General features: G+C 70.8%; 53 protein-coding genes, 1 tRNA gene and 1 pseudogene (1 of these 55 running past the window's edge). 30 read left to right on the top strand and 25 right to left on the bottom strand.

Annotated elements, in window-relative coordinates:
* The 3 genes and pseudogenes from ABZ860_RS38105 to ABZ860_RS38115 form a co-directional block, all read left to right on the top strand.
* Positions 1–180, top strand: a pseudogene (locus ABZ860_RS38105) (NAD(P)-dependent alcohol dehydrogenase); the annotation flags it as partial.
* 264 nt (positions 181–444) lie between these two features.
* Positions 445–1359 carry an AraC family transcriptional regulator gene (locus ABZ860_RS38110; RefSeq protein WP_357230106.1) on the top strand — a complete coding sequence of 305 codons (915 nt, stop codon included), beginning with the start codon at positions 445–447 and terminating at the stop codon, positions 1357–1359.
* On the top strand, positions 1356–1778 hold the full coding sequence (locus tag ABZ860_RS38115; protein WP_357230108.1) for a VOC family protein: 423 nt from the start codon (positions 1356–1358) through the stop codon (positions 1776–1778). Before ABZ860_RS38110 ends, ABZ860_RS38115 begins: the two co-directional genes overlap by 4 nt.
* 133 nt (positions 1779–1911) lie before the next feature.
* Here the strand turns inward: ABZ860_RS38115 and ABZ860_RS38120 are convergent, their stop codons facing one another.
* On the bottom strand, positions 1912–2673 hold the full coding sequence (locus ABZ860_RS38120; RefSeq protein WP_357230110.1) for an SDR family NAD(P)-dependent oxidoreductase: 762 nt from the start codon (positions 2671–2673) through the stop codon (positions 1912–1914).
* A 189-nt stretch (positions 2674–2862) separates the two neighbouring features.
* On the opposite strand from ABZ860_RS38120, the gene ABZ860_RS38125 reads away from it, so the two are divergent.
* From ABZ860_RS38125 to galK, 3 genes are all read left to right on the top strand, one after another.
* Positions 2863–3762: a helix-turn-helix transcriptional regulator gene (locus tag ABZ860_RS38125; protein ID WP_357230112.1), complete on the top strand. Its 900-nt coding sequence runs from the start codon at positions 2863–2865 to the stop codon at positions 3760–3762.
* A 282-nt stretch (positions 3763–4044) separates the two neighbouring features.
* A complete protein-coding gene (locus tag ABZ860_RS38130; protein ID WP_357230114.1) occupies positions 4045–5706 on the top strand; it encodes a catalase in 1662 nt (553 codons plus the stop codon).
* 116 nt (positions 5707–5822) lie between these two features.
* A complete protein-coding gene (gene galK / locus ABZ860_RS38135; protein WP_357230116.1) occupies positions 5823–6944 on the top strand; it encodes a galactokinase in 1122 nt (373 codons plus the stop codon).
* Positions 6945–6947: 3 nt separating this feature from the next.
* On the opposite strand, the gene ABZ860_RS38140 is transcribed toward galK, so the two are convergent.
* Entirely contained in the window at positions 6948–7730 is a 783-nt protein-coding gene (locus ABZ860_RS38140) for an enoyl-CoA hydratase-related protein (protein WP_357230118.1), read from the bottom strand.
* Positions 7731–7758: 28 nt separating this feature from the next.
* Complete coding sequence (locus ABZ860_RS38145; protein ID WP_357230120.1) at positions 7759–8913, bottom strand: nitric oxide synthase oxygenase; 1155 nt, start codon at positions 8911–8913, stop codon at positions 7759–7761.
* A gap of 326 nt (positions 8914–9239) precedes the next feature.
* Here ABZ860_RS38145 and lanL point away from each other — a divergent pair, with 326 nt between their 5' ends.
* On the top strand, positions 9240–11933 hold the full coding sequence (gene lanL / locus ABZ860_RS38150; protein ID WP_357230122.1) for a class IV lanthionine synthetase LanL: 2694 nt from the start codon (positions 9240–9242) through the stop codon (positions 11931–11933).
* 32 nt (positions 11934–11965) lie between these two features.
* Entirely contained in the window at positions 11966–12094 is a 129-nt protein-coding gene (locus ABZ860_RS38155; protein WP_357230124.1) for a hypothetical protein, read from the top strand.
* A 105-nt stretch (positions 12095–12199) separates the two neighbouring features.
* Here the strand turns inward: ABZ860_RS38155 and ABZ860_RS38160 are convergent.
* Positions 12200–12272 (bottom strand) — tRNA-Asn (locus ABZ860_RS38160).
* A 252-nt stretch (positions 12273–12524) separates the two neighbouring features.
* Between ABZ860_RS38160 and ABZ860_RS38165 the strand changes: the two genes are divergently transcribed.
* The 5 genes from ABZ860_RS38165 (at position 12525) to ABZ860_RS38185 (ending at position 16081) form a co-directional block, all read left to right on the top strand.
* Complete coding sequence (locus ABZ860_RS38165; RefSeq protein ID WP_142558991.1) at positions 12525–12827, top strand: YtxH domain-containing protein; 303 nt, start codon at positions 12525–12527, stop codon at positions 12825–12827.
* A gap of 130 nt (positions 12828–12957) precedes the next feature.
* Positions 12958–13227, top strand: a complete 270-nt coding sequence (locus ABZ860_RS38170) for a metal-sensitive transcriptional regulator (RefSeq protein ID WP_357230126.1) — start codon at positions 12958–12960, stop codon at positions 13225–13227.
* 199 nt (positions 13228–13426) lie between these two features.
* Entirely contained in the window at positions 13427–14767 is a 1341-nt protein-coding gene (locus tag ABZ860_RS38175) for an MBL fold metallo-hydrolase (RefSeq protein WP_357230128.1), read from the top strand.
* A gap of 27 nt (positions 14768–14794) precedes the next feature.
* The gene (locus tag ABZ860_RS38180; protein ID WP_357230130.1) at positions 14795–15382 is read left to right on the top strand and encodes a rhodanese-like domain-containing protein; all 588 of its coding nucleotides are present in this window, start codon (positions 14795–14797) and stop codon (positions 15380–15382) included.
* 18 nt (positions 15383–15400) lie between these two features.
* Positions 15401–16081 carry a sulfite exporter TauE/SafE family protein gene (locus ABZ860_RS38185; protein ID WP_357230132.1) on the top strand — a complete coding sequence of 227 codons (681 nt, stop codon included), beginning with the start codon at positions 15401–15403 and terminating at the stop codon, positions 16079–16081.
* A gap of 31 nt (positions 16082–16112) precedes the next feature.
* Here the strand turns inward: ABZ860_RS38185 and ABZ860_RS38190 are convergent, their stop codons facing one another.
* The 4 genes from ABZ860_RS38190 to dnaG form a co-directional block, all read right to left on the bottom strand.
* On the bottom strand, positions 16113–16616 hold the full coding sequence (locus tag ABZ860_RS38190) for a hypothetical protein (RefSeq protein WP_357230134.1): 504 nt from the start codon (positions 16614–16616) through the stop codon (positions 16113–16115).
* Between the two features lie 99 nt (positions 16617–16715).
* Entirely contained in the window at positions 16716–17444 is a 729-nt protein-coding gene (locus ABZ860_RS38195) for a glyoxalase (protein ID WP_357230136.1), read from the bottom strand.
* Between the two features lie 200 nt (positions 17445–17644).
* Positions 17645–18784 carry an RNA polymerase sigma factor RpoD gene (rpoD, locus tag ABZ860_RS38200; RefSeq protein ID WP_079312297.1) on the bottom strand — a complete coding sequence of 380 codons (1140 nt, stop codon included), beginning with the start codon at positions 18782–18784 and terminating at the stop codon, positions 17645–17647.
* 146 nt (positions 18785–18930) lie between these two features.
* On the bottom strand, positions 18931–20865 hold the full coding sequence (gene dnaG / locus ABZ860_RS38205; protein ID WP_357230138.1) for a DNA primase: 1935 nt from the start codon (positions 20863–20865) through the stop codon (positions 18931–18933).
* Positions 20866–21012: 147 nt separating this feature from the next.
* On the opposite strand from dnaG, the gene ABZ860_RS38210 reads away from it, so the two are divergent.
* Positions 21013–21864, top strand: a complete 852-nt coding sequence (locus ABZ860_RS38210) for a M23 family metallopeptidase (protein ID WP_357230140.1) — start codon at positions 21013–21015, stop codon at positions 21862–21864.
* A 24-nt stretch (positions 21865–21888) separates the two neighbouring features.
* Here the strand turns inward: ABZ860_RS38210 and ABZ860_RS38215 are convergent, their stop codons facing one another.
* Positions 21889–22650 carry an SDR family oxidoreductase gene (locus ABZ860_RS38215; protein WP_357230142.1) on the bottom strand — a complete coding sequence of 254 codons (762 nt, stop codon included), beginning with the start codon at positions 22648–22650 and terminating at the stop codon, positions 21889–21891.
* A 70-nt stretch (positions 22651–22720) separates the two neighbouring features.
* Between ABZ860_RS38215 and ABZ860_RS38220 the strand changes: the two genes are divergently transcribed.
* On the top strand, positions 22721–23608 hold the full coding sequence (locus ABZ860_RS38220) for a LysR family transcriptional regulator (RefSeq protein WP_357230144.1): 888 nt from the start codon (positions 22721–22723) through the stop codon (positions 23606–23608).
* A 16-nt stretch (positions 23609–23624) separates the two neighbouring features.
* Here ABZ860_RS38220 and ABZ860_RS38225 read toward each other — a convergent pair whose 3' ends face one another.
* From ABZ860_RS38225 to ppdK, 3 genes are all read right to left on the bottom strand, one after another.
* Positions 23625–24929, bottom strand: coding sequence for a deoxyguanosinetriphosphate triphosphohydrolase (locus tag ABZ860_RS38225; RefSeq protein WP_357230146.1), 1305 nt, complete (start codon positions 24927–24929; stop codon positions 23625–23627).
* Positions 24930–25118: 189 nt separating this feature from the next.
* Complete coding sequence (locus tag ABZ860_RS38230; RefSeq protein ID WP_357230148.1) at positions 25119–29240, bottom strand: AAA family ATPase; 4122 nt, start codon at positions 29238–29240, stop codon at positions 25119–25121.
* Between the two features lie 205 nt (positions 29241–29445).
* Entirely contained in the window at positions 29446–32094 is a 2649-nt protein-coding gene (ppdK, locus tag ABZ860_RS38235) for a pyruvate, phosphate dikinase (protein ID WP_357230150.1), read from the bottom strand.
* 401 nt (positions 32095–32495) lie between these two features.
* Here ppdK and ABZ860_RS38240 point away from each other — a divergent pair, with 401 nt between their 5' ends.
* Positions 32496–34028: an alpha/beta hydrolase gene (locus ABZ860_RS38240; RefSeq protein WP_357230152.1), complete on the top strand. Its 1533-nt coding sequence runs from the start codon at positions 32496–32498 to the stop codon at positions 34026–34028.
* A gap of 107 nt (positions 34029–34135) precedes the next feature.
* Here the strand turns inward: ABZ860_RS38240 and ABZ860_RS38245 are convergent, their stop codons facing one another.
* Positions 34136–34738 carry an ATP-dependent Clp protease proteolytic subunit gene (locus ABZ860_RS38245; protein ID WP_357230154.1) on the bottom strand — a complete coding sequence of 201 codons (603 nt, stop codon included), beginning with the start codon at positions 34736–34738 and terminating at the stop codon, positions 34136–34138.
* Between the two features lie 139 nt (positions 34739–34877).
* A complete protein-coding gene (locus tag ABZ860_RS38250) occupies positions 34878–35825 on the bottom strand; it encodes a helix-turn-helix domain-containing protein (protein ID WP_357230156.1) in 948 nt (315 codons plus the stop codon).
* 71 nt (positions 35826–35896) lie between these two features.
* On the opposite strand from ABZ860_RS38250, the gene ABZ860_RS38255 reads away from it, so the two are divergent.
* Positions 35897–36229 (top strand): cupin domain-containing protein, encoded by a 333-nt coding sequence (locus tag ABZ860_RS38255; protein ID WP_357230158.1) that lies wholly within the window; start codon positions 35897–35899, stop codon positions 36227–36229.
* A gap of 143 nt (positions 36230–36372) precedes the next feature.
* Here the strand turns inward: ABZ860_RS38255 and ABZ860_RS38260 are convergent, their stop codons facing one another.
* On the bottom strand, positions 36373–36957 hold the full coding sequence (locus tag ABZ860_RS38260) for a TetR/AcrR family transcriptional regulator (RefSeq protein WP_357230160.1): 585 nt from the start codon (positions 36955–36957) through the stop codon (positions 36373–36375).
* A gap of 111 nt (positions 36958–37068) precedes the next feature.
* Between ABZ860_RS38260 and ABZ860_RS38265 the strand changes: the two genes are divergently transcribed.
* Positions 37069–37626, top strand: a complete 558-nt coding sequence (locus ABZ860_RS38265) for a hypothetical protein (protein ID WP_357230162.1) — start codon at positions 37069–37071, stop codon at positions 37624–37626.
* 65 nt (positions 37627–37691) lie between these two features.
* On the opposite strand, the gene ABZ860_RS38270 is transcribed toward ABZ860_RS38265, so the two are convergent.
* From ABZ860_RS38270 to ABZ860_RS38280, 3 genes are all read right to left on the bottom strand, one after another.
* Positions 37692–38015 carry a hypothetical protein gene (locus ABZ860_RS38270; RefSeq protein ID WP_357230164.1) on the bottom strand — a complete coding sequence of 108 codons (324 nt, stop codon included), beginning with the start codon at positions 38013–38015 and terminating at the stop codon, positions 37692–37694.
* 237 nt (positions 38016–38252) lie between these two features.
* Entirely contained in the window at positions 38253–39638 is a 1386-nt protein-coding gene (locus ABZ860_RS38275) for a glycine--tRNA ligase (protein ID WP_357230166.1), read from the bottom strand.
* Positions 39639–39802: 164 nt separating this feature from the next.
* Positions 39803–40120, bottom strand: coding sequence for an antibiotic biosynthesis monooxygenase (locus ABZ860_RS38280; RefSeq protein ID WP_357230168.1), 318 nt, complete (start codon positions 40118–40120; stop codon positions 39803–39805).
* A 120-nt stretch (positions 40121–40240) separates the two neighbouring features.
* Between ABZ860_RS38280 and ABZ860_RS38285 the strand changes: the two genes are divergently transcribed.
* The 3 genes from ABZ860_RS38285 (at position 40241) to ABZ860_RS38295 (ending at position 41754) form a co-directional block, all read left to right on the top strand.
* A complete protein-coding gene (locus tag ABZ860_RS38285) occupies positions 40241–40663 on the top strand; it encodes a DUF6703 family protein (protein ID WP_357230170.1) in 423 nt (140 codons plus the stop codon).
* A gap of 55 nt (positions 40664–40718) precedes the next feature.
* Entirely contained in the window at positions 40719–41129 is a 411-nt protein-coding gene (locus ABZ860_RS38290; protein WP_357230172.1) for a Fur family transcriptional regulator, read from the top strand.
* Positions 41130–41205: 76 nt separating this feature from the next.
* On the top strand, positions 41206–41754 hold the full coding sequence (locus ABZ860_RS38295; protein ID WP_357230174.1) for a CGNR zinc finger domain-containing protein: 549 nt from the start codon (positions 41206–41208) through the stop codon (positions 41752–41754).
* 82 nt (positions 41755–41836) lie between these two features.
* Here ABZ860_RS38295 and ABZ860_RS38300 read toward each other — a convergent pair whose 3' ends face one another.
* Both ABZ860_RS38300 and recO read right to left on the bottom strand, forming a co-directional pair.
* A complete protein-coding gene (locus tag ABZ860_RS38300) occupies positions 41837–42634 on the bottom strand; it encodes an isoprenyl transferase (protein ID WP_357230176.1) in 798 nt (265 codons plus the stop codon).
* A gap of 200 nt (positions 42635–42834) precedes the next feature.
* A complete protein-coding gene (recO, locus tag ABZ860_RS38305) occupies positions 42835–43602 on the bottom strand; it encodes a DNA repair protein RecO (protein WP_357230178.1) in 768 nt (255 codons plus the stop codon).
* 266 nt (positions 43603–43868) lie between these two features.
* Here recO and ABZ860_RS38310 point away from each other — a divergent pair, with 266 nt between their 5' ends.
* On the top strand, positions 43869–45467 hold the full coding sequence (locus tag ABZ860_RS38310) for a CDP-alcohol phosphatidyltransferase family protein (protein WP_357230180.1): 1599 nt from the start codon (positions 43869–43871) through the stop codon (positions 45465–45467).
* Complete coding sequence (locus ABZ860_RS38315; protein ID WP_357230182.1) at positions 45464–46174, top strand: DUF5941 domain-containing protein; 711 nt, start codon at positions 45464–45466, stop codon at positions 46172–46174. Before ABZ860_RS38310 ends, ABZ860_RS38315 begins: the two co-directional genes overlap by 4 nt.
* Before the next feature lie 51 nt (positions 46175–46225).
* Here the strand turns inward: ABZ860_RS38315 and ABZ860_RS38320 are convergent, their stop codons facing one another.
* Complete coding sequence (locus ABZ860_RS38320) at positions 46226–46720, bottom strand: ATP-binding protein (protein ID WP_357230184.1); 495 nt, start codon at positions 46718–46720, stop codon at positions 46226–46228.
* A 226-nt stretch (positions 46721–46946) separates the two neighbouring features.
* Here ABZ860_RS38320 and ABZ860_RS38325 point away from each other — a divergent pair, with 226 nt between their 5' ends.
* Positions 46947–47846, top strand: coding sequence for a helix-turn-helix transcriptional regulator (locus ABZ860_RS38325; RefSeq protein ID WP_357230186.1), 900 nt, complete (start codon positions 46947–46949; stop codon positions 47844–47846).
* Position 47847: 1 nt separating this feature from the next.
* Here the strand turns inward: ABZ860_RS38325 and ABZ860_RS38330 are convergent, their stop codons facing one another.
* From ABZ860_RS38330 to ABZ860_RS38340, 3 genes are all read right to left on the bottom strand, one after another.
* Positions 47848–48747, bottom strand: coding sequence for a LysR substrate-binding domain-containing protein (locus ABZ860_RS38330; RefSeq protein ID WP_357230188.1), 900 nt, complete (start codon positions 48745–48747; stop codon positions 47848–47850).
* Between the two features lie 79 nt (positions 48748–48826).
* Entirely contained in the window at positions 48827–49555 is a 729-nt protein-coding gene (locus tag ABZ860_RS38335; protein ID WP_357230189.1) for an ABC transporter permease, read from the bottom strand.
* Positions 49552–50295, bottom strand: coding sequence for an ATP-binding cassette domain-containing protein (locus ABZ860_RS38340; RefSeq protein ID WP_357230192.1), 744 nt, complete (start codon positions 50293–50295; stop codon positions 49552–49554). Before ABZ860_RS38340 ends, ABZ860_RS38335 begins: the two co-directional genes overlap by 4 nt.
* Positions 50296–50360: 65 nt before the next feature.
* On the opposite strand from ABZ860_RS38340, the gene ABZ860_RS38345 reads away from it, so the two are divergent.
* On the top strand, positions 50361–51053 hold the full coding sequence (locus ABZ860_RS38345; protein ID WP_357230194.1) for a helix-turn-helix domain-containing protein: 693 nt from the start codon (positions 50361–50363) through the stop codon (positions 51051–51053).
* Here the strand turns inward: ABZ860_RS38345 and ABZ860_RS38350 are convergent.
* Positions 51007–51693 carry a helix-turn-helix domain-containing protein gene (locus ABZ860_RS38350; protein ID WP_357230196.1) on the bottom strand — a complete coding sequence of 229 codons (687 nt, stop codon included), beginning with the start codon at positions 51691–51693 and terminating at the stop codon, positions 51007–51009. The two genes, ABZ860_RS38345 and ABZ860_RS38350, sit on opposite strands and share 47 nt — an antisense overlap.
* Positions 51694–51820: 127 nt before the next feature.
* Here ABZ860_RS38350 and ABZ860_RS38355 point away from each other — a divergent pair, with 127 nt between their 5' ends.
* From ABZ860_RS38355 to ABZ860_RS38375, 5 genes are all read left to right on the top strand, one after another.
* The gene (locus ABZ860_RS38355; protein WP_357230198.1) at positions 51821–52852 is read left to right on the top strand and encodes a DMT family transporter; all 1032 of its coding nucleotides are present in this window, start codon (positions 51821–51823) and stop codon (positions 52850–52852) included.
* A 30-nt stretch (positions 52853–52882) separates the two neighbouring features.
* Positions 52883–53707 (top strand): MBL fold metallo-hydrolase, encoded by an 825-nt coding sequence (locus tag ABZ860_RS38360; RefSeq protein WP_357230200.1) that lies wholly within the window; start codon positions 52883–52885, stop codon positions 53705–53707.
* 32 nt (positions 53708–53739) lie between these two features.
* On the top strand, positions 53740–54426 hold the full coding sequence (locus ABZ860_RS38365) for a DsbA family protein (RefSeq protein ID WP_357230202.1): 687 nt from the start codon (positions 53740–53742) through the stop codon (positions 54424–54426).
* Between the two features lie 470 nt (positions 54427–54896).
* The gene (locus ABZ860_RS38370) at positions 54897–56108 is read left to right on the top strand and encodes an aminotransferase class I/II-fold pyridoxal phosphate-dependent enzyme (protein WP_357230204.1); all 1212 of its coding nucleotides are present in this window, start codon (positions 54897–54899) and stop codon (positions 56106–56108) included.
* A protein-coding gene (locus ABZ860_RS38375; protein WP_357230206.1) for a DUF6190 family protein crosses the window boundary here: on the top strand, positions 56098–56231 show its 5' end (the start). 373 nt of this gene lie beyond the right edge of the window; the window shows 134 of its 507 coding nt (coding positions 1–134); the start codon lies at positions 56098–56100; the stop codon falls past the right edge of the window. The genes ABZ860_RS38370 and ABZ860_RS38375 overlap by 11 nt, the downstream gene beginning before the upstream one ends.

Raw genomic sequence — 56231 nt, forward strand, 5'->3', positions numbered from 1 at the left:
GGCGGCCGCCGCCACACCCGCGAGCTGCTGGACTTCTGCGCCGACCACGCCATCACGGCCGACGTCGAGGTGCTGCCCTCGGCGCGCGTTCAGGAGGCGGTCGACCGCCTTGGCCGCGGCGACGTCCGCTACCGCTTCGTGCTCGACCTGTCCGACCTCGACCGGCCCGCCGGCTCATGAACCGCGGCCGCTCCACAGGCCTGGCTGAGACAGGAGCCCATGCCACCTGAGGCGCCACGGGTATGGGCACTGGACGCCGGCTGGTCCATCGCGAAGATCGGACCGAAGGTCTCCTCCGGCCGACGGTTCGGGCTGAGACCGACTCACTGGAAGAGGTGCTGGAGCGGGCGGTCTCCCCGCGCCCCGCGGCCGTCGCCGCTCGCGACGATGGCCGCCACGCTCCCCTTCGTGGAGACTGGGAGGGCGGGAAAGGAGGGCCGGCCGATGGCGGCGCGGACACGGCGGACGGCGGACGCGGACGAGCGTGCCGGGTTCTTTGCGCATCAGCGGCCCGCTCCCGCGCTGCGTCCACTGGTCGCGTGGTACAGCGGCTACCGCGAGGCCGGAGTCCCGCCGGCGACGCACCGCGGCCTGCCGTCGCCCTACCTGACGGTGATCGTCACGCTCGACGACCCACTCGTCGTCGCGGCGCATCCCGATCCGCGCACCCCGCCCGGGTCGTACGACACGCTGGTCGGCGGGCTGCACACCGGCCCCGCGCTGATCACGCACGACGGACGGCAGTCGGGCGTGCAGCTCGCGCTGACGCCGCTCGGCGCGCGGGCCCTGCTCGGGCTGCCCGCCGGGGAGCTGTCCGGGCTCGACCTGGACGGCGCCGAGGTGCTCGGCCGGCTGGCGGGCGAGCTGCGCGAGCGCCTGCTCGAGGCGCCCGGCTGGGACGAGCGCTTCGCCGTCCTCGACGCGGTCCTGTCCCGGCACGCCCGCCCCACGCGGGCGCACCCGGCCGAGGTGGCGCGGGCGTGGCGGCGGATGCTGGCCGCCGGAGGGCAGGTCACCGTGTCCGGCCTCGCCCGCGAGACGGGCTGGAGCACCAGGCATCTCAACGGCCGGTTCCGGGAGGAGATCGGCCTGTCCCCCAAGGAGGCGGCGCGGGTCGTCAGGTTCGACCGGGTCCGCCGTCTGCTCCAGAAAGCGGTGGCGTCCGGACGGCGGCTCACGCTGGCCGACGCGGCCGCCGAGTGCGGGTTCTACGACCAGGCGCACCTCGCCCGCGAGTTCGGCGCGCTCGCCGGGTGCTCGCCCAGCCGGTGGCTGGCCGAGGAGGGCGGCCACGGCAGCGAGCTGTTCCGAAACGTCCAAGCCGGGGCGGGGGACGGCTCGCCAGACTCGGTGGCATGAACGACACCACACCAGCACCGCAGGTATGGCCCACGCTGCGGGCCAGGGACGCACGCGCCCTGATCGCCTTCCTCGTCGAGGCGTTCGGCTTCGAGGAGACCGCCGTGTACGGCGAGGGCGAGCGCGTCGACCACGCCCAGCTCTCCTGGCCGCACGGCGGCGGGATCATGCTGGGCAGCGTCCGGGACACCCCGGACGACAAGTGGAGCCTCACCCCCGGCTCGTTCGGCGCGTACGCCGTGACCGACGACCCGGACGCGTTGTTCGCCCGGGCGGCGGCCGCGGGGGCGCGGGTCGTCAAGGAGCCGTACGACACCGACTACGGCTCCCGCGAGTTCGTCGTCCGCGACCCGGAGGACAACCTCTGGTCCTTCGGCACCTACCGCGGCGAGCCGCGGAAGGCAACCGCTACGGGGTGAGGCAGGGGATTCCCCACCCTGGTTCCGGCGGTGCGCGGGATGGGCCGTGATCACCGCCGGAACCAACCGTCACGACCATGACGAGCTCCCTCCCGAGGCGACTGCGAGGAAGCCGCCGATCGGCGGCAGGCTGTCAGCCTTGGCGGCCGGGAAGCATGGCCAGGGCCCGGGAGCGCTGTGCGACGAGGTCGTCGTAGGTGCCGTCGCGCTCGGCCCAGCGGTGCATGAGGACGCCCTTCACGAGGATTTCGTGCGGGGTGGGGTCCTCCGAGAGCAGTTGCATGACCTCGGTGGCGAAGTCGTCGAGCGGCAGCGCGTTCGGGTTCACCTTTTCCTGGCCTGCTGCGGCGACGGCCGGGGGGACGAGCTCGACGACGCCGACACCGGTGCCGTCGAGCTGCGCGCGCAGCGCCTCCGAGTAGGCGTGCACCGCGGCCTTCGACGCGGCGTAGCTGGGCATGGGCGGGAACGGCAGGAAGGCGATGCCGGAGGTGACGGTGACGAAGGTTCCGGCGCCCCGCCGGATCAGGTGCGGGGTGAAGGCGTCGATGACCCGGATGGTGCCGACCAGGTTGGTGTCGATCGTCGTCTGCGCCGCCTCGAAGTGCGCGGGATCGCGCAGGTCCTCCAGGAGCATGATGCCCGACATCGTCACCACGGTGTCCAGCTCCGGATACCGGGCGAGTACGGCGTCACGGGCGGATGTGACGGAGGAACTGTCGGTCACGTCGACAGCGAACGTGCCGAAACCTTCCCCGGCGAGTTCCGCGAGCGCCTCCGGGCTGCGGCCGCCGACGGCCACGGTGCTGCCCGCCGCGGCGAACCGCCGGGCCAGCTCTCGCCCGATGCCCGAGGTTCCGCCGACGATGAGAACGGTGCGGTTGGAGAGATTCACGAGGTCTTCCCTTCAGTGCGGGGCGCCGGTGGCGTTCGGGCCTGCGGCGCAGACAGTGATGTTCTCTGTCTGTTTCGAAACGGTGCCACCGAAGTCTCGTCGGCATCCGACGGGTGTGGCAGGGCCCCCGTCTTCCCTGGTCCTGGCAGGGCCCCCGCTGAGACACGCGCGTCGAACTACGGTGTCGGTATGAGAGATGAGGAAACCGGCAACCGGCTCGGCAGCTACCTTCGCGCCCGGCGTGCGCTGGTCTCCCCGGCGCAGGCGGGACTCCCGCCCGGCGGCAACCGCCGCGTGCCCGGCCTGCGCCGTGAGGAAGTCGCCCTGCTCGCCGGAATCAGTCCCGACTACTACCTACGCCTGGAACGGGGCCGGGACAAGAACCCCTCACCGCAGGTCCTCGAATCACTCGCGCGTGTCCTGCGGCTCGACGACATCGAGCGGGCGTATCTGCTCGGTCTTGCGGCGGCACGCCCCAGGGCGCCGCGCCGCAAGCGGCCCGAGCATGTGCCGGCGCGGGTGCACGAGCTGCTCGCCCACCTTCAGATCCCCGCGTTCGTCGAAGGACGCGCGTTCGATGTCCTGGCTTCCAATTCCATGGCCGTCGCGCTCTCCCCCCGCCTGCGGCCCGGCCAGAACCGGCTGCGTTCTCTCCTCCTCGATCCCGAGGAACGAGCCTTCCACCAGGACTGGGCGAAAGCCACCGCCGATTTCATCGCCGCCCTTCGCACCACCATCGGGGACGACACCGACAACCCCCGGTTCGTCGAGCTCGTCGGAGAACTCGCGCTGTCCAGTCAGCGGTTCCGCACCCTGTGGGCGCGCCACGACGTCCGCAGTCTCGAGGGAGGCACGACCACGGTTCACCACCCCGTCGTCGGTGAACTCCGCCTCCACCGCGACAAACTCCCCATCGACGACGTCATCCTCGTCGTCTACTACCCCGACAAGGACAGCGACAGCGACGAGAAACTGCGGCTCCTCGCCTCACTCACACACACCGAGTCCACACGCACAGCAGAGGAGAGGCCGGCGGACATCCCCGAACCCGAAGACGCCTTGACGAACCCACGCCGTGCGCCCCGCTGATCGCGGCGATCGCAGCCGGCGGCTTCCGGCGGAGCGTGACGGCCTCGATCCGCTCCCACATGGCGACGACGGCGCCGCCCGCGGGTAGGAACACCTCCTCCGCGCCGATGCGGACCTGCTCGATGGTGGTCCCCGGCAACGCCGGCTCCTCAGTGCGTGATCTGACACAGATGTTCCTCAACCCCCCGGCACCGGGACGAATACCCCGGCAAAAAGCGGAAAGAGGGGTATTGAAGAGGATAAACACCTCAAACGAGATCAAATAGCGAGAGGAGCCGTCCCATGACGGACGTGTCGAGCAGAGGGCCGGAGCCCGGAGACGAGCGCCCGGTGCTGACCAACCGTCAAGGGCACCCGGTCTACGACAACCAGAACCAGCGGACGGTCGGCGCGCGCGGCCCGGCCACTCTCGAGAACTACCAGTTCCTGGAGAAGATCAGTCACTTCGACCGGGAGCGCATCCCGGAACGGGTGGTGCACGCGCGCGGCACGACGTCGTACGGCTTCTTCGAGGCGTACGGCGCGTGGGGCGACGAACCGATCGCCCGGTTCACGAGGGCGAAGCTGTTCCAGGAGGCCGGCAAGCGCACGGACCTCGCGGTGCGGTTCTCGACGGTCATCGGCGGTCGCGACTCGTCCGAGTGCGCCCGCGATCCGCGCGGCTTCGCCGTCAAGTTCTACACCGAGGACGGCAACTGGGACCTCGTCGGGAACAACCTCGCGGTGTTCTTCATCCGCGACGCGATCAAGTTCCCCGACGTGATCCACGCGCTCAAGCCGGACCCGGTCACGTTCCGGCAGGAGTCGAACCGGATCTTCGACTTCATGTCGCAGACGCCCGAGAGCATGCACATGCTCGTCAACCTGTTCAGCCCGCGCGGCATCCCGGCGGACTACCGGCACATGCAGGGCTTCGGGGTCAACACCTACAAGTGGGTGAACGACCGGGGCGAGACCGTGCTGGTGAAGTACCACTGGATGCCCAAGCAGGGGGTCAGGAGCATGACGGCCGAAGACGCCGCCCGCATCCAGGCCCACGAACTCGGCCACGCCACCAAGGACCTGCACGACGCCATCGAGCGCGGCGACTATCCGGAGTGGGAGCTACTCGTCCAGATGATGAGCGACGACGAGCACCCCGAGCTGGACTTCGACCCGCTGGACGACACCAAGGTCTGGCCTGAGGAGATCTTCCCGGCCAAGCCGGTCGGCCGGATGGTGCTGAACCGGACCGTGGACAACGTCTTCGCCGAGAACGAGCAGATCTCCTTCGGCACCGGCGTCCTCGTCGACGGGCTGGACTTCTCCGACGACAAGATGCTGGTGGGCCGCACGTTCTCCTACAGCGACACCCAGCGCTACCGCGTCGGGCCGAACTACCTGCAGCTGCCGGTCAACCAGGCCAAGAACGCCGACGTGCGGACCAACCAGCGCGACGGCTTCATGACCTACCGCCAGGACCAGGGAGGCGAGAACCCGCACGTCAACTACGAGCCGTCCATCACCGGCGGCGTGCGCGAGGGACAGTTCCCGACACACGACGAGCAGGGCCCGCAGATCGTCGGCAGGCTCACCCGCAAGCGCATCCCGCGGACCAACGACTACAAGCAGGCGGGCCAGCGCTACCTGCTCATGGAGCAGTGGGAGCGCGACGACCTGGTGGAGAACCTGACCACCAAACTGTCGGAGTGCGACCGGCCGATCCAGGAGCGCATGGTCTGGCACCTCCTGCTGGTCGAGGACGACCTCGGGCTGCGCGTCGGCGAGGGGCTCGGCATCACGCCGGACGACGTCAAGCACCTGGAGCCGCTCGCGAGCCAGGACCTGACCGACGAGGACAGGGAGCGCCTGTCCAACCTCGGCAAGAACGGCCCGCGCGAGGTCTCCGGCCTGAAGATGACGCACTGCGTCCCCGACGAGCGGGCCGCCGTCCCCGCGATGTGAGATCCGCCGTGCGGATCAGGGCCCGGCCCGGGACTTCCGAGCCGGGCCCTGGCACGTCCGCACCCACGTGGGCCGCTACCCTACGGTGAGGCTGAGATGTTGAGGAGTGTGCGACTATGCGCGTTGTTGATGCTTTCCGGCAGGCGTACGGCGGCGAGCCCGCCGGGGTCTGGCACGCGCCCGGCAGGGTCAACCTGATCGGGGAGCACACCGACTACAACGACGGCTTCGTGCTGCCGTTCGCGGTGCCGTGGGGCGTCACCGCGGCCGTCAGCCCCCGCGAGGACCTCACCGTCCGGATCTCCTCCCTGCAGGCCCCCGGCGAGGAGCAGGTGCTGGAGGACGTCGAGCGGGCCGAGGGCTGGGCCCGCTATCCCGCCGGAGTCGTCTCGACCCTGCGCGGCGCCGGGCTGCCGGTGCGCGGCGCCGACATCGTGGTCGACGGCGACGTGCCCAAGGGCGCCGGGCTGTCGTCCAGCGCGGCGCTGGAGGTCTCGGTCGGGCTCGCCCTGAGCGACCTGTACGGCCTGGACCTTGCGCCGATGGAGCTGGCCAGGCTGTGCCAGAAGGCCGAGAACGAGTTCGTCGGCATGCCGTGCGGGATCATGGACCAGGCCGCCTCGGCGCTGAGCAAGGAGGGGCACGCCCTGTTCCTCGACTGCCGCTCGCTGGCCAGTCGCGCCGTTCCGTTCGACCTGTCGGCGTACGGCCTGCAGATCCTCATCATCAACACCGGCGTGCACCACGAACTGGCCGACGGGCAGTACGCCAAGCGGCGCCAGGACTGCGAGAACGCGGCCAAGCACCTCGGGGTCCCGTCGCTGCGGGACGTCACCGACCTCGCCGCGGCCCTGTCGAGGCTCAGCGGCGACGAGCGGGCCCGCACCCAGCACGTCGTCACCGAGAACCACCGGGTGGAGGCCGTCATCGGGCTGCTGCGGGCGGGAGCCGTACAGGAGATCGGCGCCCTGCTCAACGCCTCACACCTGTCTCTCCGCGACCAGTACCAGGTCTCCTGCCCGGAACTGGACGTCGCGGTCGAGGCCGCGGTGCGGGGCGGCGCGCGCGGGGCGCGGATGACCGGCGGCGGCTTCGGCGGCTCGGCCATCGCGCTCGTCGCCGACGACCGGGTGGACCGGGTCCGCACCACGGTGGAGCAGGCCTACGCCGAGCGCGGCTGGGCCGCGCCGACGTTCCTGCCGGCCACCCCGGCGGCCGGCGCCCGCCGCGTCCGCTGAGTCCTACTCCAGGGGCGGGAAGTCCGGCGGCCGGCGTTCGAGGAAGCTCGCCACTCCCTCGGCGAAGTCCGGCCGCCGGAACGACTCCATCATCAGCCGTACGGCCTCGTCCCTGGCCTCGTCGAGCCCCACCTGCCAGCCGCCCCAGATCTGCCGCTTGATGATCGCCATCGAGGCGGGCGAGCACTCGGTGGCCAGCTCCTTCGCGTACGCGACGGCCTCCGCGAGCAGCCGCTCCCCCGGCACGGCGCGGACGGCGAGACCCATGGCGCACGCCTCGGCGCCGGTGAAGACCCGGCCGGACAGCAGCAGGTCCATCGCCCGCGCCTGCCCCGCCAGCCGCGGCAGGATCCAGCCAAGGCCCCACTCGGCGACCAGCCCGCGCCGGGAGAACGCGGTCGTCCACTTGGCGTCGTCCGCGGTGACGACCACGTCGCACACGAGCGCGTGGACCATCCCCAGACCGGCGCACGCGCCGTTGACCGCGGCGACGACCGGCGTCCGCAGGGTGGTGGGGAACGTGGTGGGCCGGGGATCCTGCTCATGGGTGTCGTCGCGGCCGTACTCGCCGGACTGGATGGCCGTGAGGTCCGCGAAGTCGGCCCCGGCGCAGAAGCCCTTCCCCGCGCCGGTCACCACGACCGCCCGTACGGCAGGGTCGCGGTCGGCCTCCTCCAGCAGGTCGAAGTAGCGCCGTCCCATCTCGGCGGTCCAGGCGTTCAGCCGCTCCGGCCGGTTCAACGTCAGGATCCGCACACCGCCGTCGTCCTCGGACAGCACCACCATCGTCGCCCTCCTTAACCCGAACTATGTTCTACACCACGGGCGGGCGGTGGACGAAGGCCGGCGTGAGCCGTACGTCCTCGTAGTAGCGGTGGAAGACCGGCGTCGCGGCGCCGGACAGGGGCGGCACGATCCAGGACCAGTCGGCGGGGCAGACGCGCCCGCTGCGCTCCTCCCGCTCCAGATGGGTCAGGAACCGCCGCGCCTCGGTGTGGTGGTCGGTGATCGTGACACCGTCCTCCGCGAAGGAGTGCAGCACGGCGACGTTGAGCTCCACCAAGGCCTGGTCGCGCCAGAGCGTCCGGTCGTGGGAGGTGTCGAGGCCGAGCCGCTCCGCGATCACCGGAAGCTGGTCGTAGCGGTTCCGGTCGGCGAGGTTGCGCGCGCCGATCTCGGTGCCCATGTACCAGCCGTTGAACGGCGCGCACGGATAGGTGACGCCGCCGATCTCCAGCGACATGTTCGAGATCGCCGGAACGGCGTGCCACTTGAGTCCCAGCTCGGCGAACCACGGGAAGACCGGATGCCGCAGGGGCACCTCCAGGACCACCTCTGGCGGCACCTCCCGCAGCACGGGGACGCCCTTGGCCTCCACGACCAGCGGCAGGACGTCGAACCTCGTGCCCTCCCCCCGCCAGCCCATCCGCAGGGCCCGCTTGGTGATCGACGCGTTCGCCGGGTCGCCGAGGACCGAGCCGTCCTCGCGTACATACCCGGCATACCGGATGAGCTGGTCGTTGAGGATCCGCGGCGCCCGCTCCCCCGGCCGGTCGGGCGCGAACACCGTGATCGTGGGGCGGATCCTGCCCCTTCCCGTGGCCGCCCTGAGGTGATCGACACACTCCTCGGCCACGCCGTCGGCGGTGTCCACGTGCCGCCGGTCACGGACCTGAAGGGACCGCCAGTAGAGACGCCCGATGCACCTGCTGCTGTTGCGCCACGCCACCCGCGCGCCGAAGGTCAGCTCGCCCGTGGTGTGCGTGTACGTTCCCGTCTGGTCGATTTCCGCGAGGACCTCCCGGAGCCGGGGCTCCACCGGGCCCGCCAGCGGGTTCTCCGCGTGGTGGAGCCGGATGAAGTTCTCCGCCTCCCGCCTGTCGATCTCCTCCCCGCGCTCCTGTACGGACGCGGGGGTCTTTTTCGATTTCCGCCAAGTCAGCACGACCGCCACACACTTCGCGCTCACGGGCGCCCCGCGCCGGTTCCGGGCCGGCGGCGACACCCTTCCCGCAGTGGCCCTCACCCCACTGCGCCGTCCGTGGTCCGCGGCAGCCGCGACCGGTACGGCCGCGGCGATCACATTTTCCGCGAACTCCGATGGGCTTGTCCCCCAAATCCGTACATCAGTGGCATGTGAGTGGAGTAGGAAAGGCTCTAGCGCACCGCCGCCCGCCGACCGGAGAGGCGCCCACTGACGGAGATGACACAGAGGGTGATACTCGGTTGTAACAACGCCCTAGACAAATCGGCCAATAACCCTTAAGTCTGATATCTGCGACAAAGGGGGACCGCATGGCCGACAACGCCGGTACGGATGAGCTCGGGAAGGTGCTCCAGGCCGCATTGGAGGAAATCGGCCGCCCGGATAACTGGGGAGTCCGGACCGAGCCGTTCTGGTGCTACGTCGAACCACCCGGATATGGCCGGCGGCTGCAGGGCTGGAAGCTGCACGTCTCCGCCACCGGCGAATCGGCGCCGTTGATCCTGCAGCGAGCGGCGAAAGTGCTGCTCGAACGGCGGGCCTGCTTCAAGTTCGCCAAGAGCCTCGTCCAGGTTGCCGAACTGACCTCCATGCGCCATCCACGAGCGTCGAGCGGTAAATTTATCACCGTATATCCGGATGACGACGAGCATTTCCGCGTGCTAGCCGAGGAGTTACACCAGGCCACCGAAGGGCTGGCCGGACCGTCGATCCTCTCAGATCTGGCATATCGCCCGAAGAGCCTGGTCCACTACCGTTACGGCGGATTCACGAACGGACTGACCCTGCTCGACATGGACGGCTCCTACATCCCGATGCTCGTGGCACCAGACGGCTCGTGGATGGAGGACAGGCGCGAGGCCTACTACACCGCCCCGGCCTGGGCTCCGCCGCCGCTGCCCGCGACACCGGCGGCGAAGCCGGACGAGCAGCGCGGCGGGCCCGTTCTCATCGCCGGTCGTTTCGAGGTGGACGAGGCCGTCCGTCAGTCGAGCCGCGGCGGGGTGTACCGCGCCGCCGACCGGCGCGACGGGGCCAGGGTGATCCTCAAGGAAGCGAGGCCGCACATCGCGGCCGCGCGTACGCTGCTGCGCCGCGAGGCTGAGATGCTGGACCTGCTGGCGCCATTGGGTATCACGCCTCGCAAGGTCGCGCTGCTCGAGTATCAAGACCACCTTTTCCTGGCAGAGGAGGAGATTCCCGGGTCCTCCCTTAGGAAGTGGGTGGCGGATCGGTCACGCGAGGAAAGCTCCCGCCGCCCGCCTTCGCCCGAGGTGCTCGCTCTCGCCGGACGGCTCGTCGACATGGTGACGCTCGTCCACGACACAGGGCTGGTGCTGCGGGATCTCACCCCGGGCAACGTGGTCGTGACCCCCGACGGAGTGCCCCGCCTCGTCGACCTGGAGTTCGCGGCGTGGCCGGGCGAGCCCGTCGTCCCCGTCATGACACCCGGCTACACCGCGCCTGAGCAGTCCGGCAGGCCCGCACCCCATCCGGCGCCCTCTTGCACCGCCGACCTCTACAGCCTGGGCGCCTGCCTGCTGTACCTGTGCAGCGGCGTGGACCCGGTGTTCCCATCCGAGGACGAGCCGGCCCGCACGGCGGGTGAGCGCATGGAGTTGCTGGTGCGCACCGCCGCGCACGGGAACGACGCCCTGCGGCGGCTCGCACCACTGGTTCTCGGGCTGACGGCTACGAATCCCGGGGAGCGGTGGGACCTCACACGCGCCCGCGCCTTCCTACGGGGCGATGCGCCGGGGCCGGCCGCGCTCGATGTGATCGCGGTCCTCACCCCCGGCGAGCAGGACGAGCTCCTGCGTGACCTGCTGCATCACATCGTGCGGCAGATGAATCCGGAGGGCCGGCATCTGTGGCCCCCCGTGGTCCACGAGAATCGCATGGGAGATCCCTGCAGCGTCCATACAGGTGCCGGAGGGATTCTGCCCGTGTTGAACCGGGCGATCCTGGTCCTCGACGACCCACGCTGCCATGAGGCCCTGGCCGTCGCCGCCGCCCGGCTGAACCAGGAGTTGTGGCGGGAGCCACGTGTCCTCCCCGGACTGTTCTTCGGGCGCTCGGGCGCCGCCTGGGCCCTGTACGAGGCCGCCCGGACGCTCGGCGACGAAGGTCTCAGCGAGTCCGCCCTCCGCTATGCCAAGAGGATTCCCCTGCGATGGCCCGTGCCCGATTACACGCACGGCACCGCGGGCGCCGGTGTCGCGCAACTCGCCCTCTGGCGCGCCACGGGCGATCCGGAATTTCGCGTACGGGCACGGTTTTGCGCCGATCGGCTTGTGGATGAATGCGAGCACCGCGGGGACGAGGTGCTCTGGCCTATTCCCGAGGGCCTCGGGTCGAAGCTCGGCGGCCTCGTCCACTACGGCTTGGCACACGGAGTGGCCGGGATCGCCACCTTCCTGCTCTCCGCGGGACAGGCCCTGGAAGAGCCTCGGTATACCAGTCTGGCCGTGGCCTGCGGCAGGATGCTGCAGTCGAAGGCGGAGCGACTCGGTGACATCGTCAGGTGGCCGGTCGGGCCCGAGAGGGCGAACCGCACCTGGGGCGCGGAACCGGACACCGCCTGGTGGTGCAACGGCGCGGGCGGCATCGGAGCCTTCCTCATCCGGCTGTGGCGGGCGACCGGCGAGACCGGTTTCCGCGAGATCGCCGAGATGGCCGCGAGCGCGGTACGGAACGAGCGCTGGGCGCTCAGCCACATCCACTGTCACGGCAACGCGGGCAACGGCGAGCTGCTGCTCGACATGGCTGCGGTGCTCGGCGACGACCGCTATCTCACCTGGGCCGCGGAGCTGGCGGCATGCATCCATAGCGGCCATGTGCGCAGGGACGGCCGGAAACTCATTCCGCCGCAAGCCACCCCCGAGCTGTCGTGGAGCTACAACATGGGCCTCGCCGGGATTGCGGGGTTCTTGCTGCGCCTGCGGCATGGTGGCAGGCGCTGGTTCATGCACGACGACTTCTCTCTGGAAGCACCCGCACGATGACCCCGCACTGTCGTGGAAGGAGGTGAGAATCGATGACGACCGATGTCGCCGCTCTTCAGGAACTCGCTCCCCAGGAGAGCTCCAGCGCTCAGGGACAGGTTGTGTGCTGCTGGACCTGGACCGCGCCGGGATGCGGAGCGCAGACCCTGGTGTCGACCTGATCGATCCCGCGGAACGTCTGCGTCTGCGCTGTCCCAGGTGGGCCTGCATGGCTCGAACAAAAACCCCGGGGCGGTGGTCTGTGACCACCGCCCCGGGGTGAAAGGCTCCCGCGATAGGACTCGAACCTATAACCTGCCGGTTAACAGCCGGCTGCTCTGCCGATTGAGCTACACGGGATCGTGCTCTGTACTGCTTGCTCCGCTCGTTCCGGCCTTTCGGCTTTCCTTGCGGCGCGGAACTAGATTAGCGCACTCCGGGGGGTGTCTGTCACATCGATTCCGTCCACGAGTCGTCGGGTCTTGATCGGCGTACGGCAAAGAGCGCCGGACGGCGGCGGGAGCCCGCCCGGGCGGAGCCGGAACGGCTGCTGTTGGATAGAGACAGGCCCTCGGGGTAGGGGGGCGGGGAACACGAGCGCGGAGGTGGAAGATGCGATACAAGGCGATGTTCGCCACCGGGCTGGCCGTCGGCTACGTCCTCGGCACGCGGGCCGGGCGTGAGCGCTACGAGCAGATCAAGCGTTTCGCGCAGCGGTTCGCGGACAGCCCCACGGTTCAGGAGGCGGCGGGGCTGGTCGGCGCCCAGGCCTCGAAGGTGGCGGGCAAGGCCAAGGACCTCGCGGGCGACAAGGTGCCGTTCCTGAAGAAGACGGAGACCTGGGAGCAGGCCGACAGGACCGACCGGGTCGGCACGGCCACCGGCTGGCCGGCCGGCGCCGACCAGATCCCCTGAGCCGTCCCCCGGCAGACCAGTCCCTCGACCGCCACCGGCGCCCACGGCCCGGAGAACAGGCGGTGGGCCCCCGGCATGACGCCGGGGGCCCGAGTTGCCCCTCAGGTACCCCCGGGGGTATAAACGGGCCATGCAGATGAACGAGGCGATGGTCGGCGACGCGGTGACGCGCCTGCGCCGGGCGCACGGTCAGCTCGCCGGAGTGATCGCGATGATCGAGGCAGGCGAGGACTGCACCAAGGTGCTGACCCAGCTGGCCGCGGTCTCCAAGGCGATCGACCGGGCCGGGTTCAAGCTGGTCGCCAGCGGCCTGCGGCATTGTCAGGCCGCGCAGGAGCGGGGCGAGGAGGCTCCGATGAGTATGGCCGAGCTGGAGAAGTTGTTCCTGGCCCTCGCCTAGACCCGCCCGGCGGATCACGCCGCGCCACACGCGGCCTCGGCGGCATGTCGCGCATCCCATCCCCGCCTTTTCATGTCTCTCAGATACCCCCGGGGGTATAAGAGCGGCAGGCGGCGGGACGGCGACATCCGGTCGACCATTGGTTTTCTTCGCCCATCGCATACCCCCGGGGGTATGCGACGAAAGAGAGGTGTTCCTTGTGGAGATCGTGTCCTTCCGCACTCCGGGTCTCGGCGACCAGACCTACCTGCTGACTCACGAGGGCAAGGGGGTGCTCGTCGATCCCCAGCGCGACATCGGCAGATTCTTGCGGGCCGCGGCCGAGCGTGACGTGGAGCTGCGTTTCGTCCTGGAGACCCACCTGCACAACGACTACGTGTCGGGCGGCGAGCAGGCGGCTCTGCGCACCGGCGCCGAGCTGGTCCTGCCCGCCGCCGCCGCGCCCGCCTACCCCCACACCCCGGCCTTCCACCTGGAGGACATCGAGGGCGGGGACGGCCTGTCCCTGCGACCGATCCACACCCCCGGGCACACCCCGGAGCACACCAGCTACCTGGTGCTCATCGAGGGTGAGCCGGTCGCGGTGTTCTCCGGCGGCAGCCTCCTGGTGGCCTCGGCGGGCCGGCCCGACCTGCTCGGCATGGCCCGGGCCAGGACCCTGGCCCGGCTGCAGCACGGCTCGCTGCGCCGGCTGGCGGCGCTGCCACCCGAGGTCGGGCTGTTCCCGACGCACGGCGAGGGGTCGTTCTGCACCGCGAGCGGGGCGCGCCGCCACACCTCGACGATCGGCGAGGAGATCGGGTCCAACCCCCTGCTCACCATCGCGGACGCCGAACAACTGGCCGACGAACTGCTCGCCGCGCCCATGCCGATCCCGGCCTTCTACCAGCGCATGGGTCCCGCCAACACGCTCGGCGTGCCGCCGATGCCCTCGACCGCGGCGCCCGAACTGGCCGTCGCGGACCTGCCGCAGGACGCGCACGTGGTCGACATCCGCCCACGCGAGAGGCAGGCGGACGGCTTCCTGCCCGGCTCGATCGGGATCGAGCTGGGCGATGACTTCGGCAGCTGGGCCGGATGGCTGCTGCCGTACCGGTCTCCGATCATGCTCGTGGCCGAGCCCGGCCAGGACGCGGCCGAGGCGGTGACCCAGCTGGCGCGGATCGGGATCGACACCGTGCACGGCGTCGTGCGCGACCTCGGCCGGGCCGCGACCGCGACGTTCGAACGGCTGGACCTGGCGACCTTCACCGCGCGGGCCGCCCGGCCCGGCGCCCAGGTGCTGGACGTCCGCATGCCGAACGAGCGCGCGGCCGCACGCCTGGAAGGAGCCGTCGAACGATTCCTTCCCGATCTGGTCGCCGAGGGCGTCCCCGCCGAGCTCGACCGCGACCATCCGGTGCTCGTGGCCTGCGGATCGGGCCGGCGCGCGGCCATCGCCGCCACCCTGCTCATCCGCGAGGGATACACCCCGGTCGTGCTCGACGGCGCGGGCGTGCCCCACGTGGTCGCCGGACTACGGGCCCGCCACGCGGCCTGACCACCCCACCTACGGAACGAGGAAACAGTGGACACCGGATCCCCCGACATCGACATCGCGACGGCCCGCGCGCTGATCGCTGCCAACCCCGACGTACTGGTCGTGGACGTGCGAACCCCCGCCGAGTTCGAGACCGCGCACATCAGCGGCGCGGTCAACCTGCCGCTCGACCAGGTCGACGTCCACCTGCGGCGGATCGTCGCCGACGCCGGCGGCACGCTGCTGCTCGTCTGCCAGTCCGGCGGCCGGGCCGCCCAGGCCCGCAGGAAGCTCTACGACGCGGGACTGCCCGGCACGGTCGTGCTCACCGGCGGGATGAACGCGTGGATCGCCTCCGGCGCCCCGGTGGTGCGCGGCAGGCAGCGGTGGAGTCTGGAACGGCAGGTCCGCCTGGTCGCGGGCGGCATCGTGCTGGCGTCCATCGTGGCCGATCTGTGGCTGCCGGGGACGCGCTTCGCAGGCGCCTTCGTCGGCGCAGGCCTGGTCGTGGCCGGGCTGACCGACACCTGCGCCATGGGCATGCTGCTCGCCCGCCTGCCGTACAACCGCGGCGGCGGCTCCGACGTGGACACCGCCCTCGCCTGTATCCGCCGTCCCGGGCGCAGCGCGGCCTGACGGACGCGAGACGACGACATGACCGCTCTCACTCTCGCCGGCGCCGTCGTCGTCGGCCTGACCCTCGGCCTGTTCGGCGGCGGAGGATCGATCCTGACCGTCCCTCTGCTCGTCTACGTCGCTGGTATCCCGGCCACGTCCGCGATCGCCATGTCTCTGTTCGTCGTCGGCGTGACCAGCGTGGTCAGCGCCGCCGGCCACGCCCGCGCCGGCCGCATCCGCTGGAGGACCGGACTGGTCACCGGGCTGGTCGGGGCCGGCGGCGGGTTCCTGGTCGTCCCCGCGCTGGTACTGCTCGGCGGCATGCCGATGAGCACGGCCGTCGCCACCTCCCTGGTGGTGATCGCGATGAAGTCGTTCGCCGGGCTGGCCGGTTACCTGCAGACCGTTCCGGTCGACTGGTCGATCGCTCTGCCCGTCACCGCGGCGGCGGTCGTCGGAGGTCTCCTCGGCGGATGGCTCGCCGGGCGGGTCCACGCCGACCGCCTGCGCACGGGATTCGGCTGGTTCGTGCTCGTCATGGGCGGGTTCGTGCTGATCCAGCAGGCGCCGCCCACGCTGTTCCACACCGCGTGGGGCGTCGCCGTGTCGCTGGCCTGCGCCGCGGCCGCCTCGGCGGGGATCGCGTATCTGCTCCTGTGCCGGGGGCGTCACGGGGACGGCGGCGCCCTGCGCGCCGGGGAACTCCACCGCACGTGACGCCCCTGCTTCCGGCCCGGGCCCGCCGGCCTCAGACGCCGAGGCTGCGGCGTACTTCTTCGAGCGCCTGCTCGGCGTGGGCGCGCAGGCCCGGGTCGTCGGCGTCGAGCCCGGGGTCGAAGATGAACTCCCAGCGGGGGGTGTCGTAGCCGGGGATCCGGCGGGCGACCAGGCGCACTCCCCCGCGGCCGTTGATGGTCACATGACGGCTGGCGACGATCGTCGAGGTGACCCGCTCGCGGATCGTCTCCGGCAGCCTGCCCGGCTCGGGCAGGAGGGCCCGGTGGACGGCCCCGTCCGTCATCGTGACCGTCACACCCTCCTCGTCCCACACGGCCTTGTCCATCAGGTGCCACGGCAGGCGCGGCCCGTCGGGCAGGTGCAGCGCCCGGGTGGTGGCGACGATGTGGCCGCCCTCCGGCGTCGGCGCGTGGCTGATCGGGCGCTCGCCGCTCTCCAGGGCGAGAGCCGTACGGACCTCACGGGGCAGCCGGGAGCCGAACAGGCGGGACAGTGAGGGCTTCTGAGACGTCAAGGGAGCACCGCCAGCGTTCTACGACCGTTAACACCCTCGAGGCTATCCGGCGGCGCGGGTCTCGACTTTGCTCCCCCCGGAAGGAGCCGCTTGCTCATGTCAGCCGAGCCACTCCCGCAGTCCGGCGAGATGCCCGAGTTCCGACTCGACGCGCTGCCGGTCGTCGGCCGTGAGCTCCAGACCTCGCAGCTCGGCGAGCCAGGAATCGGCGGGCTCACGGAGGACCGTGGCCAGGTCGACGAGGTGACACAGGGCGATGGCCCGCTCGGCCGGCGAGGCGTCCGCGCCGTGCCTGCGCAGCGCGGACTTGAGCGCCCGGAAGGCCTGCAGGTCATCGTTTTTGAACTCGCGCAGGATCCGAGCGTTGTCCAGCGCCCTGGCAAGGCCCGTCAGCTTTTTCGAGCCGCCATATTCCAGCTCGGCCGGCTCGTCGCGCTGGATGAATATGATCGAGTTCCCGGACGGATCGATCAGCGTGAACCGGGACGCGCCGGGCCGGTAGCGGGTGATCCGCGGAAGGCCGGAGCTCAGCACCTTCCCGTAGACCCGGCGCATCGCCGTGACGAACGCCGCGTGGTAGGGCGCCACGGCGTCGACCATGACCAGGCAGCCTCCGGACTCCTCCCGGGCCGGATCCAGGCCCTTGGGCGCCGGGCCGAAGTGCAGCTGGAACCCGCTCCACTGCAGGGCCAGATAGACATAGGGCCTGCTTTGTTTGTAGGTCGCCTCGAATCCCAGCGCCTCATAGAACGCCAGGGTCTCCTCCACCGACGCGCACGGCATCAACGGCACCGTCGTCTCGTTCGGCCGAATCGCGAACTCGCTCACGTCATCCACCTTCCAGGTCGCCCCGGCGATGGTGACACCCCACCGGACGACCCGCATATGGATCGTTCCAGAGCCCCCTCGCGCCTCCGGACGCCGACGTTTGTCGGGCAGCGGCGGGAACGCGACGAGCGCCTCCCGGAGGGCGGGAGGCGCTCGTCCGCGGTCGAGGTGTCAGTCCGGCGGTCCCGGGGCGGTCGCCGTCAGTCCAGGTAGTCCCTGAGCATCTGGGCCCGGGTGGGGTGGCGCAGCTTGGCCAGCGTCTTGGACTCGATCTGGCGGATGCGCTCACGCGTCACGCCGAACTCCCGGCCGACCTCCTCCAGGGTGCGGGGGTGACCGTCGGAGAGGCCGAACCGCAGCTGGATGATCCGCTGCTCGCGCTCCGACAGCGTGGCCAGGATGTCGTCGAGCTGGTCCTGCAGCATGATGAAGGCCGCGGCCTCCATCGGCACCACGGCGTCGGCGTCCTCGATGAAGTCGCCGAGGTCGGAGTCCTCCTCGCCGATGGGCGCCTGGAGCGAGACCGGCTCCTGCGCGATGCGCTGGATCTCCACCACGCGGTCGATCGGCAGGTCCATCTCGGCGGCGATCTCCTCGGGGGCGGGCTCCCGGCCGAGATCCTGGTGGAGCTGCCGCTGCACACGGACCAATTTGTTGATCGTTTCGACCATGTGCACGGGAATCCGGATCGTTCTCGCCTGGTCGGCGATCGCCCGGGTGATCGCCTGGCGAATCCACCAGGTCGCATAGGTGGAGAACTTGTATCCCTTGGTGTAGTCGAATTTCTCGACCGCGCGGATGAGCCCGAGATTGCCCTCCTGAATGAGATCCAGGAACAGCATTCCGCGCCCCACATAGCGCTTGGCGATGGAGACCACGAGCCTGAGGTTGGCCTCGATGAGCCGCTGCTTGGCGCGGACGCCCTCCCAGACCAGGTCTTCCAGCTCCGGCCGGGCGAACCTGGCGGCGGGGCTCTCGCAGAGCTTGTCCTCCGCGAACAGGCCGGCCTCGATGGCCTTGGCCAGTTCCACCTCCTCCTCGGCGGTGAGCAGCGGAACCCTGCCGATCTCCCTGAGGTAGATCCTGACCAGGTCGCTGGTCGGAGCGCGTTTGCCGATATCCTCCTCGTCCGGCTTGCTGGGCTCCTCGTCGCCTTGCGGCTCGAGGACCTCAACCCCGTTCTCGGCGAGCATCCGCACGACGCGCTCCAGCGCGTCGGCGGGCAACTCGGATCGGTCGAGCGCGGCGGCCACGTCGTCAACCGTGACGCTCCCGCGTTCCCTTCCCTTCGCGACGAGGTCCGCCACCTGATCTACCGATGGCGGCCTGCTTGGCAGCACCGATGCACCCACGCAACACAGTGTGCAGGAAAGGCACCTCTAAATGGCAGGCCTATTTTTGTCACCCAAGGTAAGGCGGAAGTCAATACCGAATCGAGATCAAAACATGTGTTTGGCGACTGTGAGATCTGGAAAGGGACGTTTATTCAGGCCCCGCTGGCGCGTTCTCGCAACACCCGTCGCTGCTGTTCCAGCGCCACGAGTTCGCCGAACAGCCGGTTGTACTCCTGCTGCTCCTCGACCGGGTTGAGCCGCTGCAGCCGCGACTTCACCTGGGCGACGGCCCGGCCGACCGCGACCTCCTGGATCTTGGCCAGGACGGCCGCGCCGTACCGCTCCTCGACGTTGACGTCGGCGCGCACGGCCTCGACCGCGAACCGGGTGACGAGCGACCTCAGGTCGACGCCGGTCCCGCCGGGCGTCCCGGCGTCGGCCTGCTCCAGCAGCCGGTCGACCCACTCGCGCCCGCCGGGCCCTCCGGCGGCGGTCCCGCCCGCAGCCACGACGACCTCGTAGAGCGCGACGTGCTCGGGCAGGGTGAACGTCGCCGCGCCGAGCGCGTCGAACTCGGGCCCGAGCAGCGCGGGCCGCTGGACGGCGAGCTTGAGCGCCTCCGCCTCCAGGCGGACGGCGGGGTCCAGGGGCTCCTGGCGCGTGGGTGCGGACCCCGCGGGAGCGGGAGTGCGCGCCGCCTGCTGCTGCCTGCCCTGCTGCCTGCCGGGGCCGCGCCCGCCCTCCTGCGTCCGCCCCACGACCTGCTGTACGCGCTGGATGACGAAGCCCTCGTCCATGAAGCCGATCCAGCGGTCGAGGTCCACCACGTAGGTCTTGCGCAGCCCCGGGTCCTTGATCGAGGCCACGACGGGCGCGGCGGCGTCGAGCGCGGCCAGGCGTCCCTCGTTGGTGTTGAGGTCGTAGCGGGACAGGATGCTGCGGATCGCGAAGGCGAACAGCGGCTCGCGGCTGGCGATCAGGTCGCGCACGGCGGCGTCGCCCTGCTTGACCCGCAGGTCGCAGGGGTCGAGGCCGTCGGGCTGCACGGCGACGAAGGTCTGCGTGACGAACTTCTGCTCGTCCTGGAACGCGCGCAGGGCGGCCTTCTGCCCCGCCGAGTCGCCGTCGAAGGTGAAGATCACCTCACCCCGGAACTCGGCCTGGTCGAGCAGCAGCCGGCGCAGCACCTTGATGTGCTCCTCCCCGAAGGAGGTGCCGCAGGTGGCCACCGCGGTCGGCACGCCGGCCAGGTGGCAGGCCATGACGTCGGTGTAGCCCTCCACGATGACGGCCTGGGACCGCTTGGCGATCTCCCGCTTGGCGAGGTCCACGCCGTACAGCACCGAGCTCTTGTGGTAGATCGGGCTCTCAGGGGTGTTCAGGTATTTGGGGCCGTCGTCGGAGTCGAGCAGCTTGCGCGCGCCGAAGCCGATGACGTCGCCGGTGATGTCGCGGATCGGCCAGATCAGCCGGCCGCGGAACCGGTCGACGGGACCGCGCCTGCCCTCGCGGGCCAGGCCGCCCTTGATCAGCTCCTGGGAGGTGAACCCGCGGGCCATCAGATGCCGCGACAGCGCCTCCCACTCGTTGGGGGCGTAGCCGACACCGAAGTGCTCGGCGTCGGCCCGCTCGAAGCCGCGCTCGGACAGGAAGCGCCGCCCCGGGGCCGCCTCCGGGCCGGACAGCCGCTCGGCGTAGAACTCGGCGGCGGCGCGGTGCGCCTCGATCAGCCGCAGCCGCTCACCCTGCTCGCGGCCGGGCACGTAGCCGCCCTGCTCGTAGCGGAGCTGGATGCCGGCGCGCTGGGCGAGCCGCTCGACGGCCTCGGTGAACGTCAGGTTCTCGATCTTGCGGACGAAGGTGATGACGTCGCCGCCCTCGGCGCAGCCGAAGCAGTAGTAGTAGCCCCGGGCCGGGGTGACGTTGAACGAGGGCGACTTCTCGTCGTGGAACGGGCACAGCCCCTTCAGGTTGCCCCCGCCCGCGTTGCGGAGCTGGATGTGCTCGCCGACGACGTCGGCGATCGGCGAGCGCTCCCGCACGAGCGCGATGTCCTCGTCACTGATCCGACCGCTTCGCCCTGCCACGCTGGCGAGTCTAGAGCCTGCCCCCGACAGCCCGGACGCCCCGTCGCGGATGGTCGAGGACATGTCACGACTTTCCGGAACCGGTCGTGATGTGCGGCTTGGTCCGTTAGAAAGGAAAGGTTCGGTAACGTCGACCAGGTGGAGATCATGCGATCGGGGAGACTGGCCGCCCTCACTGGCGCCGCGTTCTTCGCGGCGTCCTGCGGCGCGCCCGCCGGGGTCGCGGGAGTGAGCACGCTGCCGCCCACGCCGCCGCCGGGAGCCGGCGTCACGGCCGCCATGGACGACACCCAGCCGGGCCACGTCGTGCCACCGCCCGGGGAAGAGCCGGTGCGGGTCCCGCCGCCGAAGATGTCCCCCTACACCTACGCCTTCCCCATCAAGGGCTGCAAGGTGTCGTACTCCCGCAAGCTGCTCGTGCTTCCCAAGACCATCGTCTGGGCGGCCAAGGGGTGCGCTTTCGTGTCGCCGGTCGACGGGGTGGTCCAGGAGGTCAACCTCAAGAACCTCTGGGCGCCCTCGACCGACCGCGGCGCCGACCGGGAGGGCCGGTTCGTCACGATCAAGGGCGAGGACGGCGTGCTGTACCTCGGCGGCCACCTCGACTCCGTGGAGCAGGACATCACGCCGGGCACCAAGGTCAAGGCCGGGCAGCTGCTCGGCCGGGTGGGCAACACGGGCAACGCGCGCGACACCGCGAGCAACCTCTACTTCGCCATCTCGTGGCCCGCCGCGCCGCAGTACTGGTGGGTGCGGCGCGGCGTGGTGCCGCCGTGGCCCTACCTGGACGCCTGGGACGACGGCAACCGCACCGTCTCGCCGCGCAAGGCCATGCTCACGCTGCGCAAGAAGCTGGGCGCGACCCCGCCCTGCACGCAACTGTGCGCGTCCAACACGTCCAGGCAGCCCACGCCCACACCGGACGAGACCAAGCCGCCCACGAGGAAGAAGAGGAACAACGGGGGCGGCGACGACGACGTCGTGGTCATCCCGCTGTAGGCGGGCCGGACACCAGGGCACGGCTTACCAGGGCACGGATCCGTCCTCGTCGAAGAACCCGCCGGTCGGTCCGTCCGCACCGAGCGTCGCGAACCTCACCGCGACCGCCGCGCCCTGCGCCGCCGTACGCGGCAGGGACCTGCCGAGGTCCCTGGCGAAGTCGGTGTCGCACGGCCCGGGGGCGATGGCGTTGACCAGGATGCCGAGCGGGCGCAACTGCTTGGCGTACTGCACGGTGAGCATGTTGAGCGCGGCCTTCGACGGCGGATAGGCCGCGAACCCCGGCCTGCCGGTGAAGTAGTGGCCGGGGTCGGTCATGTGCGTCATCGACCCCGTGCCGCTCGACACGTTGACGATGCGGCCCGCCGCCGACCGCTGCAGCAGCGGCAGCATCGCGTCGGTCACCCGGATGACGCCGAAGAGGTTGGTCTCGAACACCTCGCGCACGACGCCGAGGTCGGCCGAGCCGGGCGTCTGCCGCGTCCCGCCCGAGATGCCGGCGTTGTTGACGAGCACGTCGAGGCGGCCGAACCGCTCCCCCACGTGCGCCGCCGCCGCCCGCACGCTCTCCTCGCCGGTGACGTCGATCGTCACCGGACGGACCTCCAGGCCCTCCGCCCGCAGCTTCGCGGTCGCCTCGTCCCCGCGTCCCGGGTCGCGCGCCCCGAGCAGCACGGTCATGCCGAGCTCGCCGAGCTGCCTGGCGATCTCATAGCCGATTCCCTTGTTCGCGCCCGTGACGAGGGCGACGGTGCCAGTGCTGTCACTGCTGTCAGTGCTGTCCATGGGTCAAGCCCATCACCGCGTCCCCCGCGGCGCCCAACACCGTCTCGGTCACGGGCGATACCCTCGCGGTATGACCGCCGGTGACGACACCGTGGAGACGCGGGAGCTGACCTATTTCGTGGCGGTGGCCGAGGAGCTGCACTTCGGGCGGGCGGCCCGGCGGCTCGGGATCGCGCAGCCGCCGCTGTCGCGGGCGATCCAGCAGCTCGAACGCCGCCTCGGGGTGCGGCTGCTGGAGCGCGACCACCGCACGGTGACGCTGACGGAAGCCGGTGAGACGCTGCTGCGGGAGGGCCACGCCGCGCTCGCCGCGGTGTCGGCGGCCGTGCGCAGGACCCGGCGGGCCGGCCGCGGCGAGCCCTCGCTCGTGCTCGCCGCCAAACCGGGCGGAGACGCGGACCTGCTGCCCGAGATCCTCGCGGAGTACGCGGCCACGCCGGGCGCGCTGCCCGTCGACATCGTCTTCAGCGCACGGGAGCGGGGCGCGATGGTGCGGGACGGCCGGGCCGACGCCGCCCTGCTGCACGCCCCGCGCGAGGACCTGACCGGCCTGGCGGTCGAGGAGCTCCTGGTGGAAAGCCAGGTGGCGGTGCTGCCGCGGGGGCACAGGCTCGCCGGGCGCGCGGAGCTGACGATGGCGGACCTCGACGGCGAGCCGCTGCCGCGGTGGCCGGCGGCCGTCCCCGAGGGCTTCGCCGGGATCGCCGAGAGCGGCCAGCTCATGCATCTCGTCGCGCTCGGCCGGGCCGTGGCGGTCGTCCCCGCGTCGATCCGGGCGAACCTGCGTCACGACGTCGTCGGCGTGCCCGTGGCCGACGCGCCGCCGACGACGCTGGTCCTGGCCTGGCCGCAGGACGCGCGGTCGCGGACGCTCGCCGCCTTCGTGCGGGCGGCGGCGGAGGTGGCGCGGCGGGTCTCGGCCGACTCCGGGTCGGCCCGGCGGGTCAGCCGGCCCTGAGGCGACGCGCGGCGGTTCAGCCGGCCCTGAGACGGTGCGTGGCCGCCGACAGGCGGCGGTGCCAGCCCATGGCGGAGGCGTCGGTCAGCGAGGCGATCTGGTCGACCACGGCACGCAGCCGTTCCGCATCGTCGGCGGCCTGCTCGAACTGCGGCCGCAGGGCGGGCTCCAGCGTCGCCGGGGCGCCGCGCAGGATGAGGTCGCCCAGCTCGGCGATGATCTCGCGCTGCCGCGCCTGGACGGCGTGGTGGGCCTCCCTGGACATCACGTAGCGGGCCGTCACCCCCTTGAGCAGCGCGCACTCCAGGCGGGTCGTCCTCGGCACCACCAGGTCGGCGGCGTACCGGGTGTGGCCGCCCCTGTCTCCCGGGGTGGGGCGGCAGCCGTACGCCTCGCGCGTGGCGTCCTGGGCGGATCGGCACAGCCGGCCGATGAGCGCGCTGGTGAGCCGCTTGAGCGCGGCGAGGTCGGCGAGCCCGGCGTCGAAGGCGGCCGGCCACAGCGGTTCGGCGAGCAGCCGGGCGAAGGTCTCCGACAGCTCCTCCATGCCGGCGTCGGGTGCGTACCACTCCCTCGTCAGGCGGCACACCTCCAGCCGCTCCTCCGGGTCGCGCAGGGCCGCCATCGTGACGTGGCCGCAGGTCAGCGCGTCCTCCAGGTCGTGCACCGAGTAGGCCACGTCGTCGGCCCAGTCCATGATCTGCGCCTCGAAGCCGACCGCGTAGTCGGGCGCCCCCTCCCGCACCCAGCGGAAGACCGCCAGGTCGTCGGGGTAGACGCAGTACGGCCGGCCCTCGGCGGCGAGCGGCACGCCGGGGATCCGGCAGGAGGACCCGGCCCAGGGATACTTGCAGACCGAGTCGAGCGCGGCCCGGGTGAGGTTGAGCCCGGCGCTGCGGCCGTCCTCGGTGATGACCTTGGCCTCCAGCCGGGTCAGCAGGCGCAGGTTCTGCGCGTTGCCCTGGAACCCGCCGCACGGCGCGGCCAGTTCGTCGAGGGCGGCCTCCCCGTTGTGGCCGAACGGGGGATGGCCGAGGTCGTGGGCGAGACAGGCGGTCTCCACCAGGTCGGGGTCGCAGCCGAGGACCTTGCCCATCTCCCGGCCGATCTGCGCGCACTCCAGCGAGTGGGTCAGCCGCGTACGGGGGCTGTGCAGGCCGGTGCAGTCGGCGGGGGCGACCACCTGCGTCTTGGCGGCGAGCCTGCGCAGCGAGGCGCTGTGGAGCACGCGTGCCCGGTCCCGCTCGAACGCGCTCCGCTCGGGGTTGCCCGGCGGCTCCGGCACCCACCGTGCCTGGTCGTGCTCGTCGTAGCGGGCCATCCATCCTCCTTCCCTGAGGCAGACCCCGTGGCGGCGGGGAATGGAGCGTACCCGCGAAGGTCCGGGTTCACGACAGATCCGGTAGTCGGATGGAAGATTGCCCTCGTGCACGGTCGAGGACCTCGGAGGGATCACGGCGAAGATTGCCGATGGAATGTGAGCGTCCGTCTCGCGGGGACGGCAGAGTCGTCATAACAAGGTGCGCCCGGGTACCGGCACAAACGCGGCCCTGCGCTCCTCGTCCGTGAGTGGCCGGAGGTTGCGTTGTCTAGCGGCTTCGGCCAGGGCGGGCCAGGGCACGGGGTCCGGGAGCAGGGTGAGCGTGTCCCCCGTCCACACCGTCAGGCCGCCGCCCGGCGTCCACAGCATGTGACGCACCTTGCCGGGGAAGTCGACGTCGAGCAGGAGCTCGCCGGTGGCCGACCACACGCGCACGATCGAGCCGGTGGCACCGTGGGGGGCGACGGTGGCCAGCCGGCTGTCCGGCGACCACACCAGGTGCGAAACGCGCCGGTCGCCGTGGTCAAGTGATGCGATCCGCCGCCCGTCGCGGATCAGCAAGATCGGGAGCGGAGTCTCGTCCCCTTCACGCGCGGCGAGCGTGCCGTCCGGCGCCCAGCGCACCATGGTGACCCCGGCTTCGGTGTCGACGTGCTCCGGCTGCCCACCGTCCGCGGGCCAGATCGACACCCGGCCGTTGTCGTCGGCGGTCACTTCACCCGTGGCGAGCCGGTTGTCGGCGGACCAGTCCGCGTCGTTCACGCCGTCGCGCAGCACCAGCGGCTCACCGGCCCGGTCCGGCCACAGCCGCGCGGTGCGCCGCCAGCCGGCGATGGTGAGCAGGGAAGCGCTGGGCGACCATGACACCGCGGACGTGTCCGCCTCGCGGAGGGTGAACAGCGCTTCGCCGTCAGCGGCCCGCAACACGGACAGTTCAGGCGGGCTGACACCGAGATCGCGGACGGCCAGCCGGTCACCGTCGGGGCACCAGGAGAGCCAGCCGAGGCCGTCGCCGCACCGCAGGGTCCGCGGACGTTCGTCGTCGATGCCCCACACGTCGACTTTCGTGATCCGCGACGGGTTATGTCCCTCGAGCCGCGCCCAGTCGCCGATCTCGGTCAGCTGTTCCACGATCTCAGCCCGCTCTTCGCTGTTCATACGTCCTACCTCGACGGTCCCGCTCACGGCGAGCTCTCCGCGAGGGGACCAGGCGAGCCAGCGCACGTCGTCGTACGGCAGCGTGCGCAGGAGGCGGCCGCGCCGGGAGAAGAGACGGACGCCTGCCGGCGGCGCATCCTCGCCGATCGGGTGGCCGGTCGCCACGGCGAGGACGCCGTCCGGGGACCAGGCGAGCCTGCCCCGATCGTTGTGCCGTGCCTCGATCCCGAGGTCGAGATCGATGTCGCGACGCAGCGCGTCGCCCGTGGACCAGATCCGGATGCCGGGGACGCGGGTGACGGCCAGTTCGGCGGCCGGCGACCACGCGACGGAGAGCGCGGGGAGGGTGTCGTGGAAGGTGTGCAGCTTGCGCCCGTCCTCCGTCCAGAGGCAGGTGGTGAACCGGTCCGCGTCGCCGGGCCGGTGAGCGCCGGTGGCGGTGGCGAGGCAGCCGTCGAGCGACCAGGCCAGTGAGGTGACCGCTTTCTCGTGGATCAGCGGGCGATGCGGCCGTCCGTCGCGCGACCACAGGTACACATGGGTGTCCTCATCGGCGATCGCCGCGAGCGCGCCGTCGCGAGACCACACCACCCGGGCGATGTCGAAGTAGGCGAGACGCTCCTCGGCGGATGGGTGGACGTCCAGCGGTCGCAGACCGTCCTGAGCGGTCCAGACGTCCACGGTCGCGTGCGGCGGGTCGCCGGGCGACACCTTCCGGCGGCCGCCGACGGCGAGCCGCCCGTCGTCACTGAAGGAGAGCGCTCGGGCAGGCTCGTTCCCGCACGGGAACGAATACCGCGGCTCCCCGTCCGCGGACCACATCCGTACGTACGCCTGATCCTGCAGCAGTTCGTGCCCGACGGCCGCGGCGATGAGGCATTCGGGAGACCAGGCGATGGCCGTGATGGGCGGATCGGGCTCGATGGTGCACACCGGCAGCGGATCCTGGCGGGCACCAAGGTCACGCGGCCACAGTCGCAGCACACTGCCCCGGCTCAGGTCGGACCAGGGCCCGCTGACGGTGGCCAGATGTCCGCCGGGTGACCAGGCCAGGAAGGAGATCCAATCGCCGTGTTCGAGCACATGGCGGGGTTCGATCCTGGCGAAGCCGGCGCCGCCCACAGGGGGATCCCATACGTACACGGTGGGTGAGTGACCATCGGGCCGGTTCGCTTCGGTGGCGGTGGCAAGGCGGCCGTCGGGGGCCCAGGCCATCCGGATCACCCGTGCGGGATGCGGCAGGAACGCGGAGAGACTGCCGTCGGAGTTCCAGACGCAGACGCCCCGGGAGTTCCGGTAGGTATCGGCCACGGCGAGCCGGCCGTCCGGGGAGAACGCCGGCGGGCAGTCATCACCCATGTTCGGGATGACGGCGCGCAGGCCGCTGCCGAGCGCCTCATACAGGGCCCGCCGGGCCGGCGGGCTTGGGGTCAGCTCGCTGACGGCGGCCTCGGCCAGCTGGATCGCGGCCTCGGGGTCGTGGGGCAACCGGGCGAGGGCGGCGCGGGCGGCGACGTCCGCGGAACCGGCCAGATGGTCCTGGTAACCGGCTCCCGAAGCTTCCAGGAATTCGGCCACCAGGTCCGGAACCATCGCCCCCCGCTGCTCGGCGGGCACCTCGGCGAGCCAGCCCCGTGCCTCCTCCAGCTGCCGCCCGCGCAGCAGGTAGTCCGCGCCGCGGTCCGCGTCCGCCCACGCGTGGGCGAGCCGTTCGAGATGACCACGCCGGCGAAGCAGATCCTTGTACTTCTTGACGCGTTCCCGCAACGACTCCCAGTTGCGCAGCAGGGCCTCGTGGGCGAGAGTGACAACCGGCGGCTCGTCCCGGCCCCCTCGGCTGGTGAGCAGACGGCACTTGATGAAACGGTCGGCCACGGCCGACTGCTCCGCGGTGAGATCCGCCCGCGGCACCGGCCGCCGGCCGACACTCTCCTCGTCCACGGTGACGAACATCAGCAAGGTGCTGAGGACGAACTCGCGGCGGGCATCCCTCTCGCCCTCGTCGCGCGCCCCGTCGACCAGCGACTCCAGGGCCTTGTGGGCCTCCTCCTCGATGACCTCCGCGAGCGGACCGACCGCGGCGTAGTCACCGTGCGTGATGTGGGTGCGTTTCTCCTCCCGGATCCGGGCGTAGAGCCCCTGCAACAGCAGGCTGAGCATCGGCAGCACATCACTGCTTCCGCAGGCGTCGAGTATCTCCTCCACAAGACCGCTGTCGAACGTCACACCGGTTTTCCCCGCCGGGCCTTCGATCACCTGCCGTAGCTCGGCACCGCCCATGTCGTTGAGCAGGTACACGTTGCCCACCAGCTCCGTGCCCACACCGGTCTGGAAGTGGCCGAGATGATCCGACCGGAGAGTACTGATCACGAGCAGCCGCCGGCTGTGGCGCAGGGCGGCCCGCAGCAAACCCAAGAACGGGTCCCGCTGTTCGGCCGGGGCCTGCGACGCGGCCTCTTCCAATTGGTCCACCACGAGCACCGGCCGGCGGCCTATCTCCTCGAGCAGCGCCACCAGGCCCGCCGGCTTCCCCGTCCCGTCGCCGAGCGCCTCGAGATCCGCGCGAAGCACGCGGAGCACCTCCTCGGCGTCGTACGCCGCAGTGGTCGCCGCGAGCGCGCCGGCCAGCGACCGCAACGGGTCGGTTCCCGGAGTGAAGGGTCCGACCACGCTCATCCCCATCTTCTGCCGCAGCACCGGCAGGAGGCCGGCCTGGACGAGCGAGGATTTGCCGCTCCCCGACCGGCCGATGACGCAGATCGACCGGTCCACCGCTGGGCCCGACCGGGCGTTGTCCACCTGCCGCAGAAGTTCGCGCACGTCGGCACCGCGCCCGAAGAACGTGGCGGCGAACTGCTCGGTGAACGGCTCCAGGGCGGGGTAGGGGTCGTCGCCGGTCCACGTCACCGGTTGTGGCCGCAGACGCCACTGCCGCCAGCCCACGTACGCCCCGAGCGCGGCGAACGTGCCCACGTTCGCCGCCATCGGATGCTCGGCGATCGGCTGAAGCGCGGCGGGCCACGACTCGGGATGGGCGGTCAGCAGGTTGACGTCGACACCGACGACGGCGCCGATCGCGATGATCAGCACGTCCTGGTAGCCGAGCTGCGGCCATCGGGATCCACGCCTCGGCGTGATCGGCCGCCGCTTCACCGCGTGCTGCGGGGGAGAATGAGCCGAGCCACCGGCCAATCAACCTCAACCGGGTCCACGCACCCGTTTCTACCGCAACCACTCCCCTGCGTCACGCCTTGCTATCGTTCCGGCGAACACCGGGCCGTGTCGCGCGGCCCGGTGAATCGCCCCCACTCCGATCTGGTCATTTCACAACCAGTCCGGATGTTCTTGGAATTTCAACTCATCGGGTGTCGGACTGCGCACAGGTCAGCGCGGCCCGGCCCGCCTCCAGCCGGGCCACCGGAATGCGGAACGGCGAGCAGGACACGTAGTCGAGGCCGATCTCGTGGCAGAAGTGCACCGAGTCGGGGTCGCCGCCGTGCTCGCCGCAGATGCCGAGCTTGAGGTCCGGCCGGGTCCGCCTGCCCTCCTCGGCCGCGATCCGCATCAGCCGGCCGACGCCCTCCCTGTCGACGGACTCGAACGGCGAGACCCCGAAGACGCCCAGGTCGAGGTAGTCGCCGAAGAAGGCGCTCTCCACGTCGTCGCGGGAGAAGCCCCACGTCATCTGGGTGAGGTCGTTGGTGCCGAACGAGAAGAACTCGGCGGCCTCGGCGATCTGCCCGGCCGTCAGCGCCGCCCTCGGCACCTCGATCATCGTGCCGATGGCCGCCCGCACGCCCGCCTCGGCGAGGATCCGCTCCGCCTCCTCCCTGACGATCTCCAGCTCCTGCACCGCGCCGACCAGCGGGATCATGATCTCCGCCCGGGCGCCCTCGACCCGCCGGGCCGCCGTGACGATGGCCCGCACCTGCATGGCGAACAGGCCGGGGATCGTCAGGCCGAGCCGTACGCCGCGCAGGCCGAGCATCGGGTTCTGCTCGTGCAGCCGCTTGACCGCCTCGAGGAGCCTGCGGTCCCGGTCGTCGGCCCCGTCTCCCGCCCGTTCTTCCGCGAGGGCCACCTTCACGGTCAGGTCGGTGAGGTCGGGCAGGAACTCGTGCAGCGGCGGGTCGATCAGCCGGATCGTCACCGGCAGCCCGCGCATGGCCGCGAAGATGCCGGTGAAGTCGCCGGTCTGCAGCGGCTCGAGCGCGTCGAGCGCGGCCTGCCGCTCCTCGGGCGTCGTGGCCAGGATCAGGTCCTCCACCAGCCGGCGCCGCTCCCCCAGGAACATGTGCTCCGTACGGCACAGCCCGATGCCCTGGGCGCCGTAGCGGCGGGCGCGGGCGGCATCGTCGGGGGTGTCGGCGTTGGCCCGCACGGCGAGCCGGCGCACGGAGTCGGCGTGGGTCATGATCCGGTCGACGGCCCGCACCAGCTCGTCTCCGGCGGGCTCGCCCTCGAAATACTTGGCGACCGGCGAGGCGGTGACCGGAACCTCTCCGAGGTAGACGGCCCCGGTGCCGCCGTCGATCGAGATCACGTCGCCCTCGTCGACGACGACCCCGCCGGGCGCGGTGAAGCGGCGGGCGTGGGGGTCGACCTCCAGTTCCTCGGCCCCGCACACGCAGGTCTTGCCCATGCCGCGCGCCACCACGGCGGCGTGGGAGGTCTTGCCGCCCCTGGAGGTGAGCACGCCGTGGGCCGCGATCATCCCGGCGAGGTCGTCGGGGTTGGTCTCCCGCCGCACGAGGATGACCGCCTCGCCCTGCCCGGCCAGTTCGACGGCCCGCTCGGAGCTGAAGACGGCCCTGCCCGCGGCGGCGCCGGGCGAGGCGTTCATGCCGGTGGTCAGCCTGCGGTTGCCGGCCGTCGCGGCGAAGCGGGGGAACATGAGCTGGGCGAGCTGGTCGCCGGTGACCCGGGTGACCGCCTCGTCCAGGTCGATCAGGCCCTCGTCCACGAGCTGGGTGGCGATGCAGAAGGCGGCGGCGGCCGTGCGCTTGCCGACCCGGGTCTGCAGCATCCACAGCGTGCCGCGCTCGATCGTGAACTCGATGTCGCACAGGTCGCGGTAGTGCCGCTCCAGCGTCGCCATGATGTCGAGGAGCTCGCGGTAGGCCTCCGGGTTGATGGTCTCCAGCTCCTGCAGGGGGACGGTGTTGCGGATGCCGGCGACGACGTCCTCGCCCTGGGCGTTGCGCAGGTAGTCGCCGTAGACGCCCTGGCGTCCGGAGCCGGGGTCGCGGGTGAAGGCGACCCCGGTGCCGGAGTCCGGGCCCATGTTGCCGAACACCATGGCGACGACGTTGACGGCGGTGCCGAGGTCGGCGGGGATGCGCTCCTGGCGGCGGTAGAGGATCGCGCGCGGGGCGTTCCAGGAATCGAAGACCGCCCTGACGGCGAGGTCCATCTGCTCGCGGGGGTCGGCGGGGAAGTCGCGGCCCGTGCGCTCCCGGACGATGCCCTTGAAGGTCTCGACCAGCCGCTGGAGGTCGGCGGCGTCGAGGTCGGTGTCGTCCCGCTCGCCCTTGAGCTCGTCCATCGCGTCCTCGAACAGCTCGCCGTCGATGCCCAGGACGGTCTTGCCGAACATCTGGATGAGGCGGCGGTAGGAGTCCCACGCGAAGCGGTCGTTGCCCGACTGCTTGGCCAGCCCGAGGACGGAGTCGTCGTTGAGGCCGATGTTGAGGACCGTCTCCATCATGCCGGGCATCGAGAACTTGGCTCCCGACCTCACGCTGACCAGCAGCGGGTCGTCCGCCTGACCGAGACGCTTGCCCATCCGCGCTTCGAGGGCGGCGAGGTGCTCGCCGATCTCCCCCTCCAGCCCGTCGGGCATGCCGCCGTGCCCCAGGTAGTGGCGGCACGCCTCGGTGGTGATCGTGAAGCCGGGAGGCACGGGGAGGCCGATGTTGGTCATTTCCGCCAGATTGGCGCCCTTGCCACCGAGTAGGTCTTTGAGGTCCTTGTTGCCCTCGGTGAAGTCGTAAACATACTTGGGCATGCGACGCTCCTTCGCCGGCTTCAATAAAACCGCGGACGCGGTCCGCAACCGGACTGTACCTAGGAAAAGCAGCACCAAACCTCACCCTTCGCCACATATGACGTCTAAGCAGGTAGAAGGCATCGCAGAGGTCTAATCCAATCAAAGAACGACCATTTTTCCGGTGATCGTAGAGTGGTATAAACCAATTTCGCGCCAAGGACGGCGTGAAGGTCCCGCAACGTGGGAGGGGAAATGGTTTAGACCATTGTCCGGTAAGGCGGAGTTCCGGTGAGTCGGCGATGCGGCCGAGGCGGCATGCGATATAAACGAGACACCCTCCGAATACAGTCGAACACGGAGGGTTGTCAGTGTCGCGAGCGTTGTCGCGAGGGGTTCCGGAGCGAGGGGTATCGGCGCGAGTGGCGACGGCGCGGGACATTACGGCACGGGAGATCGCGGCGCGGGGGATCGCGGCGCGAAGGGTCTGGCCGGTGATGGCGGCGGCGCTCGCCGGGCTCGGCGCGATGACGGCGACCGCCGGATGCGGGGGCGCCCGGGTCACCCCGGAGGAGTACGCGTCGAGCACGCCCTCCCTGCCTTGGAAGGCGTGCGAGGAGACGGCCTCCTCCTCCGGCTTCGAGTGCGCCACGCTCCAGGTGCCCCTCGACTACGCCAAGCCGGAGGGCAAGAAGATCGGCATCGCCCTGGTCCGGCTGCGGGCCACCGACCAGAACCGGCGAATCGGCTCCCTGGTCTTCAACTTCGGCGGTCCCGGCGGCTCCGGCGTCACGACGCTCATCAACGCGGCCCACGCGTTCTCCACCCTGAACAGCCGCTACGACCTCGTCGGCTTCGACCCGCGCGGCGTGGAACGCAGCAGCGGCATCCGCTGTCTCAGCGGCCCCCAGATGGACCAGTACATGAGCAGGGAGCCCAGCGAGAGCGTCGCGACCGAGACCAAGCTCGTCGCCGGTTTCGCCCAGGCGTGCGAGCGCAACGCGGGCTGGATCCTGCCGTACGTCGGCACGGTGAACGCGGCCCGCGACATGGAGTCGCTGCGCGCCGCCCTGGGCGAGCAGCGCCTGAACTACCTCGGCTTCTCCTACGGCACCCATCTCGGGGCGGTGTACGCCACCCAGAACCCGAAGAAGGTCGGCCGGATGGTGCTCGACTCGGCCGTCGACCCCTCCGTCAGCATGCTCGACATGGCCAAGACCCAGGCCCTCGGCTTCCAGAAGGCGTACGAGGACTACCTGGCCGACTGCACGAGGACGCGCACGAGCTGCCCGATCGGCGCGGACCGGGCGGCCGCGAACGCCACCGTACTGAAGCTCCTGCGCGACCTGCGCCGCACGCCGGGGAAGGTGGGGTCGCGCACGGTCACCGAGGACCTCGCCAGGGCGGGCATCACCCAGGCTCTGTACAGCAAGCTCAGCTGGCCGCTGCTCACCGAGGCGCTGGACGAGGGCAGGAAGGGCAAGCTCGACGGCCTGCTCGCCCTGGCCGACCAGTACGCCGGCCGGCAGCCGGACGGCTCCTACTCGACGCTGCAGTTCTCGCTGCCGGCGGTGCTGTGCGCCGACACCACCGACCGGCCCTCGGTCGCCCAGGGCGAGGACCTGGCCCGGCGGCTGGAGAAGCTGACGCCGGTATTCGCGGAGACCGCGATCAGCGCGGGATCGTGCAGCGTGTGGCCGGTCCCCGGCGAGGACACCAACAAGCGGATCGACGCCACCGGCTCCAATCCCATCCTCGTGGTCGGCGTCACGAACGACCCGGCCACGCCCTACCAGTGGGCGCCGCGGCTCGCCGCCCAATTGCGCACCGCCGTGCTGCTGACGCTGAACGGCGAGGGCCACGGCGCGTACGGCCAGCACCAGTGCATCGACGACAAGGTCAACGCCTACCTGCTGGAGGGGACCGTCCCGGCCAAGGGGACGCACTGCGGCTGAGCGCGCTCCCCCGCCCGTTCACACCGCCGCGCGCTCAGCCGCCGGGGCTCAGGCGCCGCTCACTGTGCCGCTCACTGTGCCGCTCACTGTGCCGCTCACTGTGCCGCTCACTGTGCCGTCCGCACGGCGCCGAGCCCGGCCACCACGTGGTCGACGATGCCGTACTCCCTGGCCTCCTCGGCGGTGAACCACCGGTCCCGGTCGGCGTCCGCCTCGATGCGTTCGAGCGGCTGACCGGTGTGGAAGGCGGTGCGCTCGGCCAGGCTCTTCTTCGTGTGCCGCATCTGCTCGGCCTGGATCGCGATGTCGGCCGCCGTGCCGCCGATGCCCCCCGACGGCTGGTGCATCATGATGCGGGCGTGCGGCAGGGCGTACCGCTTGCCCGGCGCGCCTGCGCACAACAGGAACTGCCCCATCGAGGCGGCCAGGCCCATGCCCACGGTGACGACGTCGTTCGGCACGTATTGCATGACGTCGTAAATCGCCAGACCGGCCGACACGGAACCACCGGGGGAATTGATGTAAAGGCTGATGTCCCGCGTGGAGTCCTCGGCGGTCAGCAGCAGCAGTTGCGAGCAGATCCGGTTGGCGATGTCGTCGTCGACCTCCTGGCCGAGCACGACGATCCGCCGTTCCAGCAGCTTACGGCCAAGATCGCCGGAGGCGAACCGGTCGGCGGCGGGGTCTCCCGAGCGGGCGTGGTGGTCCATCTGGTCTCCCTGTTCCGGTAGTCGAGTTATGCGGCGACATTAGTCCCGCAACCCGGGAAAGGGCGCATCCATTTCACCCTGAGCACATTTCGCCCTCAGCGCATTTCGCGCTGGGCGCATTTCGCCGCGGCGCCCCGCTTCAGGGCTCGGCCCGGAACGCCCGGCGGTAGGCACCCGGCGTCGTGCCCACGGCGGTGAGGAAGCGCCTGCGGAGGTTGGTGGCCGAGGAGAGCCCGGCACGGCGGGCGACGGCGTCCAGCGGCAGGTCGGAGGACTCCAGCAGGTCCCGGGCCGTGGCGATCCGCTGGGCGAGCAGCCACTGCCCGGGGCTGGTGCCGAGCTGCTCGGCGAACCGCCGGGCGAGGGTGCGCGCGGAGACGCCCGCGTGCGCGGCCATGTCCTCGACGGTCAGCGGTTCACCGAGTCTTGCGATGATCCACTCCAGCAACGGCGCGAGCGTGTCGTCGATCTGTGCGGGATGCGGCGCCGCCGAGTACTGCATCTGCCCGCCCTCGCGGTGGGGTGGCATGACCATGGTCCGTGCGATGTGTGCGGCATACCGGGCGCCCTGGTCGCGGCGGACCAGGTGCATGCACAGGTCGATGCCGGCCCCGGCGCCGGCGCTGGTGGCCACGTCGCCGTGGTCCACGTACAGCGGATCCGGGTCGACCCGGATGTGCGGGAAGCGCGCGGCGAGCTTGTCGGCCAGCGCCCAGTGGGTGGTCGCCCGCCGTCCGTCCAGCAGACCGGCGTGCGCCAGCAGGAAGGCCCCGGAGCAGATGCTCACCACCCGCGCGCCGCGGGCGTGCGCGCGGCGCAGTGCCCGGACGACCGCAGGCGAGGGCGGCTCGTCGACGGGCAGCCAGCCCGGGACGATCACGGTGTCCGCCCGGTCGAGCGCGTCCAGCCCGTCGGTCACGATCATGTCGTATCCGGCGTACGTCGCGACCGGGCCGGGGTGTTCCGTGCACACGCCGAAGGCGTACCGCACCGGAAGTCCCTGCCGCTCGATCCCGAACACCTGGGCCGCGCAGCCGAGTTCGAAGGTCGACTGCCGTGGACGGACAAGCGCCACCACTCGGTGCATGGCAGGAAAGTACCGCATGATGTCTTTCCTGACACTCGGCGCGGCCGCGGCCGCACGCCAGGCTGGCCCGCATGACGACAGAGCAGAACGCCTCCGCATTCGTGTGGTCCGCCGTCCGGGACACCCCGGCCCGTGAACTCTTCCCGGGCATCCGCGTGCGCCTGCTGTGGAGCGGGGACGGCGGCGCGAAGGCCGCCGTCCTGGAGATGGACCCGAACACGTGCTGGCAGGGAGTCGACGTCCACGAGCCGGGACCCGAAGAGGTCTTCGTGGTGTCCGGCACCTTCAACGACGGCTACCGGGACTACCCGGCGGGCTCCTTCATCCACGCTCCCGCGGGTTCGTCGCACATCCCGCAGACGACGACGGGCTGCACGCTGTTCCTCTTCTATCCCGAGGGCTAGGTCGAGTCCCCGGACATCGTCGGTGACAAGCGAGCGCCTTCCGGGGACCCCGAAAGGCGCTCGCCTGGCTCAGATGCGAGGCTCACTGAAGCGCCAGGGCCGGCATTCCCGCCGCGTCGAGCGACACGGTCGAAGGCAGGGGCTCAACTCCGGGTCGAGTTGCCGATGCCGATGACGGCCTGGCTGCTGCGGAGGAACGAGGCGGCGACGGTCGCCGGCCGGTCGAGGTATCCCGCGACCATGGCCCCATCGCGGATCAGCATCAGGTCGTCGGCGACCTCTCCGGAATTCGCGATGTCGAGCGGGGCGATGAGCTGTTCGAACGTCGTCTTGTTCCAGCGCCGATGCGCGTCAACGGCCTTGCGGATCGGGCTGTCCGGGTCAGGGTATTCGGCGGCGGCGTTGATGAAGGGACAGCCGCGGAAACCAGGCGCGCAGGCGATGACCCCGATCGCCTCGGAGATCACCCGCAGGGTGGCATCGACGTCGCCGTTGCCCTGCTTGATCGCCTCATCGATGCCGTCCCGCTCGAGTTCGGCGCGGCGTTCGAGGTAAGCGACGACGAGGTCGTCCTTGCTCTTGAAGTGTCGGTAGAACGTCACCTTCGTCGTGCCGGCGAGGTCGATGACCTTGTCGACGCTCACCGCGCGGAGCCCGTGCGCGTAGAACAGCTCGGTCGCCGCCTCAAGGAGGCGCTCACGCATGGGGCTGCTCATGCTCGAGATCATACGCGTCCCTCCTCTTCGTCCCTTGCGCCGGACCTCACCGCCGGGCTAGTGTCAGCGCCGGTAGAGTTACTAGTCATTCTACTTGCGTCCACTACTGAAAAGAGACAGAGGATGACCACCGTCACGGATACGAACGCCGGTCGCACTGCCACGGCGTTGCGGAACCTCTACCTGGTGCGATTCGGATTCGCCCTCGCCTGGGCGGCTCTGCTGCTCCTGACCGGGCCGGCTTCCGGCCCAGGGGGCGTGGCACTGCTCGTGATCTACCCGCTGTTCGACGTCGCCGCGGCCGTCATCGATCTGCGCTTCTCCAAAACCGCGCGCCCCGCCGCAGCCCTGTACGTCAACCTGGCCCTCAGCCTGCTCGCCGCCATCGGCCTGGCCGCCACGGCCGCCTCAAGCGTGCCCGCAACGCTGCGCATCTGGGGCGCTTGGGCGATCACCGCCGGAATCGTGCAGCTCATCGTGGCCGTCGGCCGCCGCAGGCTCGGCGGCCAATGGGCGATGATCCTCAGCGGGGCGATCTCCACGATCGCGGGGACGGGCTTCATCCTCCAGGCCGGTACGCCGACCGCATCGCTGACAAGCCTCGCCGGGTACGCGACCGTCGGCGGCGTCTTCTTCCTCATCTCCGCCCTGCGTCTGCACCGCACCGTCACGAGCATCTGAACCACCACGGACATCGTCGGTGACGAGCGAGCGCCTTCCGGGATCCCGGAAGGCGCTCGCGCCGCTCACGGCGCCAGGGCCTGGACCTCCAGCGGCGCGGTCAGCGCCCTGCTGCGGCCAGTTGCCGTAAGACCGCGTGGGCCCGGTCGGCCGAACTGGCAGGGGTCCAGCCGTCGTTGATCGCCGCGAGGCTCTCCCAGGAGGAACACGTACGACGTCGAGGCGGTCGCGTAGCGCCGGCAGGCGTAGCTGGACGAGGTGACGCAGCCGTCGGTGTCGTTGGCCGCGTAGACCATGTAGTAGACGCCGCCCCGCGTGAACATCCACGACGCCTCCCAGTAGTCGGTGAGGCCCTGCGGCGTGACGACCGAGCCATCCAGCTCGATCATGTTGGACTTGAGCTCGGCCGCCGGCACTCCCCGGTAGCCGTCGTACTCGATCAGCCCGTTACCGTCGTGGTCGTAGTAGGAGAGCCGGCCCTTGGCGTCGCCCTCGGCGTACTTGGCGAGATTGGCCGCGACGTCGGGCGGCCCGCCGTGGATCTGGTAACTGCGCCCGGCCGCTGTTGGACCAGTTGGCCGGGTCGCCTGTCCGGAAATCTCCGGACAGGCGCCTCGGCGCGATGATCAGTCGTTGAGGTGCTGGCGCAGGTACGACTCGACCTGGTCGAGCGCGACCCGCTGCTGGGCCATCGAGTCCCGCTCGCGGATCGTCACGGCCTGGTCCTCCAGGGTGTCGAAGTCGACCGTGATCGCGAACGGCGTGCCGATCTCGTCCTGGCGGCGGTAGCGGCGGCCGATGGCGCCCGCGTCGTCGAAGTCCACGTTCCACCGGCGGCGCAGCCGGGCCGCGAGGTCGCGGGCCTTCGGCGACAGGTCGGCGTTGCGCGACAGCGGCAGCACCGCGACCTTGACCGGGGCGAGGCGGTGGTCGAGGCGCATCACGGTCCGCTCCTCCATGACGCCCTTGGCGTTGGGCGCCTCGTCGACGGTGTAGGCGTCGAGGAGGAAGGTCAGCGTCGCGCGGTCCACACCGGCCGCCGGCTCGATGACGTACGGCACGTAGCGCTCGCCCGACTCCTGCTCGAAGAACGACAGGTCGGTGCCGGACGCCTTGCCGTGCGCGGTGAGGTCGAAGTCGGTGCGGTTGGCGATGCCCTCCAGCTCGCCCCACTCGCCGCCGGCGAAGTTGAAGCGATACTCGATGTCCACGGTCCGCTTCGAGTAGTGGGACAGCTTCTCCTTCGGGTGCTCGTAGAGCCGGAGGTTGTCCTTGTTGATGCCGAGGTCGACGTACCAGCGCAGGCGCTCGTCGATCCAGTACTGGTGCCACTCCTCGTCCGTGCCGGGCTTGACGAAGAACTCCATCTCCATCTGCTCGAACTCACGGGTGCGGAAGATGAAGTTGCCCGGCGTGATCTCGTTGCGGAACGACTTGCCGATCTGGCCGATGCCGAACGGAATCTTCTTGCGGGCCGACTGCTGGACGTTCAGGTAGTTGATGAAGATGCCCTGGGCGGTCTCCGGCCGCAGGTACGCCAGGCCCGACTCGTCCTCCACCGGGCCGAGGAACGTCTTCAGCAGGCCGCTGAACTGCTTGGGCTGGGTGAAGGCGCCCTTGTTGCCGCAGTTCGGGCAGGTGATGTCGGCCAGGCCGCCCGCCGGCTCGCTGCCGTGCTTGGCCTCGTACGCCTCGACGAGGTGGTCGGCGCGGTAGCGCTTGTGGCACGACTGGCACTCGGTGAGCGGGTCGGTGAAGGTGTCGACGTGGCCGCTGGCCTGCCAGACCTCGCGGGCGAGGATGACGCAGGAGTCGAGGCCGACGACGTCGTCGCGGCCCTGCACCATGGCCTTCCACCACTCGCGCTTCACGTTGTTCTTGAGCTCGACACCGAGGGGGCCGTAGTCCCAGGACGCCCGCAGGCCTCCGTAGATCTCGCTCGACGGGAAGACGAGCCCGCGGCGTTTGGCGAGGCTGACGATCGTTTCCAAGACGTCGGTGCGACGTGCCATCAGTGGAACTCCATCCGGCTGGGTGTCGGCGTTGAGATCGGGGTCAGCGGTGCGGTGCTCGCTGAAGCGGGCGGGCCGGCCCGGCCGCCGTGTCGCGGCTGCGGGACGTCCGGCCACCTGCCCGGATCCGTGCTCAAGCTTAGGGGAATCCGGCGCCCCCGCGCTCAAGCCTTGCCCACGGTCCCCGCGCCGGCTCCCTCGCCCGGGAGCGCGTAGACGCCCTCGAAGGCGCTGGGCTCGTTGATCATAAGGGTCATCAGCGGATACATCACCATGCGGGCCGCGGACAGGGCGCGCCGGTAGTAGCCCGCGCCCTCCCACTCGCTGACCACCGCCCACAGGGCCGGCTCGTCCACCGATCTGCCGATCTGCCCGCGCAGGTATCCCGGCTGCGCGGCCAGCAGGTCGAGGATGTCGCGCGCCTGGGCGGCGAACTCGTCGGCGCGGGCGCCCGGCACCGAGTAACGGATCACGGCGAGCATGCCGCCCAGCATGCCACCCCTCACGTACGCCCCGCCGGGGAGGGGGGCGGCGCGGGTGGAAGGAGCCCGCGGCGGACGGACAGGGCGAAGATTGGGGAGATGCGCACTAGGCTCGAACGCGTGGGAAGCGAAACCGAACCGCCGCGCCGTCAGGTGCCGGCCCATCCTCTGGCGAGGAAGCCTCCCGCCCGGGGGAACGCGGCGTCCCCGCGGGTGCGGCGGCCGCTGCCTCAGGGCGAGCAGTTCTTCACGCCCGGCGCGACCGGGCTGCGCGCGGCGGTCGAGCGCAAGAGCGCCGCACCGTTGGTCTTCCTGTTCCAGCAGCCCCGCTGGCTGGCTCCTGTGATCCTGGTGGCTCTGCTGATCGCCGGACTGGTGGTGCCCGACTGGCGTGGCGGGGTGGCCGTGCTTCCGGTGCTCGCGTTCATCGCCTGGCTGGCCTACCTGTCGTGGCCCTCGCTGCGTCCGGTGGGCCGGTTGCTGCGTGTGGCGGTCGCGACGTTCCTGGTCCTTCTCGCCGCCACCCGATTCGGCCTGATCTGACGCGAACCGGCCTAACCTGGTAGGTCGTAGGGCGAAGCCGTACACAGGAGTCCTGATGACGAAGAGCCGCGACGCCGTTCACGAGATCCTCCGCCAGAGCCGGGGGTTCCGCAGCGCGCAGGACGTGTTCGCCGAGATGCGCGCGGTCGGCTCGAAGATCGGCCTGACGACCGTGTACCGGGCGCTCCAGTCGCTCTCCGACGCCGGCCGGGTCGACGTGCTGCGCACGGACGAGGGCGAGTCGGTCTACCGGGCCTGCCAGACCGACACGCATCACCACCACCTCGTGTGCCGGGAGTGCGGGCGCACCATCGAGGTGGCCGGGCCTGACGTGGAGCGCTGGGCCGAGGTCGTCGGGGCCGAGCACGGCTTCATCGACGTCACCCACACCGTGGAGGTCTTCGGCACCTGTTCCTCGTGCGCGGAGGCGGCCGCGTCGCGCGTGGAGGCGGCCGGAAAGGGCTGACCCCGCCCCGCGCGGGCCGGCCGAGAGGTACGCTGCCTGCGCCGCGACAAGCCCGCCGCGACAAAAGGGAGATGGCGTGCCGTTCAGCCATGACATGGTGTACTCGCTGACGACGGTGGTGGACCTCATCAACACCGGCGCCGGCGAGCACGACGGGCTGGCCGAGGTCGGTGACCTGGAGGCGTTCGTCCGCAGGCGGGAGGTCAGCGGCGTCGGGGCGGTGACCCGGCGGGACCTCGCCGAGGTCCGGGCCCTGCGCGAGGAGTTCCACGCCGTGTTCACCGCGCCGGACCAGCCGACGGCGGTCGGCCTGCTCAACACGCTGCTGCAGCGCACCCGCATCACGCCGAGCCTCACCGAGCACGACGGCCATCCCCTCCACGTCCACTACTTCGCGCCGGACGCGTCGGTCGCCGAGCACCTGGCCGCCGACTGCGGCGTCGCGCTCGCCCACGTGCTGGTGGAGAACGAGCGGGATCGCCTGCGCACGTGCGCGGCGCCCGACTGCTCCCACGTCTTCGTGGACGAGTCGAGGAACCGCTCCCGGGTCTACTGCGACAGCCGCACCTGCGGGAACCGCATGCACGTCGCCGCGTACCGGGCCCGCCGCCGCGACGCCTCCTGACTCCGGGCCCCGCCACCGCACCCCGCCACCGCGCCGTGTCTCAGCGCCGTTGTCTCAGCGCCGTTGTCTCAGTGCCGTTGTCTCAGTGCCGGGCGGTGCCGGAGTTCTGGGCCACTTCGTTCGGAATCGCCCCGCCATACCTGCGGTCGCGCTTGGCGTAGATCTCGCACGCCTGCCACAGATCGCGCCGGTCGAAGTCGGGCCACAGCTGGTTGAGGAAGACCATCTCGGCGTACGCGGACTGCCAGAGCAGGAAGTTGGAGGTGCGCTGCTCGCCGGACGAGCGCACGAACAGATCCACGTCGGGGATCTCCGGCTCGTCCAGATAGCGGGCGAAGGTCTTCTCCGAGACCTTGTCGGGCTTGACCCGGCCCGCCGCGATATCGCGGGCGAGCCGCACGGCGGCGTCCACGATCTCCGCGCGGCCGCCGTAGTTCACGCAGAACTGGAGGGTCAGCGTGCTGTTGCCGACCGTCATCCGCTCGGCGTCCTCGAGCTCCTTGATCACGCTCTTCCAGAGCCGCCCGGGACGCCCGGCCCAGCGGACCCGCACGCCCATCGCGTTGAGCTGGTCACGCCGCCGGCGGATGACGTCGCGGTTGAACCCCATGAGGAAGCGCACCTCGTCGGGCGAGCGCCTCCAGTTCTCGGTGGAGAAGGCGTATGCCGACAGGTAGGGAATGCCGATCTCGATAGCGCCCTCGATGACGTCGAACAGCGACGCCTCGCCCATCTTGTGCCCCTCGGTCCTGGGCAGCCCGCGCGCCTTCGCCCAGCGGCCGTTGCCGTCCATGACGATCGCCACGTGTCGCGGCAGGAGGTCGCGCGGGATGGCGGGCGGGGTGGCACCGGACGGGTGCGGAGAGGGGGGACGGACCATGTACCGAGGGTATTGCGTCCGCACCGGTCCTCAGGCGCGGGAGACGTGCGGATCCCGTGCGGATTCGGTGCGCTCCCCACGTCACCGGGGGACGACCCCCGGACCCCCGCAAAGGCCGGTCAGATGACCCTCGCCTTACTTGCGGTCATCCGGCACGCGCACCCCCGGGGGACGACCCCCGGACCCCCGCAAAAGGCCGGTCAGATGATCCTCGCTTCGCTTGCGGTCATCTGACCCGGCCACTCTCGTTCCACGTGACGCAGCGAGCGGATGCCGTGCTCCAGGTGCCACTGCAGATACGCGGCGACCAAGCCGCTGCACTCGGCGCGGTGCCGGGGCTCGGAGGCGTCGGCCGCCGCCCAGTCGCCGCGCAGCAAGGCGATCATCAGCGCGATCGTCTCCGCGGCGGGCACCGCGGCGCCGGCCGGACGGCACGCGCCGCACACCACACCGCCGGCGACGATCGCGAAGGCGCGCACGGCCTCCGCGCCGCACCGCGCGCACTCCGACAGCGCGGGGGCGTAGCCCGCGACGGCCAGCGAGCGCAGGAAGAACGCGTCGAGCACCAGCCGGGCCTCGTGGCCGCCCTCGGCGAGCGTGCGCAGCCCGCCGACCAGCAGCAGGAACTGGCGCAGCGCCGGTTCCTTCTCCCCCACCGTCAGCCGGTCGGCCGTCTCCAGCATCGCGGTCCCCGCGGTGTACCTCGCATAGTCGGCCACGATCGCCTCGCCGTACGGATGCAGGGTCTCGACCTGGGTGATCACGTCGAGCGACCTGCCGCTGTGGAGTTGCAGGTCGACGTGGGAGAACGGCTCCAGGCGCGCGCCGAAGCGCGACATGGTCCTGCGCACGCCCTTGGCCACGCCGCGGACCTTGCCGGTGCGCCGGGTGAGGAGCGTGATGATGCGGTCGGCCTCACCCAGCTTCTGGGTGCGCAGCACGACGCCCTCGTCCCGGTAGAGGCTCACCCCGCCATCGTATGGGTGCGCGCCGGCGTCCGCCCCGCCGTACGGGCATCCGCCCCGTCGAGGGGCATGAATGGTGAAAATTCGGTAATGATCCGGCGACGATGCCGGGCGACGAACCCTCCCCAAGCTGTACATCCAGGGACCGTACGGTAAACCTGGGGTGCATCGGTTCAACCGAAAGGTCACTAAGCTTTGGCTTCCGGCGGACTTCCCCGCGCCGGTCAAGCCTGAGGGCCTGATCTCCCCCCGTTGCGTGAAAGGTTGCCATGACCCGCGTGGTCCTGCTGGGCGCCCCGCCCGGCCCGATCAGTCCCCCGCCGCCCGGCGGTCAGCCCGCCCTGTCCGCGGCCATCACGCTGAAATCGCTGCCCGGGGCCCCCTCCGCGTACGACAGGCTGCTCGCGCAGGCCGCCGCGCTGGACCCCGAGCCGACGACGATCGCCAGGCCGGGAGACGCCGCCGCCTACCGCAGGCCGTACGGCAGGGTCGTGGAGAGCCCTGACGTCGCAGGTGACCTGCGCGCGCTGGCCGACGCGGTCGAGGGCGCCGAGGAGAACCTGCTGATCCTGCCGGCCGACTCGCTGGTGCACGACGAGCTGATCTACCAGATCACCAAGGCCAAACGGGGGGCCATCGCACTGGTCGTCCGGCAGGAGCGGCAGGAGCAGGACGGGAACGAGCCTCCGGAGGAGGAGGTGCCGATCGAGGAGGCGGAGCCCGAGATCGGCGACAAGGTCATCGAGGGGCTGCCCCAGCGCACCCGTATCGGCCGGAGCCGGATCATCTCGGTCGGCACCGCCTACCACGCGGTGACCCGGCCCAACGCGGCGCTGCTCGGACCGCTGCACCTCCACCAGCGCCACCTGCAGACCCTCGCCGAGGTCGCCCGTGAGCTGGCCGACATGGCCCACCTGTTCGGCCCCGAGGACGACGTGACCGAGCTCCTCGTGCTCGGCCTGGTCCGGCGCGGCGTGTCGGTGGGCCGGCGGGGCCGCCGCGACCTGTTCTTCCGCCGCGTCCGCAGCCAGGCCGAGGCCGACGAGGCGCTGGCGGAGATGGCGGACTACGACGAGGACCGGGCCCGGCTGAACAACGCCGTGAAGGGCGCCGACGGCTTCTTCACCACGTTCTTCGTCAGCACCTACTCGCGCTTCATCGCCCGCTGGGCGGCCCGCCGCGGGCTCACGCCCAACCAGGTGACGCTGATCTCGATCGCCCTCGGCCTGCTGTCGGCCGGCGCGTTCGCCACCGGCACCCGCTGGGGGGCGGTGGCCGGCGCGGTGCTCATCTACTTCGCGTTCGTCTTCGACTGCGTGGACGGCCAGGTCGCCCGCTACGCGCGCAAGTTCGGCGTGCTCGGCGCCTGGCTCGACGCCACCTTCGACCGGTTCAAGGAGTACGCCGTCTTCGTCGGCCTCGCGGTCGGCGCGACGGTGTCCGGGCAGTTCGGCGACGGCGAGGGCGTCTGGACGCTGGCGCTGGTCGCGCTGGCCCTCCAGTCGGTCAAGCACCTGCTGGACTTCTCGTTCGGTGCGGCCAACCGGCGCAAGGCGCCCGTGCCGCTGCCCACGCTGGACCTGACGGTCGCCGACGACCGTCCGCTGCGGGAGGCGCTGGAGCAGCGCAGGGCGAGCCGGAGCACCGGCGTGCGCGGGCTGCTGAAGCTGTGGACCAAGGCCGGCAAGTTCCGCCCCGTCCACTGGGCCCGCAAGATGATCGTGTTCCCCATCGGCGAGCGTTTCGCCGCGATCGCGATCACCGCCGCGTTCTTCAACCCCCGGGTGACGTTCCTCACGCTGATCGTCTGGGGCGGCATCGCGGCCACCTACACCCTCACCGGACGTCTCCTGAGGTCGCTCGCATGATCACTCAGCCGCAGGCCATCACGCCGCTCCCCGACCCGGACGAGGAGCGCCGCCGCGTCCAGACCGCGCGCCTGCTCGCCTACCGCGACGACGGCCCGCTCGCCACCGCGCTGAAGGGTTCGCTCGGCCGGCTGCTGCCGCCCGTGCCCGCGACCGCCGTGGCGCTGATCGCGATCGTGGCGCTGGCCGTCGCCGGCGCCCTCACCGACGGCCCGATCCTGCTCGTGCCCGTCGCCGTGCTGCTCGTGCTGGTCCTGCCCACCGCCGGCCGCGACCACCTGGGCCGCTTCGACTGGCTCACTCCCCCGCTGCTGCGCGCGGCCGAGTTCCTGACGATCATCCTGCTCGGGCTGGCCGAGGACACGCCCAAGTGGCTGCTGTTCGTGCTCATCTACGTGATCGGCTACCACACGTACGACACCGTCTACCGCACCCGGCAGGGCATCTGGCCCCCCGCCTGGCTGTACCAGGCGGGGCTGGGCTGGGAGCTCCGCCTGCTGATCCTGGGCGTGGCCGCCGCCGCCGGATGGCTGACCCCCGTGGCGGCCGTCCTCACGGCGTACCTGCTCGTGCTGTTCACTGTCGAGAGCGTCACGAGCTGGGTCCGGCTCGACAAGGCCTCCGCGCAGGCCCAGGCCGACCAGGACCTGGAGCAGTCGCCCGAGGAGGCCGCCGAGCAGGTCACCGGCGAGGCCGAGCAGGGCTGACCGCACCGGCCCGGGCGTCGCGGCTCGGGCCGGTCTCGGCAGGCAGGCCGGTCAGGAGGCGGGAGAGGCGTCGAACAGCGCCCAGACGACCTTGCCCCCGCCGCGGGTGAGGATCCATCCCCACGCCGCGGTCAGCGCCTCGACCAGATGCAGCCCCCGGCCCGACTCCGACAGGTCGCTCCACGGCGAGACCGCGGGCACCCGGGCGCTGGCGTCGCTCACGCCGCAGCCGATATGAAAGCGGTGCTTCACCAGCCTCAGCCGGATCGGCGGGGCGTCCGCGGGGTCTCCAGGGGCGTGCCGCAGCGCGTTCGTCACCAACTCCGACACCACGATCTGCGCGTCCGGCACGAGGCCGGGAAGGCCCCAGCCGCACAAGGTCCTGGCGGTGAAGTCACGTGCCGCGGCGGCGGACGTGGTGCGCCCGCGAAAGGTGCACGTGGCCGACGGCGGCAGGGACAAGCCGGCGACGTCGTCCCGCTCGAACATCGAGGTCAACCACGGAGGCGCTGTCGCGGCTCCCGGGCCCGCCAGGTCTGCTGTCATCGCCGATCCCTCAGGTCTCACCCATTACATGATGTGAATTTCCCTGCCGTCGTGTATCTTGCCCTGTGCCTTGCGGATGCAAGCACGCGTGCACGTGCAAATGTCGCGCGTCCCCCGACTTTCCGTGGAAGTTCCCAGAAAAGACGGCCTCACCCCGGTCCGGTAGGATGATCAATCCGATTGATTCACCAGGAATTCTTCCGGGAGCGCCGCCGATGGAGCGATCGTGAACGCACAGGCGGACAGCGCCGCCCCCGTACCGGTAGGGATCGCCCGTGGCGGCCCGACGGCCCTGCGGCTGCTGCTCGGGGCCCAGCTCAGGCGGCTGCGCCGGCAGAGCGGCGTCACCCCCGAGGAAGCGGCCCGTGCCATCCGCGGCTCGCACGCCAAGATCAGCAGGCTGGAGCTCGGCCGGGTCGGATTCAAGGAGCGGGACGTCGCCGACCTGCTCACCCTCTACGGCATCACTGACCCCGACGACCGTGCCGTGCTGCTCGACCTGGCGCGGCAGGCCAACATCCCCGGCTGGTGGCACAAGTACAGCGACGTGCTGCCGGGCTGGTTCGAGTTCTACGTCGGGCTGGAGGAGGCGGCGTCGGTCATCCGCTGCTACGAACTGCAGTTCGTGCCCACGCTGCTGCAGACGCCCGAGTACGCGCGGGCCCTCGTGCTGCGGAGCAACGCGGGGCGGTCCGCCGACGACGTCGACCGGCGTGTGGACCTGCGGATGCGCCGGCAGGAGCGGCTGACCGGGCCCGAGGCGGCGACCCTGTGGGCCGTGATGGACGAGGGAGCGCTGCGCCGCCCGATCGGCGGCAGGAAGGTGATGCGGGCCCAGCTGGAACACCTCATCGAGGTGACGAAGCAGCCGAACATCACGCTGCAGATCGTGCCGTTCGACCACGGCGGGCACGCCGCGTGCGGAGGGCCTTTCACGATCCTGCGCTTCGATGCGCCCGAGCTGCCCGACGTCGTCTACCTGGAGCAGCTCACCAGCGCCCTCTACCTGGACAAGCCCGAGGACACCGAGGCGTACACGCAGGTGATGAACGCGGTGTGCGTGGACGCCCGCCCGGCCACGCAGACCGGCGCCTTCCTGGAGGAGCTGCTCGCCGACCTCGGGTGAACTACCTCCTGGAGAAGAACGCCTGGCAGGTCTCGGCGAAGGCGACCGCCCGGGCGGTGGGCCGCACGCCGCGCACCGAGGCGAGCACGACGTCGAGCGCGGGCACGTCGTCGCTGATCGGGACGCACGCGACCCGGCCGCCGTCGTAGGTCTGGTCGTTCTCGGCGCGCTGGTTGAGTATCGAGTAGCCGTGCCCGCCCGCCACCAGCGAGCGCGCCGTCTCGTAGCTCGACGTGCGGAACCGCACGCGCGGCTCGGTGGGGTAGATGGCCCGGAAGTAGTCGCGGCTGCGCGGCAGGTCCAGCAGGATCATCGGCTCGGCCGCCAGGTCCGTCAGCGACACCGTCTCGGCCCGGGCCAGGGGATGCTCCGGCGGCAGCAGCGCGTACGGCCTGGCCCGGGTGAGCGTCCGGATGTCGAGGTCGAGGGCGAGGTCGATGGCGTAGACGAGGGCGACCTCGCACCGCCCGTCGAGCAGGGCCGACTCCATGGCGGAGATCTCGCCCTCCGCGACGCTGACCCGCACCCCCGGGTACTTCTCGGCGAACTCGCGCAGCAGCCGCGACAGGTAGAACGGCGCGAGCGTGGTCAGGCAGCCGACGGCGAGCTCACCGGTCAGCGACCCCGCGAGGCCGCGCGCCGACTGGGCGAGCGCCGCGGCGTGGGACAGGAACTCCCTGGCCTCGACGAGGAAGCGCTCGCCCGCGCGGGTCAGCGACAGGCCGCGGGCGTGATGGCGGATCAGGAGCTGGACCCCCAGCTCCCGCTCCACCTGGGCGATGGCGGCCGAGATCGCCGACTGCGCCACCATGAGTTCTCTGCTGGCCGCGGTCATACTGCCGAGCTCGGCCGCGGTTACGAAGTAACGCAGCTGGACGAGGGTGAAGTTGACGTCCGCCACGCCACCCATTGTGACCGTCTACGTGCCCGGCGGCGCCCGCAAACCGGTATCAACTTCGAATGCCTTTTCCTACCCCTGATCAGGCGTTTTCCCTTTGGAAACGCCTGGTGCCCAGGGTAACGCCCAGGACGGCGAAGGCCAGGGACACGATGACCCCCCACAACAGGGCGGACGACGCGTAGGAACCGGCGAAGAGCGCGCGCAGCCCCTCGACCGCGTACCGGAACGGCGTGAGCCGCGACACCACGTCGAGCCAGGCGGGGGCGAGCGACATCGGCAGCAGCGCGCCCGACAGCAGCATCAGCGGGACCACCACGGTGGACATCACGGGCGCGAACAGCTCCTGCCGTATCGTGAGCGCCGCCGCGTACGACAGCGACGCCATGCCGACCGACAGCACGGTGGTCAGCAGCAGCGCCCCCAGCACCCCCGCGAGCGGCGCCCGCAGGCCCAGCGCGTACGCGGCCACGATGATCGCCACCGCCTGGACCAGCAGCACGACGCTGTCCCTGAGCACCCGGCCGAGCAGCAGCGTCACCCTGCTCACCGGCGTGACCCGCAGCCGTTCGAGCACGCCGAACCGCTGGTCGAAGACGATGGTGAAGCCCGCCATGCCCGCGCTCGTCAACCCGAGCTGCACCAGCAGGCCGGGCACGAGGACGGCCCACGAGCCCACGCCGCTGCGGTCGAACAGCGGGCCGAACAGCACGAGGTAGAGGAACGGCTGCAGGGCGCTGAAGACCAGGCTGAACTTGTTGCCGAAGGAGACGCGCAGGTAGTGCCCCGTCAGGGCGGCGAGGGCGGTCACGCGGCGGCCCCCTCGCGCAGCTCGCGGCCGGTGACCGCGAGGAAGACCTCGTCGAGCGTCCGCGCGCCGTGCTCGGACTTCAGCTCGTCGGGAGTCCCCTGGGCGACGAGCCGGCCGTGGTCGATGATCAGGACGCGGTCGCAGAGCGCGTCGGCCTCTTCCAGGTAGTGGGTCGTGAGGAAGACCGTCAGGCCCTCCTGCTCGCGCAGCCGGCGCACGTGGTCCCACAGGTTGGCGCGGCTTTGCGGGTCGAGCCCGGTCGTGGGCTCGTCGAGGAAGAGCAGCTCGGGCCGGTGGAGCAGGCCCATCGCGATGTCCAGCCGGCGCTTCTGGCCGCCCGACATCGTGACCGTCGTACGCTCCTCGACCCCGGGCAGGTCCAGCGCGGCGAGCAGGGTGGTCACCCGTTCGCGGGCCTGCTCCCTGTTCAGGCCGTACAGGCGGGCCTGGAGCACGAGCTCCTTCCCCACCGCGGAGAACGGCGCGAACGCGCCGCCCTGGGCGACGTAGCCGATGCGGCGGCGTACGCCCGCGGGGTCGGCGAACAGGTCGGCGCCCGCGACCGTGGCGGTGCCGGAGGTCGGGCGCAGCAGCGTGGTCAGCATGCGCAGCGTGGTGGTCTTGCCCGCGCCGTTCGGTCCGAGGAAGCCGACGATCTCTCCTGCGGAGACATCGAGGTCGATCCCCCGGACGGCCTCGACCGGGCCGAAGGTCTTGGTGAGCCCTCTGGCGTGAATCATGGCGAGTAGAGTAACACCAAATTTGGAGTCACTTAAAGATTGTGTCCGCCCTTACAATCGAGAGCGTGGAAGAGGGCCTGCGGGAGCGGAAGAAGCGGGAGACCCGGCAGCGCATCGCCGACATCGCGATGGGGCTGTTCCTGCAACGGGGGTTCGACAACGTCACGGTGGCCGAGGTGGCCAGAGCCGCCGACGTGTCGGTCAACACGGTGTTCAACTACTTCCGCACGAAGGAGGACCTGTTCCTCGACCGCAGCGAGGAGACCGAGGACCTGCTGGCCCGGGCCGTGCGCGAGCGCCGCGCGGGCGAGACGGCGGTCGAGGCGGTGCGGCGCGACTTCTTCGAGGCCCTCGACGCCGGCGACTGGCGTTACGGGATGAGCGAGGGCCTGGACCTGTTCGTGCAGCGGGTCAGGGAGAGCGTGGCGCTCCAGTCGCGGGTGCGCATGCTGGACGTCAATCGGGAGGATCGGCTCGCCCGGACGCTCGCCGAGGAGACCGACGCCGATCCCGAGGACCTGACCCCCTGGCTGGTGTCGGCGCAGGTCTGCGCCACCGTCCGCGCGCTGACCCGCCACTTCGCGATCCGGCAGATGGCCGGCGAGGATCCGGCGCTGATCAGGGCGGACATGAGGGAGCAGGCCGAGCGCGCCTTCGACCTACTGGAGCGCGGGATCGGCGGCTACTGCCCGCGGCCGGAGCCCGGATCGCTCAGCGTGCCGCAAGCCGGCGAGCGCTCCACACCAGCGCCTCGGTGACGCGGGCCTGCGACAGGCCCAGGGTGTGCCGCTGGAACTGGTAGACCTCCGGCGCGAGCGGCGCCAGCACGGCGTCCGCCAGTCCCTCCGGGTCCGGCACTCGCGCCTCGGTCAGCAGCATCCGCACGTGCGCGCGCCAGAAGCGGTAGGCGCCGGTGCCGAACCGCGCGCTCCCGGTCTCGGCCCCGAGCACGAGATGCAGGTGACGCTCCAGCAGGTCGATCAGGGCGACATAGAACGCGGCGAGCCGGTCGGCCGGTGAGGCTCCCGGGCCGAGCGGCGGCGGGCCGTTGAGGATGTGTCCCTGCACCTGCCGCTCGTGCTCGTCCAGGAGGGCCGTCGCGATCGACGCGGGGTCCGGATAGCGCCGGTAGAGCGTGGCCCGCCCCACCCCCGCCGCCCTGGCGATCTCGTCCATCGTGACGTGCCGGGCGTCCCTCGTCGCGAAGAGCTGTTCGGCCGCCTTCAGCACGCGCATGCGGTTGCGCGCGGCGTCCGCCCGCTCCCGCACCGGCGCCGGGCGGCCCGGCTCGAGGTCGAGCACGGGCAGTTCCCGGCCGATGTCGGCCGGCATGGTCCCTTCCGACGGAACGCGGCCGTTCCTCCGGTTTCCGCCGGGATCCATAAACCCGTTGGTCATGAGGACATGGTAGCCCCCCGGTCGAACTATGTGGACATCGCGTCCAGTTTGTCTTACGCTCATCCGGACACCATGTCCGGTTCTGCTCCGGCTACTCGAAATCCGGTTCTTTAGAAGAGGGATCGCGATGCATGCCCTGTTCCTCGCCTCGGCACTGCTGGTCGGCTGCTTACTGGCAGTGCAGGCCTCGGTGAATCTCCAGCTCAACAAAGCCGTGGGGACGCCGTACGGCGCCTCGACCCTGCAACTGGGCGTGGCGACGGCCCTGCTGGCGCTCCTCGCGGTCGCCGTCGGGACGATCGGTGCGGTCCGCCTCGCGCCCGGCGTGCCGGTCTGGCACCTGCTCGGAGGTCTGGCCAGCCCGCTCTACATCACCAGCGGGATCCTGCTCTTCCCCCGCCTCGGCGCGCTGGCGGCGGCGGGCCTGTTCGTGACCGGCCAGATGTTCGCGTCGCTGGGGCTGGACCTGTTCGGCCTGCTCGGCATCGCGCGCAAGCCGCTCAGCGTCGGCATCGCGCTCGGCGCGCTCGCGGTCCTCGCCGGCATCACGGTCATCATCCGCGGGCAGCGCCCGCCGCAGTCGGCGCCCGCGGCGGGACCGGCGACCGGTGGCGCCCCCGGCACACCCGGCGCTCCGACCGGCGGCGGGACGGCCACCGTCACCGCCCCCGCGCCGGCGGCCGTACGCAGGAGCGGCGGCATCGGCCAGGGCGGCTGGATCCTGCTGGGCATCGTGGCCGGCGCGGTCCTGCCCGTGCAGGGAGCGGTCAACGCCGCGCTGCGCAAGGACATCCAGGCGCCGGTGACCACCGCGATGATCAGCTTCATCGTGGCCACGATCACCATCGCCGTGGTGCTGATCGTCCTGCTGGCGACGCGCCGCACCCCCCGGCCGCAGCTCAGCGGTCTGCGCACGATGCCCTGGTGGGGCTGGCTCGGCGGCGCCTGCGCCGCGGCGTACGTCACCGCGACCTTCACGCTCATCCCCACGATCGGCGCCGCCACCACCGTGGCGCTGACCGTGACCGGCCAGCAGGTCGCCTCGGCCGTGATCGACAACTACGGCTTCCTGCGGCTGCCCCGGCGCCCGCTCACCGCGCCGCGTCTGTCCGGCCTCGCCCTGCTCATCATCGGCTCGGTGCTCGTCCAGCTCACCTGAGCGAACTCACCGCGGAAAGGACCCCCCTCCATGACCTCCTATCTGCGCAGCACGTACGAGGCGACGGCCGGTGTCACCACGCTGCCGTCGTCCCTCCCCATCACCGGCGCCGGCGTGCTGCCGGTGAACGCGTACCTGATCCGCGGGCCGCAGCCGATCCTCGTCGACACCGGCATGGCGATCGACCGCGGCTACTTCGAAAAGGCCCTGTGGTCCCTGGTCGACCCGGCCGACCTGCGCTGGATCGTGCTCACGCACGACGACAGGGACCACGCGGGCAACCTGAAGGAAATCCTCATGGCGGCGCCGCAGGCCAAGGTCATCACGAACGGCCTGGCCGTCGCGCGGCTCGGCGAGGAGTGGGACGTGCCCCCCAACCGCGTCCTGCAGGTCAACCCCGGCCGCACGCTGGACCTCGGGGGCAGGATCGTCTCCCTGCTGCGCCCGCCCGCCTACGACTCACCCTCGACGCTGGCCCTCTACGACCACACCACCAGCTCGCTGTTCAGCGCGGACAGCTTCGGCGCGATCCTGCCGACGCCGGCGGAGGACGCCCAGGACGTCCCGGAGAGCGACTACCTCGCCGGGATGGCCCTGTTCACCAGGGCCAACGCCCCCTGGACCGCACTGGCCGACCCGGCCAAGTTCGACGCCGTGCTGGACGACCTGGTCCGGCTCGCTCCCCGGCACATCCTCAGCTCGCACGGCGCCACCGTCGTGGAGCGCACCGAGACGCTCGTGAAGACCCTGCGCGAGGTGCCCTCCATGACGCCGTGGCTGCCGGACGAGGACGTGCTGGTGGAGGCCGTGCTCGCCAAGCACGAGGGGGCCCCGCTCAGCGCCGACGCGGCCTGAGCGCTACGAGGCACGACACAAGGAGAACGTCGATGACGACGACACTGACCCCGGAACCGGGCACCATCATCATCTTCTCGGACATCTGGTGCTCCTTCGCGCACATAGCCGTGCACCGGCTCCACAAGACCCGGGAACGGCTGGGCCTGACCGACCGGGTCCGGTTCGACCACCGCGCCTTCCCTCTGGAACTGCTCAACGACGCGCCCAGTCCCCGGCCGGGGACCGACAGCGAGGTGGGCAGGATGGCCGCGCTGGAGCCCGACGCGGGCTGGCAGCTGTGGCAGGCGAAGGACTGGCTTTACCCGTCCACGACGCTGCCCGCGCTGGAGGCCGTCCAAGCGGCCAAGGAGCAGGGGTTCACGGCGTCGGAGCAGCTCGACCTGGCGCTGCGGAAGGCGTTTTGGGCCGAGTCGCGGTGCATCAGCCACCGAAAGGTCATCCTGGACGCCGCCGCGTCCACCGGCGCCGTGGACGTGGACGCCCTGGCGGCCGCGCTCGACGACGGCCGGGCCCGCAGGGCGCTGTCCGAGCAGGCCGCCATCGCGGCGACCGACCGGGTGAACTGCAGCCCGCACCTGTTCCTTCCGGACGGCACCGACCACGCCAACCCCGGCATCGAGGTCGGCTGGGTCGGCTCGTACGGCATCGGCTGGCCTGTCGTCTCCTCCGACGATCCGAGCGTGTTCGAGGACATCCTGAAGCGCGCCGCCGCCTGACCGAAGCGCCCTCCCAAGGCATCCGGCACGGTTTCCGGGCACAACAGAACAGCCCCCCTGCGGGGCGAACAGAACGCCGGCGGACCCGGGCGGCCCGCCGGCGCAGCACGCGACCGGCTCTTCGATCGGCGCGCGCCGGGACGTCGACGCGCGCCGATTATTTATGGACGAGCCCCATTCCTGGGATAATCGACGCGAATTACGATTACTCAGAGTCAACGTCCGGTGACGCGAAACCCGGACCATTGTGGAAATCTGGAAAGAAGCATTTCCCACCTCACCCGTTGACGTCCGTCGTAAGTGAGACGTACCTTTCTATCGCACTGCCCAGCACGGGCAAGAATCGGGAGTGACGTTCCTCCCTGCTTCTCCGCACCAAGGAGCTCGCGGCTAAGCCGCCGCCTCCGACGCATGTCTTCCCGCACCACTCTTGCGCTACTCCATGTCTCGCACCAGTGAAGGGATCTGTCATGAACAATGTCGGTACGGAAATCGAAGAGACGCCGCTCAGCGCGTCCGAGGCGCCGGACGTGACCGCGTTCGTCGACCTCACCCAGCACGAGATCCAGGCCCTGAAGACCCGGTGGAACCTCGCCGACGCGCACACCCACCAGCGCCAGTCCCCCGGCCAGGACAAGATCGTCTCCCGGCTCCCCGACCTGTGGTACGAGGCCGAGGAAAACCAGCAAGCGTATTTTGAGCGCCGATTCATCGACGCCTTCTTCCGGCTGCACAGGCAGCCTACCGCAGCGGCCGCCGGCAAAACCTGGCTGTCGTATTCGGCCAGCGTCTCCACAATGGTCGCCGCCATGTACCTGATGCAGCGGAACATGTCGGTCGGCCTCATCGAACCGTGCTTCGACAATCTCGTCGACCTGCTCAAGCACATGCGGGTCGAACTCACCGCGCTGCCGGAGGAGTCGCTCGCCGATCCCGCCCGCATTTACGAGAACCTGAGCACGCTGGAAACGGACGCGCTCTATCTGGTCGACCCCAACAATCCGACCGGATTCAGTCTCCTGCAGTACGGGATGGACGGATTCCGCGAGGTCATCCGCTACTGCAAGGACAACGGCAAGCTGCTGATGCTCGACCTGTGCTTCGCGTCGTTCGCGCTGTGCGACGAGAAAATCGGGCGCATCGACATCTACAAGCTGCTGGAGGAGTCGGGCGTCTCGTACATGGCGCTGGAGGACACCGGCAAGACCTGGCCGGTGCAGGACGCCAAGTGCGCGATGCTGACGGTCAGCGACGACATCAAGGAGGACGTCTACAACATCCAGACGGCCGTCCTGCTGAACGTCTCGCCGTTCGTCCTCAACTTCCTCACCCAGTACGTCGAGGACTCCATCGAGGACAACTTCGCCTCGGTGCGCGACGTCATCACCGACAACCGGGCGATGGCCGTCAAGGCCGTCGAGGGCACGATCCTCGAGTACGTCGAGCCCGTGGTGAACACGAGCGTCGCGTGGTTCCGCATCAAGCCGGAGAACCTCACGGCGAGCGAGCTGCAGCAGCGGCTGCTGGAGGACGAGATCTACGTGCTGCCCGGCACGTACTTCTACTGGAACGACCCCGCGAAGGGCGAGCGCTACATCCGCGTCGCCCTCGCCCGCCGGCCGGGCACCTTCGCCTGCGCGATGCACCGGATGCGAGAGGTGCTGCTCGGCTATGAGCGGTGAGCCCTTCCTCGACGCCGCCCTGTTCATGGGCATGCACAGCCGCGACGACGAGGTCCGGCGAGGGTGCAAGCGCTTCTTCACCGAGCGCCTGTCCGGCGGCCACGTCCTGATGAGCCTGGAGCA

The sequence above is a fragment of the Microbispora sp. NPDC046973 genome (assembly GCF_040644495.1).
Classification (GTDB): domain Bacteria; phylum Actinomycetota; class Actinomycetes; order Streptosporangiales; family Streptosporangiaceae; genus Microbispora.

Coding starts and splice junctions, on each gene's coding strand:
- ABZ860_RS38110 (WP_357230106.1), top strand. CDS start 445: ATGGCGGCGCGGACACGGCGGACGGCGGACGCGGACGAGCGTGCCGGG.
- ABZ860_RS38115 (WP_357230108.1), top strand. CDS start 1,356: ATGAACGACACCACACCAGCACCGCAGGTATGGCCCACGCTGCGGGCC.
- ABZ860_RS38125 (WP_357230112.1), top strand. CDS start 2,863: ATGAGAGATGAGGAAACCGGCAACCGGCTCGGCAGCTACCTTCGCGCC.
- ABZ860_RS38130 (WP_357230114.1), top strand. CDS start 4,045: ATGACGGACGTGTCGAGCAGAGGGCCGGAGCCCGGAGACGAGCGCCCG.
- galK (WP_357230116.1), top strand. CDS start 5,823: ATGCGCGTTGTTGATGCTTTCCGGCAGGCGTACGGCGGCGAGCCCGCC.
- ABZ860_RS38140 (WP_357230118.1), bottom strand. CDS start 7,730: ATGGTGGTGCTGTCCGAGGACGACGGCGGTGTGCGGATCCTGACGTTG.
- lanL (WP_357230122.1), top strand. CDS start 9,240: ATGGCCGACAACGCCGGTACGGATGAGCTCGGGAAGGTGCTCCAGGCC.
- ABZ860_RS38155 (WP_357230124.1), top strand. CDS start 11,966: ATGACGACCGATGTCGCCGCTCTTCAGGAACTCGCTCCCCAGGAGAGC.
- ABZ860_RS38165 (WP_142558991.1), top strand. CDS start 12,525: ATGCGATACAAGGCGATGTTCGCCACCGGGCTGGCCGTCGGCTACGTC.
- ABZ860_RS38170 (WP_357230126.1), top strand. CDS start 12,958: ATGCAGATGAACGAGGCGATGGTCGGCGACGCGGTGACGCGCCTGCGC.
- ABZ860_RS38185 (WP_357230132.1), top strand. CDS start 15,401: ATGACCGCTCTCACTCTCGCCGGCGCCGTCGTCGTCGGCCTGACCCTC.
- ABZ860_RS38210 (WP_357230140.1), top strand. CDS start 21,013: ATGCGATCGGGGAGACTGGCCGCCCTCACTGGCGCCGCGTTCTTCGCG.
- ABZ860_RS38215 (WP_357230142.1), bottom strand. CDS start 22,650: ATGGACAGCACTGACAGCAGTGACAGCACTGGCACCGTCGCCCTCGTC.
- ABZ860_RS38220 (WP_357230144.1), top strand. CDS start 22,721: ATGACCGCCGGTGACGACACCGTGGAGACGCGGGAGCTGACCTATTTC.
- ABZ860_RS38225 (WP_357230146.1), bottom strand. CDS start 24,929: ATGGCCCGCTACGACGAGCACGACCAGGCACGGTGGGTGCCGGAGCCG.
- ppdK (WP_357230150.1), bottom strand. CDS start 32,094: ATGCCCAAGTATGTTTACGACTTCACCGAGGGCAACAAGGACCTCAAA.
- ABZ860_RS38245 (WP_357230154.1), bottom strand. CDS start 34,738: ATGGACCACCACGCCCGCTCGGGAGACCCCGCCGCCGACCGGTTCGCC.
- ABZ860_RS38250 (WP_357230156.1), bottom strand. CDS start 35,825: ATGCACCGAGTGGTGGCGCTTGTCCGTCCACGGCAGTCGACCTTCGAA.
- ABZ860_RS38255 (WP_357230158.1), top strand. CDS start 35,897: ATGACGACAGAGCAGAACGCCTCCGCATTCGTGTGGTCCGCCGTCCGG.
- ABZ860_RS38260 (WP_357230160.1), bottom strand. CDS start 36,957: ATGATCTCGAGCATGAGCAGCCCCATGCGTGAGCGCCTCCTTGAGGCG.
- ABZ860_RS38265 (WP_357230162.1), top strand. CDS start 37,069: ATGACCACCGTCACGGATACGAACGCCGGTCGCACTGCCACGGCGTTG.
- ABZ860_RS38270 (WP_357230164.1), bottom strand. CDS start 38,015: ATGATCGAGCTGGATGGCTCGGTCGTCACGCCGCAGGGCCTCACCGAC.
- ABZ860_RS38275 (WP_357230166.1), bottom strand. CDS start 39,638: ATGGCACGTCGCACCGACGTCTTGGAAACGATCGTCAGCCTCGCCAAA.
- ABZ860_RS38280 (WP_357230168.1), bottom strand. CDS start 40,120: ATGCTCGCCGTGATCCGTTACTCGGTGCCGGGCGCCCGCGCCGACGAG.
- ABZ860_RS38290 (WP_357230172.1), top strand. CDS start 40,719: ATGACGAAGAGCCGCGACGCCGTTCACGAGATCCTCCGCCAGAGCCGG.
- ABZ860_RS38300 (WP_357230176.1), bottom strand. CDS start 42,634: ATGGTCCGTCCCCCCTCTCCGCACCCGTCCGGTGCCACCCCGCCCGCC.
- ABZ860_RS38310 (WP_357230180.1), top strand. CDS start 43,869: ATGACCCGCGTGGTCCTGCTGGGCGCCCCGCCCGGCCCGATCAGTCCC.
- ABZ860_RS38315 (WP_357230182.1), top strand. CDS start 45,464: ATGATCACTCAGCCGCAGGCCATCACGCCGCTCCCCGACCCGGACGAG.
- ABZ860_RS38320 (WP_357230184.1), bottom strand. CDS start 46,720: ATGACAGCAGACCTGGCGGGCCCGGGAGCCGCGACAGCGCCTCCGTGG.
- ABZ860_RS38340 (WP_357230192.1), bottom strand. CDS start 50,295: ATGATTCACGCCAGAGGGCTCACCAAGACCTTCGGCCCGGTCGAGGCC.
- ABZ860_RS38350 (WP_357230196.1), bottom strand. CDS start 51,693: ATGACCAACGGGTTTATGGATCCCGGCGGAAACCGGAGGAACGGCCGC.
- ABZ860_RS38355 (WP_357230198.1), top strand. CDS start 51,821: ATGCATGCCCTGTTCCTCGCCTCGGCACTGCTGGTCGGCTGCTTACTG.
- ABZ860_RS38360 (WP_357230200.1), top strand. CDS start 52,883: ATGACCTCCTATCTGCGCAGCACGTACGAGGCGACGGCCGGTGTCACC.
- ABZ860_RS38365 (WP_357230202.1), top strand. CDS start 53,740: ATGACGACGACACTGACCCCGGAACCGGGCACCATCATCATCTTCTCG.
- ABZ860_RS38370 (WP_357230204.1), top strand. CDS start 54,897: ATGAACAATGTCGGTACGGAAATCGAAGAGACGCCGCTCAGCGCGTCC.